We start from the raw sequence: 55132 nt of genomic DNA, 5'->3' as shown, positions 1-55132 counted from the left end.
GGTTGAAATGCGTGGTGCCTTGCGCGCCCGGGGTAAGGGCGCGCAAGGCGTCAACGGCGGCAGCGGTGAGGGGAGCGGGCATGAGGGTTCCTGTGATGCGCGTTCAGTTCAGGCCGAGGTCAGCGAGATGACCGCTTCGACTTCCACGGCAACGCCGGCGGGCAGCGAGGCCACGCCCACGGCGCTGCGCGCATGGCGGCCCGCATCGCCGAAGACCTGCACCATCAGGTCCGATGCGCCGTTGGCGATGGCGCTCTGGCGGTTGAAGTCCGGCGTGCAGGCCACGAACACGCCCAGCCGCACCACGCGGGCCACCCGGTCCAGCCGGTCACCCGTGGCGGCAGCGATCTGCGACAGGATGCCGAGCGCCGACAGCCGCGCCGCCCGCACGCCGTCTTCGTCCGGAATATTGTCGCCCAGGCGGCCCAGGTACGCGGCCTGGCCATTCTCGCGGGAGATCTGGCCGGAGATAAAGAGCAGGTTGCCGTCCTGCACGAACGGTACGTAGTTGGCGGCGGGCGCGGCCGCGGCTTCCAGGGTCAGGCCGAGTTCGGCTACGCGGGCGGAGAGGGAGAGGGTCATGTCGGTTGCGCGGGAAAGAGATTGAGAAGGCCCATCCTATCGGCTTGGCGGCCGGGAAACCAATCAATTCTTGCCCCGCACGCATGAGCAAAACTAATACGTTCCGTTACGTGGCGTCACATGGCGTCACGTGGCATCACGTTCCTTCCAGCAAATCCTCAGCGGCTACCGTCAACAGCCAGGCACGGAATGCCGATGCGGCCTCGCCCAGCGTCCCGCGCGGCGCGACCAGCCACCAGCCGATGCCGGGATCATCCAGTACCGCGTCGGGCAGGGCCTGCACCAGCGCGCCGCTGGCCAGTTGCTGGGCGATCAGGCGGTGGCGGCCCATGGCGATGCCCTGGCCGGCTAGCGCCGCTTCCACCACGATGTTGTAGTCATGCAGGTGCACAGTCTGCGCCTGGCCCAGGTCCAGGCCAAAGCGGCGTGACCACGCATCCCACTCGAACGGCTGCCGGGCATGCGACGACAAGAACGGAAAGCGCAGCAGGTCCTGCGGCTTGGCGGGCCGATCCGGCCCGGCGATCAGGCCCGGCACGCAGACCACCGACAGGCGCTCCGGCATGAGTTGCTGCGCTTGCACGCCTGGCCAGGCGCCGCGCCCGTAGCGGATCGCCACGTCCACCTCGCCGCCGGCCACGTCGGCCAGGGCGATATCGGGCCGCAACTGCAGGTCGATGCCGGGATGCGCCAGGGAGAACGCCTGCAAGCGCGGCGCCAGCCAGCGCGTGCCAAAGGACGCCAGCAGCCCCACGGTCAGCGTCGTACGCGCGCTGGCGGGCGAGCGTACCTGCTCGGTGCCCTCGCGCAGCAGCTCGAACGCCGCATGCACCTTGGCGTAATAGGCCTGGCCCGCCGGGGTCAGCGCAACCGCGCGGGCACGCCGCTCGAACAGGGCCACGCCCAGGTCGCTCTCCAGCCGCTGGATATGGTGGCTGACGGCGCTTTGTGACACAAAAAGCTCTTGCCCCGCCAGGCTGAAGCTCAGGCGCCTTGCGGCGGCTTCGAACGCGCGCAGGGTCACGAGGGGCGGCAGGGATCGCATGGAACGCAGGGAGCGCATGAGGCTGGGTGGGTCGAAGGCTTGGGCGAGCGACATGCTACGCCTTGTTGTGAGGGCTTGCTGGTCCGGCCATGCCTCGAAACGAGGCCGACATGCACCATATGTATCGCAATGTTGGTGCGTGATGCGTCTGTTACTTCATTTTTGCCGTGAAAAATACATATGTTTCATGGTTATCCATGATGGAACAATTGTTGCTCCATGAATAGTATTCCAATGCGATGGCCCATCGCATGTCTGCTAAACAAGGAGCGATAAATGAAAGCCGTGAAAGCCACCTGCCTCGGATTTGCCATGCTGGGAGCGGTGCTTGGCGTGGGGGCGGCCCAGGCCTCGGATGTGGCTGCCAGCCCAACGCTGGCCCGGATCAAGGAGTCGGGAACGATCACGATCGGGCATCGCACCACCTCGATCCCGTTCTCCTACTACGACAGCAACCAGAAGGTGATCGGCTACTCGCAGGACATCTGCGACAAGGTGGTGGCCGAGGTCAGGAAGCAGACCGGGCTGGCCAAGCTTGACGTCCGCATGGTGCCGGTCACGTCGCAGAACCGCATCTCCCTGGTCCAGAACGGCACGGTCGACCTGGAGTGCGGGGTCACCACCAACCTGAAAGCGCGCCAGCAGCAGGTGTCGTTCTCCACTACCTTCTTTGTTGCCGGCACCCGCCTGCTGGTCAAGACGGGCGGCCCGGTCCACGACTTCCCGGATCTCAGCGGCAAGGCCGTGGTCACCAATGCGGGCACCACGTCCGAGCGGATCCTGCGCAAGCTCAACGACGAGAAGAAGGCCAACATCACCATCCAGAGCGCCAAGGACTACGGCGAGTCGTTCCTGATCCTGCAATCGGGCCGCGTCGCCGCCTTCATGATGGACGACGTGCTGCTGTCGGGCGCGAAAACGCTGGCGCCGAACCCGGCGCAATGGGAAGTGGTTGGCACGCCCCAATCGTTCGAGGCCTACGGCTTCATGATGCGCAAGGACGATCCCGAGTTCAAGAAGCTGGTCGATGGGGTGATCACCGGCCTGATGAAGAGCGGCGAGATCAAGGGCCTGTACGACAAATGGTTCAGCAAGCCGGTGCCGCCAAAGAACATCAATTTCGAGTTTCCGATGAGCGCTGCGGTCAAGAAGGCTTACGACCAGCCGAACGACGAAGCGTTTGAGTAATCCCGTACCAGGAGGAGACCAGCATGACCGTTGTAAAGAACGCCGCCGCCCTGGATGTTGCGGCAGAGGCGCCCGTCGCGGGGAGCGGGCTGGACGCCGCCGCCTTCGCCAAGGTGACCAGGCGCATCGTGCCGTTCATCGTCCTTTGCTATTTCTTCAGCTACCTGGATCGGGTGAATGTTGGCTTTGCCAAGCTGCAGATGCAGCAGGCGCTGGGGCTGAGCGACGTGGTGTACGGCATCGGTGCCGGCATCTTCTTCTGGGGCTATATGCTCTGCCAGGTACCCAGCAGCCTGCTGATCTACCGGCTGGGCATGCGCAAGAGCATGGCCGCCATCATGATCGTGTGGGGTTTGGTTTCCGCCGCGACCATGCTGGTGACCACGCCAACGGAGTTCTACTTCGCACGTTTCATGCTGGGCGTGACGGAGGCCGGCTTCTTCCCTGCCGCGGTCATGTATCTGAACAAATGGTATCCGGCGGGCCGGCAGTCGAAGATCATGTCGATCCTCTTCCTGGCGATGCCGCTGGGGATGGTACTGGGCGGGCCGATTTCTGGCGCGTTGATGTCCGGCACGCACGATCTGCATGGCCTGCAGGGCTGGCAGTGGATGTTCGTGATCGAAGCGTTGCCGGCGATCGTGCTGGGCCTGCTCGTGCTCAAGATGCTGCCGGAGTCGCCGCAGACCGCGCCGTGGCTGACCAAGGCGGAAGCCGCGGCGATCACAGCCACGCTATCGACCGAGAACGCCCGCAAGAACACGAGCTTCGTGGCCGCGCTCAAGTCCCCGGTGCTGTGGATGCTGATGGGCATCTGCCTGCTGTTCAATATCGGCAACTACGGCCTGGTGTTCTGGCTCCCGACCATCATCCAGTCCACGGGCATGCAGTCGCCCCTCGAGATTGCCCTGCTGACGGCAATCCCGTACAGCGTCGCCTGCGTGGTGATGAACCGCAACGCGGCGCATGCAGAGCGCGTGGGAGAGCGGCGCCTGCATGCCGCCGTCCCGCTCTTTATCGCGGCGGCCGCCATGTGGGCCAGCACGCTGTTTGCGCACAATACCGTCATGGCCATGGTGTTCCTGACCATCGGCATCTCCGGCCTGATGGCGACGCTGGCAATGTTCTGGGGCCTGCCGGGCCGCGTGCTGGCAGGCACGGCCGCCGCCGGCGGCATCGCCATGATCAACAGCGCTGCCAGCCTCGCCGGCTTGATCGGCCCCGTGCTCATGGGCGGCATCAAGCAGTCCACCGGCAGCATCTCGCTGGGCGTGCTGGCACTGGCCGCCATGATGCTGATTGCCGCGGCGCTGATCCTCGCCATTCCGCGCAAGCTCATGTCCGACCGGCCGGTGTGAGATGGCGATGCAACGCATGACGCAGGCGGAACTGCTTGCCGCCGTCGAGGTGGCCATCGGCAAGGTCCGGCCGCCGGTTTGCGCGCAGGATACCGAGGCCGTGGTGGCGCTGGTGCAGGGCATGGAGGGCATGGCGCAGGGGCTTGCCATCGCCATGGCATGCGGGCAGGAGCGCGGTAGGGGGGAGAGCGGCAATGGCGGCTGATTTGCATTGCGCCGCTGGCATCGCGGCGCAGCTCCGGAGCGGCAGCCTTACCGCGCAAGACGTGGTTCGGGCTAGCCTTGCCAGGGCGGCACAGGTCGAGGCGCTGAACTGCGTCTCCCGGCTGCTGGTGGAGGAGGCCACTGCCGGCGCTGGCGCCTGTGGCGCGGCGCGCTTTGGCGGCGAGGCCCCGCGCCCTCTGGCCGGTGTGCCCTTCGTCATCAAGAACCTGCTGGACGTGCAAGGCCACGCGACGCTTGCCGGCGCCCATGCGCGGGCGAGCGAGCCGCCCGCCACCAGCAGCGCCGCCGTGGTGCAAGCGTTGATGGCAGCCGGCGCGATCCCGGTGGCGCTGACACAGATGGACGAGTATGCCTGCGGCGCTACCGGCGAGAGCGTGATCGGCGGGCCGGTGCGCAATCCGCTGGATCCAGCCAGGATCGCGGGCGGATCGTCGGCGGGCACCGCCGCGGCGATTGCAGCCGGTGTCGCACCGGTCGGCATCGGGTCCGATACCAACGGATCCATTCGCGCGCCGGCGTCGTTCTGCGGCATCTGGGGCCTGCGGCCGACCACGGGTCGCATTTCGACGCAAGGGTGCTTCCCTTATGCCGAGAGCCTGGACGCGGTTGGTCCGATGGCCTCGGATGCTACCGGGCTGGCACTGGCGTACCGCGCAATGCTGGGGGCCGTACCCGCCACCGGCGAGCCGATGCCGGCAGCCGGCGCTTCGATGGCCGCCCTGCGCGTGGGGATTCTGCAAGCCGGCTTTGGCGATTTTGCGCAAGACGAGGCCCAGGATGCCGTGCTGCGTGTTGCTTCTGCGTTTGGATCTGCGCGCATGATCGATCTGCCCGAAGCCGATCTGGCCCGCGACGCCGCATCGATCATTTCCGCGTTTGAAGTGGGGCGCAATCATTTTCAACGCGGATTTGCCGAGCGCCATCCTGGCTATAGCGCCTTTGTACGCCAGCGCATGCTGGCCGGCCTGGCCATTCCCGAGAGCTGGTACCGGACGGCCAAGGCCTACCAGGCCGTGTGGCGCGCAAAGCTGGAGGCACTGTTCGACGAGGTTGACCTGCTGCTGGCGTGCACCACGCCTTATGCAGCCCCCCTGATCGGGATGGAGCAGATCGCCGGCAGCAAGCGAACCTACGCCCCGCGCGCGGATGCCGGCCACCTGACCCGTCCGGTTTCGCTGGCCGGGCTGCCCGTGGTGGCCGCGCCTTGCGCCGTGGCCGGCATGCCCTTGGGCGTACAGCTGATCGCGCCTGCCTGGCAGGAAGAGAGGTGCCTCGACGCGGCGCTGTTCCTGGAAGCCCAAGGGTTATGCCGCAATGCGCAGGCCGGCAGCTACCCGCGCAGCTAGTGTCCCGTTCCGTTGTTAACGGATCTCAGCGGAACAGGACAGCCCGCTGACGCGGGCCACAAGCAATACACATCGCACACTTCCCCCAACCTACAATTCCTGCTCCAAGCTCAACAGACTTTGCGAACGAGTCAGCTGAACGGGATACTAGCCGGATCCGCATGTCCGCACGGCTAGCTCCGCTTGGCCGGAACATAGGCGCCCGTCTGGTGCAACTGGCCTTCGGCGAGTTCGAGCGCCTTGATCGCGCCCTTGCCCTTCTTGGCGAGCAACTGCTCGACCAGGGCTTCCGCCACCGCCACGCCGGCCGTGATGGACGGAAAGAACGAAGGGCTGTCGATAGAGAACAGCAGCGTGCAATCGGCATGCAAGGCAATTGGCGCGACGGTGCTGTCGGTCAGAGCGACCACGCGGCAGCCGGCCTCGCGCGCGGCATCGGCCACGCGGATGCTCTCCTGGGAGTAGGGCGCAAAGCTCACCACCACCACGGCGTCCTTGGCCGTCAGGGCGCGCAGCTCCATCTCGAGCGTGCCCGCATCGCCACGGATCAGGTGCACCGTTGGGCGAAACAGCCGATACACGTAGTGCAGCGTGAACGCAATGGGATAGCACGAGCGAAAGCCCGCTACATACACATTGGGCGCGGCGCTGAGCAGGTCGGCAGCCTGCGGCATCGACTCGGCATTGTTAGCGCCAGTCAGGTCGAGGTTGCGGTGCTGGGCGTCGAGCATTTCCGTAAGCATCCGGCTCGACCCGCTCTCGCGCACCAGCTTCTTGGCACGCTTGGCATAGGGCTGCGGGCCGCCGCGGATCGACTCGACAAACAGCTCGCGCAGGCCCTGCCAGCCCTCGAAGCCAAGGAACTGCGCCAGGCGCACCAGGGTGGCTGGCTGGACACCCGCATTCGCGGCAATCTTGCGCATGGAAAGGATGGGAATCTCCTGCGGATGATCGAGCAGGTAGCGCGCCCCGCCCTGGAACTGCGTACTGAGCGTGGCGAAGTTCTCCCGGAGATGAACCAGCAATGCATCCAGGCTCTGCGGCGGCATGGAGACTTCGATAGGCATGGGCGGTGTCCTGGTTGGCGGATGTAACGATTGTTGCACAACTGGTCACCCGACGCACGGGACGTGACCCCGGCGTGGTTCGGCGCTGGATGAATCGAGCGAATCTCTTTAGTTTACAAGGAAACATATGTTGCATAACCGGGAGCGCTTTCTTATACTTCACCGGTGCCGGCAGCTTGTGCGAGCACCCCACGCCAGAGGACAAGCTTTGAAAAACTCCACGGTTGCCTTCACGCTCAGGGCCACAGCGTTTCTATGCTGCGCCGCGGCCCCGCTCGCATCGGCCTGGTCCGCCGATGCCTATCCCTCCAAGCCGATCCGGCTGGTGGTGCCGTCCGCGGCGGGTGGCAGCCCCGATGTGCTGATGCGGGCGCTGACCGCCGAGGTAGGCAAGACGCTCGGCCAGGCGTTCGTGATCGACAACAAGCCGGGGGCGTCCGGCATCATCGGCATCTCCGAGATCGAGCGCGCCGCGCCGGATGGCTACACGCTGGGGTACGCCAACAACGTCACGCTGGCGATCAACAAGAGCACCTTCAAGACACTCAGCTACCGCCCGGACAATTTCGTGCCGGTGGTGCTGCTGTTCAAGGTGCCCAACGTCATCGCCGTCAACAACGACCTGCCGGTCAAGACCTTTGCCGAACTGCTCCGCTACGTCAATGCGCATCCCGGCAAGGTGACGTTCGCCTCGCCCGGGCAGGGCACGTCGGGCCACCTCACCGGCCAGTTGCTGGCCGACCGAGCCAGGCTCAACTGGATGCACGTTGGCTACAAGGGTAGCCCGCAGGCCGCCACCGATGTGATGGGCGGGCAGGTCAACGTGCTGATCGACAACATGCCCACGATCCTGCCGCTGATCAAGGCGGGCAAGCTCAGGGCGCTGGCGGTGACCAGCCTGAATCGCTCCCCCATGCTGCCGGAGCTGCCCACCATCGCCGAATCCGGTGTGCCGGGTTTCGAAGGCGTGGCGTGGGGCGGGCTGGTGGCGCCAGGCGGCACGTCCGCGCAAAGCGTTGCGCGGCTTAACGCCGCGTTCAATCAATCACTGGCCGATCCCGCCTTGAAGGCGAAATTCGCGGCCCTTGGCGCGGAACCTATCGGCGGCGCGCCGCAGGCGCTGTCCGGCTTTGCGGCCCGGGAAACCGTGAAGTGGGCGGAGGTGGTCAAGCAAGCGGGAATCGAGCCACAGTAAGCAGGGGGAGATAAGTCATGTCGGAATTGCCCATTGAGGCCGCCAGCACTGCAGATCTGCTGTTCCGGCGCGCGACCCTGGTCGACGGCACGGGCGCGCCGCGGCGCATCGCGGATGTCGCCGTCGCAGGCGACCGGGTCGTTGCCGTCGGCGACCTGGCCGGCATGCAGGCCAGGGTAGTGATCGACGCGGCGGGCCGGGTGCTGGCGCCGGGCTTCATCGATGCCCACACGCACGACGACGGCTACCTGCTGGTGCATCCGGAGATGGAGCCCAAGGTCTCGCAGGGCATCACCACGGTGGTGACAGGCAACTGCGGCATCAGCGTGGCGCCGCTGGTCACCAGCGATCCGCCGCAGCCCCTGGACCTGATGGGGCCGGCGGCACTGTTCCGGTTTGCCGAGTTTGCCGATTGGCTTGATGCCATGCGCGCCAAGCCGGCCAACGTGAATGTGGTGCCATTGCTCGGCCATTCCACGCTCCGCGTCAAGGCCATGCCGGACGTGAGCCGCGCGGCCAATGCCGAGGAAGTGGCCGTCATGCGCATGGAGGTGGAAAAAGCCATGAAGGCAGGCGCCTTCGGCGTTTCCACTGGCACCTTCTATCCGCCGGCCGCCGCGGCCACGGAAGAGGAGATCATCCAGGTCTGCGAGCCGCTGCGGGCATTCGGGGGCATCTACTCCACCCACCTGCGCGACGAGACCGACGATATCGTGCCATCGATGGAAGAGGCGCTCAGGATTGGTGGGGCGCTGGATTGCCGCATCGTCTTCTCGCATCACAAGGTGGCAGGCAAACGCAATCACGGCCGCTCCGTGGAAACCCTGGCCATCCTGGACAAAGCGTCCAAGCTGCAGCCACTGTGCCTGGACTGCCATCCCTATCTCGCCACCTCGACCATGCTCCGGCTGGATCGCGTACGCCAATCCTCGCGCACCATGATCACCTGGTCCAAAGGCTATCCGGATGCGGGCGGCCGGGATTTCCAGGAACTCATGCAGACGCTGGGGCTGGACGAGCATGGCCTGCTGGATAGGCTGAAGCCTGCCGCCGCCATCTACTTCATCATGGATGAAGCGGACGTCGAGCGCATTGCCAGCTTCCTCCTGACCATTTTTGGCTCGGATGGATTGCCGTTCGACCCGCGTCCCCATCCGCGCCAGTGGGGCACCTTCCCGCGTATCCTCGCGCGGATGGTGCGCGAGACCGGCCTGATGACACTCGAGCAGGCCGTGCGCAAGATGTCCGGGCTTGCCGCCGAGCAATACGGGCTCACGGACCGCGGGCTGGTCCGGGCCGGCCAGTTCGCCGACCTGGTCCTGTTCGACGCAGACCGCGTGCAGGACAACGCCACCTTCGAGGATCCGATTCGCCTCAGCGAAGGCATCGACGGCGTCTGGGTCAACGGCCAGCGCGTGTGGGAAGCAACACACGTCATTCCCGCATTCCCCGGCCAGGTTCTCATGCACCGCCCGCGCCCCTGATTCGACTTTACGCTTCAACACCAAACATCATGACCCACGTATTCCACCGCAATCCCCGCCAGACTCTCGCCGTGGCAGTCGCCGGCAAGGGCATCGAGCTGATCGACAGCAACGGCAAGCACTATATCGACGCTTCAGGCGGGGCCGCGGTGTCCTGCCTGGGCCACGGGCATCCCCGCGTGATCGAGGCCATCAAGCAGCAGGTGGACTCGCTCGCCTATGCGCATACGTCGTTCTTCACCACCGAAGTGTCGGAAGAACTGGCCCGGACCCTGGTGCAGGCCGCACCCGGCGACCTCAATCATGTCTACTTTGTCTCGGGCGGCTCCGAGGCGGTGGAGGCCGCGTTGAAGCTGGCGCGGCAATACTTCGTGGAGATCGGGCAGACGGAGCGCCGCCACTTCATCGCGCGCCGCCAGAGCTATCACGGCAACACGCTGGGCGCGCTGGCCATCGGTGGCAATGCATGGCGCCGCGAGCCATTCCTGCCCCTGCTGGTGCCGGCGCACCATGTGGCGCCGTGCTACGCGTATCGCGACCAGGGAGCGGGCGAGACCGACCAGCAGTACGCGCAGCGCCTTGCCGACGAGCTTGAAGCCAAGATCCTCGAACTCGGCCCGCAGAGCGTCGCCGCGTTTGTGGCGGAGACCGTCGTGGGCGCCACCGCCGGCGCGGTACCGCCGGTGGCGGACTATCTCAAGCGCATTCGCGCCGTCTGCGACAAGTACGGCGTGCTGCTGATCCTCGACGAGATCATGTCTGGCATGGGCCGCACCGGCTACCTGTTCGCGTGTGAGGAAGATGGGGTGGTGCCCGACATCGTGACCATCGCCAAGGGCCTGGCCGCGGGCTATCAGCCGATCGGCGCGATGATCTCGAGCAGCCGTATCTATGACGCGGTGGTCAACGGCAGCGGCTTCTTCCAGCATGGGCATACGTATATCGGCCATGCCACCGCTTGCGCGGCGGCCCTGGCCGTGCAGCGCACCATCGCCGAGGACCGTCTGCTGGACAACGTGCTGGCACGCGGCGAGCAGCTGCGCGCCCGGCTGCGCGAAACGCTGGGCGACCACCCCAGCGTTGGCGACATCCGCGGCCGCGGCCTCTTTGTCGGCGTGGAGTTCGTGGCCGACCGCGAGACCAAGGCGACGCTGGACCCGGCCCTGAAAATGCATGCCCGGCTCAAGTCCACCGCCATGCAGAATGGGCTGCTGATCTATCCGATGGGCGGCACCGTGGACGGCGTGCGGGGCGACCACGTGCTCTTTGCGCCGCCGTTCATCTGCTCGGCGCAGGATATCGACCGCATCGTCGAGCGCTTTGCCGAGTCGGTCCAAGGTGTGATGCCGGCGACCCACAGCGCGGTCGCCTGAGCCGGGACGCCAATCGCAAAACGGGGGAGGGCATCAGGACGGCAGGTCTGCGGCGTGGGCGCGATCGGGAAAACCCCGGTGGGATTCGCATTCAGCAGCATGTCATGTTCTGCTCCTGATTTCGCTTATTTTTTCTCGCCGACCGAATAGGGCGGCATCTGGTAGCTCCACGTCTCGCTCAGTGTCTTGTCGCCCGACACCAGCGCCGCGCGCATTTCCACCACTTGCTTCGGATCCTTGACCTTGATCCGCATGTTCAGCCGCCAGCCCTTGATGACGGGGTTGGGCTCGACCATTCTTTCGATGATCTCGGCATTGTTGCTCACGCTGACCTGCGCGCCGACCTGCGTGCCGGCGGGGAGGTTCGCCAGCACGGGGCCTTCGAAATCGACCACGATGCCGGTGCTGCCATCGAGACGGCGGATCAGGTTGGCTTGCGTGATTTCTCCCGCCGAGCGCAGCGTCTGCTTGACCCACGCCAGATCCTTGTCCATCAGGGCGCGCTCGTTCCGAGTCCAGTGCATGGTGTAATCCGCCTTCAGGGGCTGGCCCTTGGGCGGCAACTGGTCCGGCGTCCAGAAGGCGACGATGTTGTCGTTGGTTTCGTCCGGCGTGGGGATCTCCACCAACTCGACCTTGCCCTTGCCCCAGTCGCCCTGGGGCTCGATCCAGGCGCTCGGGCGCAGGTCATAGCGGTCCTTCAGGTCTTCATAGGCTGAGAAGTTACGCTCGCGCTGGAGCAGCCCGAAACCCTTGGGATTGGTGACCTGGAAGGTGCTGATGGCCAGGTTGCGCGGGTTGTTCAGCGGCCGCCACAGCCATTCGCCACTTCCCGTATGGATGGCGAGCCCGTCGGAGTCATGTAGGGCAGGGCGGAAGTTGTATTGGTCGCGCTGCTGGTTGGGCCCGAACAGGAACATGCTGGTCAGCGGCGCCACGCCGAGCTTGGTGACGGGCCCGCGCAGGTAGATGCGCGCCTGCACCTTGAGGACCGCGTCCTCGCCGGGGTAGAGGTCGAAGCGGTAGGCGCCCGTGGCGCGCTGGGAGTCGAGCAGGGCGTAGAACACCAGATGCTTGTCCTGCGGATCGGGCCGCACGATCCAGAACTCGCGGAAGGCCGGGAACTCCTCGGCGACGGGCAGCCCGGTATCGATGGCCAGGCCGCGGCTGGACAGGCCATAGACCTGGTTCTTGCCGATGACCCGGAAATAGCTGGCACCCAGCACGCTCATGATCTCGTCGAGCTTGTCGGCGCGGTTGATGGGGTAGAGCACCCGGAAGCCGGCATAGCCGAGCTTGGCGGTGGCGGACTTGTCGAGCTTCAGGTCGCCGAAGTCGAACCGCGCGGGGTCGTACTTGATCTCATGGGCCGCGCCGCCGACGATCTCGTTGATGCGCACCGGGCTGCCGAACTGCATGCCCTGGTGGTAGAAGCCCAGGCGAAACGGCGTGCCCTGGTCCTTCCATTCCAGGTTGTCGCGCTGGGGCTGGATCTTGATGTAGTCGGCGAACTGCATCTGGCTGAACAGGGGAGGCAGGTTGCTGACCGGTGCGGCATAGGGCTTGTCTGCCAGGGCCTTGGCGCGGGGTGCCACGTCGTCAAGGGAGAACGCGCTGGCCTGGGAGCCAGCCAGCAGTGCTCCCGCGGCCATCAGCGTTGGCAAGGCGATTTGCATCTTGTTACGAAACGATGCGGCGATGACGGCAAGAACCACGAATCTCTCCAGAAAAACAGGTTACGCAAGGCTGCCACGGCACACGCGGCGGCAGCCGATAGTGTAGTGGCGGTAAACTGCGGGCGCAGTGCAGAAAGATAAACGATAGCGTATTTCGCTTTGCGTGCCTGTCAGGCAGGAAACGCGCACCATCGCGGGGCAGCTACCTTGTCGCGCCACCTGGATAACCATCAGATGAGAATGCTTTCTTTGCTGGCCCTGTCGGCCAGCCTGGTTTGTTCGCCGGTTCTTGCCGGCACCGCGCCGGCTGCCGCCGGCGACAAGAATGCCTTCGTCGCCGATCTCATAGGACGGATGACGCTGGAGGAAAAGATCGGGCAGCTGCGCCTCATCAGCATCGGCGAGGACATGCCCCAGCCCCAGTTGCTCAAGGAGATCGCGGCAGGCCGGGTGGGCGGCACATTCAACTCGGTGACGCGCAAGGACAACCGGCCGATGCAGCAAGCGGCGGTGGAGCGCAGCCGCCTGAAGATCCCCATCTTCTTTGCCTACGACGTGGTGCACGGCCACCGCACCATCTTCCCGATCAGCCTGGGTCTGGCATCCAGCTGGGACATGGAAACCGTGGCGCAGAGCGCGCGCATCTCGGCCATCGAAGCCAGCGCGGACGGCCTGGACATGACCTTCGCGCCGATGGTCGACATCTCGCGCGATCCGCGCTGGGGGCGCACGTCGGAAGGATTCGGCGAGGATCCCTACCTGGTCTCGCTGTGCGCCCGGGCCAGCGTCAAGGGCTTTCAGGGTACGTCCCTGGCCAATGCCGACAGCGTCATGGCCGTGGTCAAGCACTTCGCGCTATACGGCGCGGTGGAAGGCGGGCGCGACTACAACACGGTCGACATGAGCCCGATCCGCATGTACCAGGACTACCTGCCCCCGTACCGGGCCGGCATCGATGCCGGCGCCGGCGGCGTCATGATCGCGCTGAACTCGATCAACGGCGTGCCGGCCACATCCAACACATGGCTGCTGCGGGACCTGCTGCGCAAGACCTGGGGCTTCAAGGGCATCACGGTGAGCGACCACGGGGCCATCGACGAGCTGACCAAGCATGGCGTGGCCAAGGATGCGCGCGAGTCCGCCAAGCTCGCCATCCTGGCCGGCGTCGACATGAGCATGCACGACGCCGCCTACCGGGATCACCTGCCCGAACTGGTGAAGTCCGGCGAAGTGCCCATGGGCGTCATCGACGACGCGGTGCGCGAGATTCTGGGCGCCAAGTATGACCTGGGACTGTTCCAGGACCCCTACAAGCGCATCGGCGCGGCTGGGCAGGACCCGGCGGACGTCGACGCGCAGAGCCGCCTGCACCGGGAGCCCGCACGTGCCGCCGCGCGCCAGTCGCTGGTGCTGCTCGAGAACCGCGAGCGCACGCTGCCGCTGAAGAAGGCCGGCACCGTCGCAGTCGTCGGGCCGCTGGCCGATGCGCCCATCGACACCATGGGGAGCTGGTCCGCGGCCGGTAAATCCGCTCAGACGGTGACGTTGCTCCAAGGCATGCGCGACGCGCTCGGCGACAAGGGCCGCGTGGTCTATGCCCGCGGCGGGAACGTGACCGACGACGCCGGCGTGGTCGGCTACCTGAACTTCATGAACTGGGACAAGCCCGAGATTGTCCAGGACAAGCGCGCCCCCGGCGACATGATTGCCGAAGCCGTAGCGGCGGCGCGCAGCGCCGACGTGATCGTGGTGGCCGTGGGCGAGTCGCGCGGCATGTCGCACGAAGCCTCGAGCCGTACCACACTGTCGCTGCCGGGCAACCAGGAGACGCTGCTCAAGGCGCTCAAGACCACCGGCAAGCCGATGGTGGTGGTGCTGATGAACGGCCGCCCGCTCACCATCAACTGGGTGAAGGACAACGCCGACGCCGTGCTCGAGACCTGGTACGCCGGCACCGAAGGCGGCCATGCCATTGCCGACGTGCTGTTCGGCGACTACAACCCCTCGGGCAAGCTGCCCATTTCCTTCCCGCGCTCGCTCGGGCAGATCCCCACCTACTACAACCAGCTGCGCATCGGGCGCCCGTTCGTGCCGGGCCAGCCGCCAAACTACACCTCGCAATACTTCGAGGAAACGTCCGGCCCGCTGTACCCGTTCGGCTATGGACTGAGCTATACGGACTTCAGCGTGTCCGGCATCACGTTGTCGAGCCCTACCATGCCGCGCAATGGCCGCATCGAGGCCAGCGTGACGGTCAGGAACACGGGCCAGCGCGACGGCGAAACCGTGGTCCAGCTCTATCTCCAGGACGTCGCCGCCTCCGTGGTGCGGCCGGTGAAGGAGCTCAAGGACTTCCACAAGCTCATGCTCAAGGCCGGCGAGGAGCGCGTGGTGCGTTTTGCCCTCGATGAGGACAAGCTGAAGTTCTTCAACGCCAAGCTCGAATACGCCGCCGAGCCGGGGGAATTCAAGGTCCAGATCGGGCTGGATTCGCAAGCGGTGCGGGAGCAGGGCTTCGTGCTGCAGTAGGGGGAGGGCTTGGGAAGGTGCGTTGCCTGCGCGCGAGGCTTCGGCCAGCCGGCCCTGAATAGGGGTTTATGCCAGCTTTTCGCCGGCGCTGCGTTGCGGTCTACTGGAAGCGAGTTGAGACGTGGCTGGCGTGTGGACAGATGCTGCCGTGCTTTCCACTAACGTCCAGCCGTGGATTCCTACTTCAGGAGACAACACCATGGTGACCAAGCAGGACGACGCATTCGTTTTGAAAAACCTTCTCGCGCTGGCGGCAGTGGAAGCGCTAGGCGGCGCGATTGCGCTAGGGTTCGCCTTCAACCTCCTGACCTGACTGGAATATAGCCAGGGACCATCCATCATTGGATAAGCCTTAAATCAGCACTAAACAGCATTAAAGCTTCCCGGCACTGGCCTGGCTCTGGCCAGTGCCGGGGAACTTTGCCAGACTCTGCCTTGATTGCCGGCGCCGTCGACTCAGTTCAGGCTTCCGGGATTCTGCGCCGCGGCGCGCTGCTTGGCCTTGGCCGCCCAATAGGCGCCAATCTGCTTCTGCGTGATCTCGCCCTTCTTCCTGGTGTCGATCGCGTCGAAGTTCTTGTAGACCTCGGGCATGCCCGCCTGCGCCTCCTCTTTCGTCAGCTTGCCGTCGTGGTTGGTATCGGCGGCGGCGAACTTCTCCGCGAATTTTGCCTTGGCTTCCTTTGCATTCATCGGCTGCTGTTGCGCGCCGACGCTGCCGGCAGCGAAAAATGCGAGCAGCGCCAAGCTGGCTGTTGATACTAGCCGCTGAATCATTAGAGTCTCCTTAAGCATTTCGATGGTGAGGCCAGATGGTTTGGCGGTAGTCCGCGATCGGTTGGCTTTTGCAGGAACCGGGGCAGTTTTCCCATTAACCCATTAAGGGTGGCGAGCCGGGCAATCCCTGCCGCCCTTTAAAACACGCCGGGAATGATGCGATATCGCACATTGGCCTGATAGGTGCGGTAGGCCGGGTCTTGGCCCAGCAATTGTTCTTCCCTGAATATCCGGCCTGTTTGCAACGCATAAAGGCCGCCGTAGACCAGTGCATTGCGCCAGCCGAAGTTGGCCAGCAGGAAGCCAAGGTCGGTCACCAGGTAGCTGAGATAGATGGGGTGGCGCACGAGCCGGTACGCGCCGCGCGACACCACGCCGCGATTGGCGGGCAGGATGCCGAAGGAGCCGCGCAGCGAGAGCTTGGCGAACAACTGGAACAAGATGCCGGCGACTTCCAGCGTGGCCCCGACTGTCTCGGGGACAAGGCGAACGCCGGGATCGAGCTCGATCCCGAGATAGTAGAAGCTGCCGCCAATCGACATCACGAAGCTCAAGGGGCGCATGTCGCGCTTCTCGGGGATGCGCGAGAACAGTGACAGGCCTACGGTCAGCAGCGTGGCAACCACGAGCAGCAGCAAGGTGATGCGCTCGGGCGCCAGGCGCCACTGCGCGTACGCGCTATAGGCGAACACGCTCAGCAACAGGACGACGCAGAGGCGCATGGATACCTCCGTCACCATCTCACGCACTTGCGGCCGGATCAATCCGGTAGTGAATCCACCAGCGTTGCGCGCATTGACCCCGGTGGCGCTACGCGACCCTGCGTCGCTATCGTCATGCATTCCCCGATACCTCTCTCATTTTTATAAGGCAACGCTGCATTTCCCGGGCGGGACAAGTTCATGCCGCGCCGGATGGGCTCAGCGTGCCAATCATGCGCAGAGATTACGCCGGGATGCGGGTGCAACCCATATCCCCCTGACGAGGGGGCAACCTTGCGTTTCGCGTGTCAGGCAACCGCTGGGCGCGGCACCAGCGTGACCCAGTAGCAATGCTGATGTCGAATTCATGCGGACGATAATCATTTCTATTTGCGTTGCATTCGTCCCAGCACCTGGGGCGCAAGGCAGCATGGGGATGCGCGCGTGCCTATGCCTCGTCGCCCGACGCCGCCTCGCTGATGTACTCCGCAAGGCGGCTTGCCACCGGCTGCCGGCTATGGCGCGGGCGCTCCACCAGCCCGATTTCCCGGTGGAAGGTGTCGTCGCCGAGCGGCAGGGCAATCACGCCGTCTGGCCATGTGCCCTGCGCCGCCGTCTGCGGAATCAGAGCCACGCCAAGGCCACGCGCCACCAACTGCACGATGCCCTGCAACTCATCCAGCTCGATGGCGTCCTGCACCGCCAGGCGCGACTGGCGCAGGAACTGGTCGACCAGCCGGCCACCGAATGAGCCGCGGTCGTAGCGGATAAAGGGCGCGGATTCCAGCGCGTCGCTCCACGCCTGACCTGCCATGGCGGCTGGCACGAGCAGCACGAACGGCTCCATCACCAGCGTGCGCCACTCCAGTTCGGATGGCAGTGCAAAGGGCGGCCGGATCATCACCGCGATATCGATCTCTCCCGCATCCACCTGTCCCAGCAGGTTCAGCGACACGCCTGGCACCACGCGGATGCGGCAGCCGGGCAGCGCTGCGCGGAAGGCGGCCATGGCCTCGACCAGGAACGACACCTGGGCCGAGGCGATCGATCCCACCCGCACCATGCCGCTGCGCTCGGCGCTGCCGCCATGCTCGCCGATGCGTGCGTACAGCGTCATCAGCTCCTCCGCCAGCGCCAGGGTTTCCCGGCCCGAGGCGTTCAGGCGCGCGGAACGGCCGGTACGGTCGAACAGGGCGAAGCCGAACTCCTGCTCCAGCCGGTGGATCTGCGCGCTGACCGCCGACTGGGTCAGCCCGATGCGGGCGCCCGCGCTGGCAAAGGTGCCGTGCCGGGCCACGGCGATAAAGGTCTTGAGCTCGCGCAGCATGTTCGATTCATCAATTTCCATGTAGCTAAGGTCAAAAATATATCGCTTTTTTTAATTTATCGCCATGCCTAGACTTTCACTCATTGGTTCACCGGCCGGCGCGTTGCCGGCGGCAGGCCAAGACCCGACCCACACACGACCCATCGATCCCCCAGCGCCATGAGCGAAATCACGCCCGTCCTCGCCCCGTTCCACCTTGCCTTCCCCGTCCACAGCATCGCCGCCGCGCGCGCGTTCTACGGCGACCTGCTGAGCTGCCCCGAAGGGCGCAGCGCGCCGGACTGGGTGGATTTCAACTTCTACGGCCACCAGATCGTGGCCCACCTGGCGCCGGAAGAAGCAGGCCACCGCAACACCAGCGCCGTGGATGGCGATGCCGTGCCGGTGCGCCACTTTGGCGTGGTGCTGCCGATGGATCAGTGGCATGTCGCCGCCGACAAGCTCAAGGCCGCCAACCTGTCGTTCATCATCGAGCCGCATATCCGCTTCAAGGGCGAGGTCGGCGAGCAGGCCACGATGTTCTTCCTCGACCCGTCGGGCAATGCGCTGGAGCTCAAGGCCTTCGCCAATATCGCTTCGCTGTTCGCCAAGTAACCCCAGCGTCAGATCAAGGCCAGACCCGAGTGAGACCGGCCACAAGGCCGGCCGCCGCACGCGGGGCAGGGCTCGCCCGCCCCGCGTGCATCGCCCCCAAGCAGTAGCTGCAAGACTTAGCCGATATGCGAAGAATCCTGGTTGCCAACCGTGGCGAGATCGCCTGCCGCATCATCCGCGCCGCGCAAGCGCTCGGCATCGAAACCGTGGCCGTGCATTCGGCCGCCGATGCCGGCGCGCTGCACTGTGAAATGGCCGACATCGCCGTGGCGGTCGGCTCCGCGCCGGCGGCGCAGAGCTACCTGAACGTGGCAGCGGTGCTCGCCGCAGGCACGGCGCACGGCGCCGATGGCGTGCATCCCGGTTATGGCTTCCTCTCCGAGAACACCGCGTTTGCCCGCGCGGCGCAAGCCCAAGGCATGCAATGGATCGGCCCATCCGTGGAGTCGATCGAGAACATGGGCGACAAGAACCGCGCCCGCGACATTGCCGCCGCGTGCGGCGTGCCGGTGCTGCCTGGCAGCATCCGCTTCTTGCCCGGCGACCTGTCGCACCTGCATGCCGAGGCGCAGCGCGTTGGCTATCCCGTGCTGGTGAAGGCCGCCGGCGGCGGTGGCGGCATCGGCATGAAGCGCGTCGACGGGCCAGACACGCTGGCAGCCACGGTGGCATCCACCCAGGCGCTGGCCCTGAAGGCTTTTGGCGACGCCAGCATCTACCTGGAGCGCTACGTGCCGCGCGCCCGGCATATTGAGGTGCAGGTGTTTGGCTACGGCGACGGCACGGCGGTGCACCTGTTCGAGCGCGAATGCTCGGTGCAGCGCCGCTTCCAGAAGATCATTGAAGAAAGCCCGGCGCCCAACGTGCCTGCCGCCGTGCTGGCCAGCATGAGCGCGGCGGCGGTGGCGCTGGCCGAGCACCAGCGCTATCGCGGCGCGGGCACGGTGGAGTTCATCCTGGACGCGGACAGCGGCGAGTTCTTCTTCCTCGAGATGAACACGCGCATCCAGGTGGAGCACGGCGTGACCGAGGCCATCACCGGCTGGGACCTGGTACAGGCGCAGATCCGGCTCGCTGCCGGCACGCTCGCGCCCTGCGCGCAGCATGAGATCCGGCGCTGCGGCGCGGCCATCGAGTGCCGGCTGTATGCCGAGAATCCGGCGCGGCATTTCATGCCATCGCCTGGCAAACTGGCGCGCTTTCGCCTGCCGGCGGGCATGGCCGGGCTGCGCGTCGACACCGGCGTGCGCGAGGGTGATGCCATCACGCCGTTCTACGATCCGATGATCGCCAAGCTGATTGCCTATGGCACCGACCGCGAAGCGGCCATCACTACCATGCAGGCGGCGCTCGGCGCGACCGAGATCGAAGGCATCCGGCACAACGCCGTGTTCCTTGGCCGCGTGCTGGATCATGCGGACTTCCGCGCCGGCCGGGTCGATACCGGTTTTGTGGAGCGCGAGCTGGCGGTGCTGCTGGGGGAGTCCGCCGTGCCGGCGGCCGAGCCCGCGCCGTCCGCCGGGGAGGTGCCGGCATGACCGCGCAGGACATGAAACACGCCGCGGCGTGCGCGCAATCGACCTGGCGGATCGCGCCGTCCGGCGACCGCTGCCTGATTGTCGAGTTTGGCACCGTCGCCGATATCGCCACCAACCGCCTGGCCTGCGCGGCAGCGGTGCGGATCGCCGCAGCGGCCTTGCCCGGCGTGACCGACATCGTGCCCGCGCTGACCACCGTGGGCGTGCACTACAAGCCGATCGCCGTGGCCCGCGCGACGGGCAGCAGCGCTGCGTTCGAGATGCTCTGCGCGATGATCGGCGAACTCCTGCGCGAAGGGCTTTCGACAAGCGCTAGCTCGCCGCTGGTGATCGATATCCCTGTCTGCTACGGCGGCGAGCATGGTCCCGATCTGGACGATGTGGCGGCCACCTGCGGCCTGTCGCCCGAGCAGGTCATCGCGCTGCATGCCGCCGAGCCGGTCGATGTGCTGATGCTGGGCTTCGCGCCGGGGCATCCGTATGTGGGGCGCTTCGACGCGCGCCTTTGTCCGCCCCGCCGCAGCACGCCGCGTACCGCGGTGCCGGCCGGCTCCATTGGCCTGGCCAACCGCCAGACGGTGATCTACCCCATGACCTTGCCGGGCGGCTGGAACCTGATCGGGCGTACGCCCGTGGCGCTGTTCGACCCGCATCGCGCGTCGCCGTGCCTGCTGGCCGCCGGCGACCGTGTGCGCTTCCTGCCGATCTCGGCCGAAGCATTCGAATCCATGCAGGCGGGCGCAGGTGTGCAGCCATGAGCATAGAAGTCATCAAGCCCGGTGCCCTGAGCACCTTCCAGGATCTTGGCCGCAACGGCTACCAGCAGCTTGGCGTGCCTGCCAACGGCGCCATGGATGAGCGTGCCCACCGGCTGGCAAATGCACTGGTCGGCAATATCGCCGCCAATGCAACGCTGGAGATCACGCTGATGGGCCCCACGCTGCAGTTCCACGTACCGGCCGTGATCGCCTTGTGCGGGGCGGACCTTGACGCTACGCTCGACGGCGCGCCCGTGCCGATGGCGCGCGCGGTGCCTGTTGCCGCAGGTGCCGTGCTGGCCTTCAGCAAGCGCCGCAGCGGCCTGCGTGCCTACCTGGCGGTGCGCGGCGGGTTTGCGCTGTTGCCAGTCATGGGCAGCTGCAGCACCTTTGTGCGCGGCGGCTATGGCGGCGCGGCCGGCAAGCCGTTGCGCAAGGGCGATCGCATTGCCTTGCGCGACGGCGTCGCCGCCCCGACCGCGCATGCCGATCGCCCCGTGTTCCCGGCCGATGTTCTGGTCGCGCCGGACCAGCCGGTGCGCATCGTCGCCGGGCGCGAATGGGCGCGCTTCTCCGATGCCGCCAGGCATGCTCTGGTCAGCGAGCCGTTTCGCATTGGCGCGCAATCGGACCGCATGGGCTACCGCCTGGAAGGCACGCCCCTCGCGCTGGCCGCACCTGCCGAGATGCTGTCCGAGTCCGTGGCCTTCGGCACAATCCAGGTGCCGCCCGACGGCCAGCCCATCGTGCTGATGGCGGACCGCCAGACCACCGGCGGCTATCCCAAGATTGCCCATGTGTGCGCGGTGGACCTGCCGCGCCTGGCGCAGAAAATGCCGGGCGAGGCGGTGCGCTTTGTGCTGGTGGACCTGCAGGAAGCACAGCGACTTGCCATGCTGCAGGACGAAGCATTTGACGCCATGGAGATGGCCACCGCAGGGGAGCGCGCTCGTGCCTGAGATCGATTTCAACAGCGATATGGGCGAGAGCTTTGGGCTCTACCGCCTTGGCGACGATGCGGCCGTGCTGCGGCACGTCACCTCAGCCAACATCGCCTGCGGTTTTCACGCGGGTGACGCGCAGACCATGGCCGCTACAGTGCGCGCCGCCACCGCGCTGGGCGTCTCGCTTGGCGCGCATCCGGGCTATCCGGATCTGCAGGGCTTTGGCCGCCGGGCCATGCAACTCGGCCACGATGAGATCTACAACATCACGGTCTGCCAGGTGGGCGCCATGCAGGCGTTTGCCGCCGCGGCCGGCAGCCGGCTTGCGCATGTGAAGCCGCACGGCGCGCTGTACAACCAGGCCGCGCGCGATGCCACGATGGCGCGCGCGCTGTGCGAGGCGGTGCGCGATGTGGATCCGGCGCTGGTGTTCTATGGCCTGGCCGGCTCCGCGCTGGTCACCGCCGCGCGCGAGGCCGGGCTCGCGGTTGCGCAGGAAGTCTTTGCCGACCGCACTTATCAGGACGATGGCTCGCTCACCCCGCGCAGCCATCCCGCCGCCATGATCACCGACCCGGAGGCATCCATCGCACAGGTATTGCGCATGGTGCGCGACGGCGTGGTGCGCTCGCTGGGCGGCGTGGACGTGCCGGTGCGGGCGGACACGCTGTGCATCCACGGCGACCAGCCGGGCGCCGCCGCGTTTGCCCACCGCATCCGCGCCGCGCTGGAGGCCGAGGGCATCACGGTGCGCGCACCGCAATCACAATAGTACGGACAAAAAACCTATGCCCGACACAAAATCGCCAATATCCATCTTGGCCGAAACCGCCGGCACGCTCTGGAAGCTGGTAGCTCAGCCCGGCGAGATGCAGGTAAAGGACGCCACCCTGCTGATTATCGAATCGATGAAAATGGAAATACCGCTTGAGGCCCAATCGGCTGGTTATATAGAGTCATATTGCGTGGCCGAAGGCGAAATCGTGGAAGAGGGCCAGGTATTGGGTAGCTTCATCCCGGTTGCTTGAGATTGTGTTGATTTTCAAGCTGTAAATCTGCCGTCCACCTGTTTTGGTGGCGTTGGCCACTCGGAATGGGCTGGCTGGTTTTTGAGTAATCCCGCGGGCTGGGACATTAATCACCAGCCGGCGGCGAGCCATGCCGGTTTCGGTGCGCTCCATGTCCCAGGCGGGCTTGCAGTTGCTGGTTGTGGTGCGGCGGGGCGCATGAGATCCCCGAAATAGATGACGGGTTCTTGTCAGGAATCGTTACGCCCGGAATTTGGTGTTTTTTCGAAATTTTCAACATGAAAATCGCTGGCATGCTTGTTGCGAAGTATCCGGTGTAATCGATCAGGCATGAATTCCGGCGACCTCGACAGGTTCGCGATTCCCGGCGGGTGGTCAGCTCTCCGGAAATAAAAAATAAGACGCGGGCCCGGCCTATGCTCCAGGCAGTTTGAAGCATAGGACGGCCATCGCGGCAGGTATTCGTGCTTCAGCGCTGGTTCATCCAGGGGTTTCACCACACCTGGACTGGATTTTCTACCCCGATGCATCCTGGAAACTGACAATATGTCCAACGCCCCCATCTCATCCCTGCCGATGCCCGACGCGGCGCCGGCATCAGCCCCTGCCACGGCGCCGGCAGCCGGCAACGCAGTCGCCCGCAAGGCCGCCATGGCCGCCGCGGCCGGTACCGCCATCGAGTACTACGAGTTCGGCGTGTACGGCTATATGGCCTCCACCATTGGCCCGCTGTTCTTCCCCAGCGATAGCGCCACGGCTTCGCTGCTGGCCATCCTGGCCGTGTTCGGCAGCGCGTTCCTGATGCGCCCGATCGGTGGCATCGTGCTTGGGCGCCTGGGCGATCGCGTTGGCCGCCGCGCCGTATTGCTGGTCACCGTGATCGGCATGGGCATTGCCACCGGCATGATCGGCCTGCTGCCGGTCGCCGCCAGCGCGGGCATTGTCGCGCCGCTGTTGCTGTTGGCGATTCGCCTGGCGCAGGGCTTCTTCGCCGGCGGCGAAGTCACCGGCGCGGCCGCCTATGTGGCCGAGTCCGCGCCGAAGGGCAAGCGCGGCTTCTACGGCGCCTTCACACCGGTCGGCGTGGCCGTGGGCGGCGCGCTGGCCGCGACCGTGTGCGGCATTACCACCGGCTTGCTGGATCCAGTGCAGATGCAGTCATGGGGCTGGCGCCTTCCGTTCCTGATGGCGATCCCGATGGTGGTGATCTCGTCGATGGTGCGCAGGCGCGTGGAAGAGTCCGTGGCCTTCAAGCAATTCCAGCAGCACAGCGAGCCGCCCAAGGCGCCGCTCAAGGAAGTCTTCACCGCGCATATGCCTGCCGTGGTCAAGGTGGTGCTGCTGTCGTTTGGCCAGAACGTGGGCTACTGGGTAGGCCTGGTGTTCATGAATATCTACATGACCACCTACCTCAAGTACGACAAGGCAACGGTCTACTGGATCATGGCGTTCGTCAGCCTGACCATGGCCATGCTGATGCCGCTGTGGGGCGGTTTGTCCGACCGCCTCGGCCGGCGCAAGGTGCTGGCCATCGGCTTCTGTGCCTACATGGTGCTGGTGTTGCCGATGATGATGCTGATGGACAACCACAGCATCGGCCTGGCATTCCTCGCCATGATGGTGGTGGCGCTGCCGATGCCGATCGTGCAGTCCGTTGGCTACCCGACTTATGCCGAGCAGTTCCCGACCCGCGTGCGCTACACGGGCATGGCGTTCAGCTTCAACATCGGCGCCATCCTCGGCGGCGGGGTCACGCCGTATGTGGCGACCGCGCTGATCGGCAGTACCGGCAACCTGCTCAGCCCGGCCTACCTGCTCATGGGTGGTGCCGCCGTCAGCCTGCTGGCGCTGCTGGGCGTGAAGGAAACCGCCCGCCAGGCGCTCGACTGATGACGGATCGTAACCGGAGCGTGGAGATGGAAGCAGGCATCCACGATAGGGCCGGGCTTGCGCCCGGCTGGGCTGCGACACCGGCCGGCGCACGCGCCGCCGTCCGCAGCGGCCGCTACAACGGCAATACCAGCGGCATGGCCCCCGGCCATGGGCAGGGCAACCTGATGATCCTGCCCAAGGACTGGGCAGAGGATTTCCTGGGGTATTGCCGGGCCAACCCGGTGCCATGCCCGCTGATCGGCATGACCGAAACAGGCAGCCCGGCTGTGCCGATGCTGGGCGACGATATCGACCTGCGCACCGACGTGCCGCGCTACCGCGTGTGGCGCCATGGCGAGCTGGTGGAGGAGCGCGACGATATCAGTGTGCTCTGGCAGGACGATTTCGTGGGCTTTGTGCTGGGCTGCTCGCTATCGTTCGAGGACGCGCTGGAGCGCACCGGCTTACGCGTGCGGCACGTGGACGAGGGCAAGATCGTGCCAATGTACCGCACCAGCATCCAGACCACGCGCGTCGGCCCCTTTCATGGGCCGATGGTGGTGTCGATGCGGCCTTACACGCCGGCCGAGGCGGCCATCGCCTCGGCCGTGTGCGCCCAGTTGCCTGCGGCGCACGGGGCGCCGGTTCATATGGGCGACCCCGCCGCGATCGGCATCGCGGATATCGACTGCCCTGACGAAGGCGAGCCGACCGCGATCCTGGCCGGGGAGATTCCGGTGTTCTGGGGATGCGGGGTCACGCCGCAGGCGGCGGCCATGATGGCGCGCCCGCCGCTATGCATCACCCATGCGCCGGGACACATGCTGGTGTGCGACGTGCCTGCCAATAGGTTGAGGCTACTGTGCGCGCAGGGGGGTGAGGTGTAACGAAGGGTGTAACGAAGGATGGCACCGGAGTTGCCAGGAGCCGCCGGAAATGCGCGCGCTAAGCACGGGCCGTATCGTTGCGGCGGATCACCGCCCCGGCACGGGCGCCGGTGCTCTCGCCGCCGTTCCACGCGATGGTGCCATTGACGATGACCGTCTCGATGCCCTTCGCGCGCACGACGGGCTGCGCGAAGGTCGCCATATCGGCAACGCTGGCGGCATCGAAGATGGTGATGTCCGCGAAGTTGCCGGGTGACAATATCCCGCGCCCCGGCAGCCTGAAGTAGCGGGCCGTCAGGCCCGTCATCTTGTGCACGGCCTGCTCGAGCGGGAACAGTCCGAGGTCCCGGCAGTAGTGGCCCAGCACGCGCGCAAACGTGCCCCAGAGACGCGGATGCGGCGCGGGGTCGTGCGGCAGTCCGTCGGATCCGATCATGGTTTCGGGATAAGCGAGGATGCGCTGCACGTCCTGCTCGTCCATGAGGAAGTAGATCGCGCCTGCCGGCTGCAACGCATCGACCGCGTCCTCGGGCGAGAGGCCCATCGTCGCCGCAATGACTTCGAGGTCCTGTCCGGCGAACTCGGGATGCGGCACCGAGCGCGTCACGATGACGCGGCTCGACACCGCGAGCCGGTCCTTTCGCAAGATGGTGGAACCGGCGTTGTACGGATAGCAGTCGAGTCCGATCGGCTGACGCTGCGCCGCCCTAGCGATGTGCCCCAGCGTGCCGGCCGAGCGCCCGTGGTTCTTTGGACCAATCAGCTTGTGATGCGAGACCACGACTGGCGCGCCGCCCGCGGCGCCGATCTCGAACGCTTCGTCGAGCGCCTCGTGGATCCGATCGCCCTCATCGCGAATATGGCTGGCGTAGACACCGCCGTAGCCGCGCATGACCGCCGCCACAGCGGCCATTTCGCCGGTCGTGGCGGGCATCGCGGCAGGATAGGCGGCTCCGGTCGAGAGCCCGATGGCCCCGCTCTCCATGGCGTCGCGCAACAATGCCTGCATCGCCGTGATCTCTGCGTCGGTCGCCGCCCGGTCGAGCCGGTCCATCACGGCGGCCCGCAGCGTCGTATGGCCGACCAGGCAGGCCGCGTTGACGGCAGCGGGATGTTGCGCCAGCTCGGCGAGATAGTCGCCGAACGCGGGGTAACGAAAGACGGCAGGATCGTCGCCGAGCAGGTCAAGCGGCGGCGGAACGGTCTGTCCCGGGGGCGCACGCCAGGGCGCCAGGCTGATGCCGCAATTGCCGGTCACGACCGTGGTAACGCCCTGGCTGAGCTTGGCCGGCATCAGCGGATCGAGCGTCAGATAGCGATCGTCGTGCGTATGCGAGTCGATGAAGCCGGGGGCGACGATGCGGTCCCGCGCATCGATCACCACCGCCGCGGAGTCGGACGCCAGCGCGCCCAGCGCCGTGATGCGCAATCCGTCGACCCCGATGTCGGCGAGCCTGCGCGGCGCGCCGGTGCCGTCGATCACGGTGCCGCCGCGAATCAGTATGTCGAATTGCGCCATGATCCGTGCTCCTCAGTCGATCGCCGCGCCGGAACTCTTGATCACTGCGGCCCAGACCGGCCGCTCCTTGCGGGCGAGCTCGAAGAATGCGCCGCGCGGCCCCGTGGTGACCTCGTACGCCATGTCGGCCAGCCGCGCTTTCATGGCGTCCGAGTTGGCCGCCTTGTTGAAGGCCTTGTTGAGAAAGTCGAGGATCTGCGGGTCGGTCGCGGCGGGCGCGACATAGCCGGTCCATGCCACCGCCTGGTAATCCTTCAACCCCGTCTCCGCCATGGTCGGCAGCTTCGGCAGGCGGCTGTCGCGGCGCGCGCCGGTGACGGCGAGCGGCACGACGCTGCCGTTCTTCAGATATGGCGAGATCGATGTGATGTTCTCGAAGACCAGATCCACTTCGCCGCGCATCAGCGCCAGGTCCGCTTCGGGACCGCCCTTGTATGGAATATGTGTAATGGAAACACCGGCCATCGCCTTGAACATCTCGGCGCTCAGATGGCCCGTGGTGCCGTTGCCGCCCGAGCCGACGGAGAGCTTGCCCGGCGCGCTCCTGGCCAGCGTGATCAGTTCGGAGACCGACTTCACGCCGAGGTCCTTGCGCACCGCCAGCACGTTCTGCACGAAGCCGGTCAGGGCCACGGGCGCCAGTTGCTTGTCGGCGTCGTAGGGCAGCTTCTTGTACAGGGACTGGTTGATGGCCAGTGTGCCGGCATTCGCGAAGCCGATGGTGTAACCGTCGGCCGGCGCGTTGATCACGGCCTGCGTGCCGATGATGCCGGACGCGCCCACGCGGTTGAGGACCACGACCTGCTGCCCGATATCATGGCCGACCGCATCGGCCAGCAAGCGCGACACGATGTCGGGTGTCGTACCTGCATTGAACGGGACGATCAGCGTGATGGGGCGCTCGGGATAGGCTGCGAAGGCGCTCGCCGTGAACAGCATGGCGGCGGCCGTCAGTGACATCCGTCTGACTAGCCGGTCGAAATTCCGGAGGAGAGACATGGTGGCGTTCCTTTCGTGGTAGGCAAGTTGGCATCAAGGCCGGCTCGCGCCAATATGCGCAGGGCCGGGGACACGGCTGTCTCAGGTACCGTGCGCGGCGGCTGCAGTGGGCTGCAGCATCGTTTGAAGCAAGGGCAGATCGATATTGCCGCCGGACAGGACGATGACACCGTCGCGGCCTTCGAGATCGATCACGCCGGCGAGCAATGCCGCCAGCGCGACGGCTCCGCCCGGCTCGACCAGCAGCCGAAGCTCCTCGAGCGCGAAGCGAATGGCGGCGCGGACCTGCGCATCCGTGACCGCCACCGCGCCGTCGAGAAAGCGCTTGTTGATCTCGAAGGGCAGTTCGGCTGGCGTGTTGGCCTGCAACGCGTCGCAGAGCGTTGTGGCGCCCGCCGCATTGATTTCCCTGAGGCCGCTGCGCAGCGAGCGCACCGTGTCGTCGAAGCCAGCGGGCTCGGCCGCGATCAGTCGCGTGCCTGGATTCAACGCGTCGACGACCAGGCCGCAACCGGCCATCAGCCCGCCGCCGCCGCAGGGCGCCGCGAACAGGCCGAGGTTGTCGAGCGCAGCCTCGGGCAGGTCCTGCAGCGCCTCGAGCGCCACCGTGCCCTGGGCGGCAAGGACCGCAGGATGATCGCCCGGTGGAATCAGCGTGCCGCCGGTTTCGCCGAGCAGCCGTATCCCGATTGCCTCGCGGCTTTCATGGCGGCGGTCGTAGTGCACCACGCGCGCACCCTGGGCCAGCGCGCGCTCGACCTTGTTGCGTGGCGCATCGGCAGGCATCACGATGGTCGCCGCCACACCGAGCTGGCGCGCGGCCCAGGCGATCGCCTGCCCGTGATTGCCGGTGGAATAGGCGATCACGCCTTTCGCGCGCTGGTCGCTGTGCAGCGACAGCAGGGCATTGAAGGCGCCGCGTGCCTTGAACGAGCCCGTGACCTGCAGGTTCTCGGCCTTGAGCCAGACCGGCGCGCCGGCAATGGCGTCGAGCGCCGGCGAACGCAGCAGCGGCGTGCGCACGACATGGGGAGCGATGTCCAAGGCGGCCTGCTCGACGTCGGCGAAATCGGGGACGCGCATGTCACCCAGCATCTCGTGCCGGATCGCTGGCGCGGGTCGTGGTCGTGCCGGATGGATATCCAGCGTTTCGGTTGGCTGCATGGAGAAGACGGGTGGGTGGTCGAGGAAAAAGGGAGGCGGGATCAGCGCGCCGGCCAGGTCGGCGGGGCCACGCTGCCGACCTGATCGGTGATGCGTGAATACGCCTCGACACGACGGTGCAAACCGAAGTTGAAGACGGTGGAGCGGCCCAGTTTGCACATGTCCAGGTTGCAGTCGGCCACGATGAGTTCGTCGTCCCAGCTGGTGGCCTGCGCCATGATTTCGCCTTGGGGATTGACGATGATCGAATGGCCGAACATTTCGTGGCCGTCCTCGGTCCCGGCCTTCGCGACGGCGACCGCGAAACACGCGTTCTGATAGCAGCCCGCCTGAATGGACAGCTGCGAGTGGAACACGCGCAGGTGGTGGGCCTCGAAGCCGCGGTTCTCCATGTTCATGCTAGGCGTGTTGTAGCCCAGCATGACGAGCTCGACCTGCTGCAGCCCGAGCACGCGCCAGGCCTCGGGCCAGCGGCGGTCGTTGCAGATCATCATGCCCATGTTCACGCCCTCGGCCTCGCCGACCGGCGCCCGGACCACCGGGAAGCCGAGATTGCCGACTTCGAAATAGCGTTTCTCGAGGTGCTGCACCTTGCGCGCCGGTGCGTACTCTGCGTGGCCGGGCAGATGGACTTTCCGGTACTTGAGGATCACCTCGCCCGACGGTGCGATGATCGCCGAGGTGTTGAACCGGCGCTTGCGCATGACACCGGCTTCATCGGGCTCATAAGCGATCTCGGCGTAGCCCAGGTACACCGTCAGGCCAAAGCGGCGGATCGCCTCGAACAGCGGCGCCGTCTGCGTCGAGGGCAGCGCTGTTTCGAACCAGCGGTCCGCCTCGTCGAGGTCCTCGTGGTACCAGCGCGGAAAGAACGTGGTCAGCGCGAGTTCGGGAAACACGACGACCTGTGCGCCGCGCCGGTAGGCACGCTCTAGCAGTTGGACCATCCGTGCGACCGCGATCTCGCGTCCTTCGGACTTCTGGATGGGACCTAGCTGGGCGGCGGCGACGGTGATGATGCTGGACATGTGTTGGAGCCTCTGGTGCGATGGGGTGGGGTCGAGTATAGGGACGCGATGCCGCCCTTGAAATGCGTCGCCCCGCGCGCCGATAGGGCGCCAATCGGCGCCGTCTCGTCCTCGCAACGCATTGATTTAAAACAAAAAAATGCCTCTGGGGCCGCCCTGGTGCGCAGCCGCCTCATAGCCCCTTGTTATGGGTCCTTTGCAATATGTGATGGGGCGCGGCGGTGGCCTGTGGCAATCGCGCCACCGCGCCGCCAACGCCCTCTCAGGCGAACATCGGCGGGCGCTGCGCATCCCCGCTTGGTGCGGCGTCCAGCAGGTGCATGAGCGTGGCAAGAAAGCCTTTGGCCAGGGTCGACATCGGGCTCTGCCGCGATTGGATCAGGTAGATCTTGTGGCTGAGCGACGGGCTGATCGGCTTGAGTACGACGTCGTCCGACCCGGATGGCGTGTATCCGAACGACTCCACCAATGCCACCCCGACACCTTGGCGCACCAGCGCCATGGCTTCGGGTGTCGAGCGAATCTCGATGTCCGGGGTGAGTGGCGCCTGCTCCGACGACAGGAAATGCGAGGAGAGCTGGCCGAAAGGGGTGTCTGCGCCATAACCGATGAAGGTCTGGCCGCGCAAATCGCCGGTCGTCACAACGTCCAGCGCCGCTAGCGCGTGTCCCTTGGGCAGCGCGCACAGGATCCGCCCCTCGCCGATTTCCCGGGTCCGGAGATTCGCACCGTCGGGCGGTGCCATCGATGCAATGCAGAGGTCGGCGTGCCCCTGCACCACGAACGGCAGCAAGGCGTCGAACGGCATGGGGCGGTAGTGGACACGGACGTCGGGATGCCGCACCCGGAAGCGCTGGATGGCGCGCGGCATCAGCCATTCGCTGTAACTCGGACTGGAGACAATCGAGAGCTTGCCCTCGTTCTGTTCGCCCAGGCTGCTCGCCACGGCATTGAACCGGGCGACACCCCTGAGGATAACCTCGACTTCCTCGAACAGCCGGCGCGCCTCCGGCGTGGGCTGCAACCGTCCCTTGACCCGTTCGAACAGCAGGAACCGCAGGCGGCTTTCCGCGGTTGCCAGCACCCGGCTGATTGCCGGCTGTGACACGCACAGCATGCGCCCGGCCTCGCTCAGCGAGCCGGTGACCATGATCGCGTGGAAGACCTCGATCTGGCGAAGGTTCAGGGGAATGGCGGGAGGCCGGCTAACGGCTGACATACAAGGTGGCGCCAAGGCAGGCGTGCGGTAATGGCAAGTGGACTCCGTGACGACGCAAGAAGCGCGCCACCGGACGACGGATCCGCGCCACCCGTCGGGCGCGAGCGAGGTATCAAGCCAGTGTGTCGGCACGCACGGGCGCCACGTCTTGCATTTGCGCGGCGAACGCGTCGGGCAACAGTTCGCCGCCGTGCGGAATCGAAACCACCAGGGGAATGGTACCCTGGGTCAGCCTGCAAACGGGGGATTCATGACTGGACTTCCTTGAATGGCGTGATGACGGGAACGCGCCTGCGCACCCACACGCGCGCATCGAGAAGGTGTTTCGGTTGCACTCCCGCGAACACGTCGATGATCTGTTCGGCGCATTGGAGCGCCGTGGCATGCAGCGCCTCCTCGGTGGAGCCGGCCAGATGCGGGCTCAGCACGACGTTGTCGAGCCCGGCCAGCGGGGACGCCGCAGATAGCGGCTCCTGCGCGAAGACGTCCAGCCCGGCGCCGAACAGCCGGCCGTCCTTTAGCGCTGCGGCCAGCGCGGCTTCGTCGATCAGCCCGCCGCGCGATGTATTGATGACGATGGCGCGCGGCTTCATGCTGCGCAACGCGTTCGCGTCGAGGGTGTGGCGCGTGTCGGCACGCAGCGGGCGGTGCAGCGAGACGACGTCGGACGCCGTAAGCAGTTCGGGCAGCGTCGATACCCGCGTAGCGCCGTGCGCTTCGACCTCGCACGCCTGCACGCTGGGCGACCACACCAGCACGCGCATGCCGAGCCCCGCGCGCGCCATGTCGCAGACCAGGCGCCCCGTGCGGCCGAAGCCGATCACGCCGAGGGTCTTGCCATGGAGCGAGAGCATCGGTGCCGCGTAGCGGTAGCCCCAGTCGGACTGCCGCGTGGCTGCGTCGGCCAGCGGCGCCCGGCGCGCGACCGCGAGCATCAGCATCAGCGCGTGTTCGGCCACGGCGCCGATATTGGCGTCGGGCGTGGACACCACCGGGATGCCCAGTTCATGCGCGTGTGCGACCGCGATCTTGTCGGTGCCGGTACCATGATTGCTGATGACCGCGAGCCGCGGTGCGGCATCGATCATCGCGGCGGTCAGGCCTTCGCGCACGATCACAGCGTCGGCGCCGGCGACTTCACGGATGCGGGCGGCTTCGTCACCGGCCTGGCCCGGGCGTACCTCGAAGCCCGCGGCGTGCAGGCGCTCCGCGCCGATGGGGTGGATGGGCTGGGTAATCAAGCAGACTGGCATGGGCGTTGCGTGGGAATCAGGCATGGGTTGAGTTGTGAACTGCGATGCGGGTCGTGCTGCAGGCATCCTAGCCTGCGCGCGCTGCCAACGTGCCGGCCAGCAGCCGCGTGGCGACAGCGAAGTCGGCGAGGTCCATCGACTCGTTGGGGTTGTGGCTGCCATGGGCATTGCGCACGAAGATCATCGCAGCCGGTATGCCCTGGCCGGCAAACAGCGCCGCGTCATGTCCCGCGCCGCTGGGCATGGCGCGCGCGCGTACGCCGCCCAGGCTCGCCGAACAGAGCAGGGCGTGCTGGAGCGACGGGTCCATCTGCGCCGCGGCACTGGCCGACGCGGCGCCGAGATCGACCTGCACCCGGTACTGCGTGCCGATGCCTGCCGCGGCGGCATGTACCCGCGCATCCATCAGGTCGAGCGTGGCGCGGCAGCGGGAACGCATGTCGATACTGAACTCGACCAGGCCGGCGACCTTGCTGAAATCGGCCTGCTTCGGGTCGGTCATGCAGCGGCCGAACGTCAGCGTGAGTTCATGCCCCTGCGCCTCCAGCGCGATCCAGTCCTGTTGCAGCGCGTGGATCAGCGCCGCGGTTGCTACCACGGCATCTTGCCGGTGGCTGCGCGGCGTCGCGCCGGAATGCGCATAGGCCCCCTGCACGCGGGCATGCCGGTAGCGCTGGCTGCCGCAGATGCCGGTGACGATGCCGACGACGTCGCCCGTCTCCAGCAGCACCGGTCCCTGCTCGATATGGAGTTCGACAAAACAATCGATGCGCTCGGCGCGCAGATGTGCCTGGCCCGCGCGGACCTCGTCCGGCCGCCCGCCCGCTTCACGCAGATGGTCGGCCAGGCTGCGGCCGGTGTCGGCACGCACGCTGTCGAGCGCCTGCGGCTCCAGCAGTCCAAAGGCGGCCTTGCTCCCGGCATAAGAGACCGGAAACCAAGCGCTCTCCTCGGCGCGGATTGCGGCCACGGTGACGTCGCGACGCGGCGCAAAGCCCGCCTTGCGCCAGCCAGCCAGCACGGCGAGACCGGCGACGACCCCGGCGGCGCCGTCGAAATTGCCGCCGCGCGGCACCGAGTCAAGATGCGAACCCGTCATGACCGCTGCGGCGCCGCGATCCGTGCCCGGCAATGTCAGATAGAGATTGAGCGCCGCATCGGTCGCCACCTCCAGTTCGAGCGCGCAGGCGGCGTCGGCGACAAGCTGGTGCGCCCGCTGCTCGCCCGCGCCGTAGCTGTCTCGCGTGACGCCAACGCCGTCGAAACCCTGTTCGCGCAAGCGGTCGAACAGCGCGGTGGCGAGGGCGAGATCCGGTTCGGCGATGGTCATCGGATGGTCTCCATCGCGTCTGCCTGCGCCTCGGCCCGCGCGGCCGCCTGCCTGGCAAGCGACGGATCCCAGTCACGCCCCGGCATCGCGTCGATGAGCTGGCGCGTGTAGGCATGCCGGGGCGTCTCGAATATCTGGGCAGGGCTGCCCTGTTCGACCACGGTGCCCCGGTGCATGACCAGCACCGCATCGCAAATCTGCGCCGCCACGCGCAGATCGTGGGTAATGAAGACCAGCGCGATGCCAAGGCGCCGTTGCACGTCGCGAAGCAGCCGCAGCACCTGCGCCTGCACGGAGACATCGAGCGCAGACACCGATTCGTCGGCGACGATCAGCCGCGGCTCCATCGCCAGCGCCCGCGCGATGCCGATGCGCTGGCGCTGGCCGCCGGAGAACTGGCTCGGATAGCGGTCAAATGCCGAGGCATCGAGCTCGACGAGCTGCAACAGCTCGCGCGCCCTCGCCAGCGCCTGTTCCCGGGACACGCCGCACGCGAGCGGACCATCGCAGAGGATGCGCCCGACCGTATGGCGCGGATTGAGCGAGGCGAACGGGTCCTGGAAGATCATCTGGATGTGGCGGCGTAACGGCCGGAACTCCCGCTCGCTCAACGGGGCGATGTCGCGCCCATCGAAATACATCCCGCCGCCGTCGGTTCCGGTCAGCTTGAGCAGGCATTTGCCGATCGTGGACTTGCCGGAACCCGACTCGCCGACGATACCCAGCGTCTTGCCGGCGCGGACCGAGAAGCTCACGTCCTTGACGGCTTCCACCACGCGCTTGCGTTTGAACAGCCCGCCCGGACTGACGTAGGTCTTGCGCAGCGCTTCGACGCGCAGCAGTGGATATCCGCTCGCTGCGTCGGCCGGGTCATTGCCTTCGCGATCGCCCGGCCGGTGCGACGGCACGCTGGCGATCAGCCGTTGCGTGTAGGGATGGCGGGGCCGGTTCAGCACCTGGTCGGCCGTACCCTCCTCGACCAGCAGGCCCTTCTCCATCACGACGACACGATCGGCGATATCGGCCACGACGCCAAAATCGTGCGTCACGAACATGACGCCCATGCCCTTCTCACGCTGGATGCGGGCGATCAGCGCGAGGATCTGCGCCTGCGTGGTGACGTCCAGCGCCGTGGTGGGCTCGTCGGCGATCAGCAGCGCCGGCTCCAGCGCGAGCGCCATCGCGATCATCACGCGCTGGCGCTGGCCACCCGAAAGACTGAACGGCCAGGCATGGAACAGACCCGCCGGATCCGGCAAGCCGACGAAGTCGAGCAGTTCCAGCACACGGGCCTCGCGTGCCGGACCGGGATAGGCGCCATGGACGCGCATGACCTCGTCGATCTGCTCTCCCACCGGCTGCAGCGGGTTGAGCGCAGACAGCGGCTCCTGGAAGATCATCGCCATGTCCTTGCCGCGCATGCCGCGCAGCGTCGTCTCATCCATGCCCAGCAGATCCTTGCCGTGCAGCAGGATCTGCCCCTGCTGCGCACGCAGATAGCCGGGCAGCAAGCCCATGATGGCGTTGGCGCTCATCGATTTGCCCGATCCCGATTCGCCGACGATGCAAACAATCTCGCCGGCGCGGATGTCGAACGACACATCGCGCACAGCGTATTCACGGTCGCCGCCTGCCGGAAGCGGGATACTTAGTCCGCGGATGGAGAGCAGGGCGGCGCCCCGGTCTGGATTGCCAATGGCCACGGTTATGCTCCCCGGTTGCGCAGTTGAGGGTTGAGGGCGTCGTTGAGCCCCTCGCCGATCAGGTTGATGGCCAGCACCGTCACCATGATGGCGAGGCCGGGCCAGAGGCTCATCCACGGCGCTTCGCGCAGCATCGTGCGCGAAGCGCCGATCATGAAGCCCCAGCTCATCAGGTTGCGGTCGCCCAGCCCAAGGAAAGACAACGCCGATTCGGTCAGTATGGCCGTCGCGGTCATCAGCGAGGCCGTCACGATGACCGGCGATGCGGCATTGGGCAGGATCTGGGTGAAAATGATCCGGGCCGGCTTCTGGCCGATCACGATGGCGGCCTGCACGAATTCCCGCTGCTTTAGCGTCATGAACTCGGATCGCACCAGGCGCGCCACCGGTGGCCACGACACCATGGAGATGGCCCCGACGATCGAGTACAGCGACGGCTTGAAGATCGCCACCAGGACGAGTGCCATGGCCAGCTGCGGAATGGTCTGGAAGAACTCCGTTCCCCGCATCAGGGCGTCGTCCACGCGGCCGCCGTGGTAGCCCGCCAGGGCACCCACCACGATGCCGATCAGGACGGCCACCAGCGTGGAGATCACGCCGATCATCAATGACACCCGCGCACCATAGGCGAGGCCTGCCGCGATATCGCGGCCCAGCATATCGGTGCCCAGCGGGTAGGCGCCGTCGACGAACGGGCCCAGCAACGGCTCTGCCACCATCATCCACGGCGGATCTGCATAGAGCGTCGAGGCAAGGATGCCCGTCAGGATGACCAGCAACAGCAGCGCGAGGCCGACGGCCGCGCCGCGGTTGGCGACGAATCGTTTCAGGAAGGACATGTGAGGCTCCTCAGGCTTGCTGGATGCGTGGATCGATCAGCCGGTAGGCGAGATCGGTGAGCAGGTTGAAGACCACCACCATCGTCGACGTCACCAGGAACACGCCGAGCAGCAATTGATAGTCGCGCTGGAGCAGCGCATCGAACATCAGCCGTCCGATGCCGGGCCATCCGAATACGGTCTCGGTAAGCACTGCGCCGCCAGCCATCTGCCCCAGCTGGATCCCCGCGAACGTCACCACCGGCAGCAACGCATTGCGCAGCGCGTGGTGGCGGATGGTCCCGCCCACGGAAACGCCCTTGGCGCGTGCCGTCTTGATGAAGTCCATGCCAAGCACTTCGAGCATGGAGGCGCGCGTCAGCCGCGCGTAGACCGCCATGAAAAAGCAGCCGAGCGACGCGGTAGGCAGCACAAGGTGATGCGCAACGTCGCGCACACGCGCCCAGCCGGCCAAAGTGCCGCCGACTGTCTCCATGCCGTAGGGCGGCAGCCAGCCGAGGTGCAGCGAAAAGAAGAGGATGGCCAGCAGCGCCAGCCAGAACTGCGGCGTGGCGTAGATCAGCAACGACCCCGTCATCAGCACGCTGTCGAGCCATGGGTGCTTGCCCTGATAGCGGCTGCGCGAGGCCACCACGCCGAACAGCACGCCGAACACAAGCGCGAAGACAAACGCGCACGACATCAGCAGCAGCGTGGCGGGCAGGCGATCGAGGATGATGTCGAGCACCGGCAGGCGTTCCCGGTACGAGTAGCCCAGGTCGAGGTGCGCCACGCCGTTCAGGTAGCTCGCCAGTTGGACATAGACCGGTTTGTCGAGGCCGAACTCTTGCCGTAGCTGTGCCACGTAGGTGGGGTCCGATGCCCCCGATTCTCCCGCCAGCACGGCGGCCGGATCGCCGGGTGCCAGGCGGATCAGCAGGAAGTTGATGACGACGACGCCCAGCACGACCAGGGCTGCCTTGCCGAGCCGCGCGAACACTGACAGTGCCTTATCCACGGAAAAGATTCCAAGAAAGTTAACGAGGGGGAACGATGCGCCGTACAACTTGCCCGGCGCATCGCCGCGCACGGGTGCTTACTTGTCGATGTAGGCATCGGCGAACGTGTCATTAAGACCGATCGCCGTCTGGATCAGGTTGTGCACCTTTGCGTTGTAGAGCGTCGGGATTTCCATCTCGAATAGGTACCCGTTCGCCACCTCCTCCACGAGTGTCTTCTGGATGCTGGAGTACAGCTTCTGGCGCTCGTCGTTGGACGTTGCGGCGGCAGCCTTGTCCCACATCGCGTCAACCGCGTCGTTCCGGTATCCCTGGTTGTTGACGAATGCGGAGCCCTTGATCATGTTGCGGGCCAGGTAAAGACGCGAGACGCCCAGCGCCGGATCGCCATATTGCGACGTGAAGCTGAAGGTCAGGTCGAAATCGAAATCCGAGACGCGCTTGGCCCACGTGCCCGCATCGGCCGACTCAATCTCGACCTTGAAGCCGAGCTGCTCAAGGCTCTGGCGCGTGTACTCGCCAAGCCGGTCCCAGGTCGCGCCGTAGGGATACGACAGGATCTTGATCGGCGTCTTCGCGGGGTCGACACCCGACTCCTTGATCAGCGCACGCGCTTTCTTCAGTTCGAAGTTGTAGGCCGGAACGTTGGCATCGTAGAACGGCGTAGTGGAAGAAATCGGACCGGTGGCGACCTTGCCCAGACCGAAGAAGATGTTGTTCACGACGAACTTGCGGTTGATGGCCTCCATGACAGCCTGGCGCACCTTGACGTTGTCGAAGGGCGGCTTGCGCTGGTTCATCTGGATATAGGCCAGCTTGGAGAACATCTCCCAGCCCTTCGTCGTGTATTGCACGCCCGGCAGCGCCTTGAGACGTTTCACCTCCACGTTGTCCACGTCACCGGCACTCACCACCTGAACGTCGCCGCGCTCGAAAGCCACCGCGCGCGAGGCCGCATCGGGAATCACGTTGAAGACGATCTCGTCCAGGTAAGGCTTGCCGGCCTGCCAGTAATCCGGGTTGCGCGTGAGGATGATGTACGCGCCTTTCTTCCACTCCTTGAACTTGAACGGGCCGGTGCCGATTGGCGTCTGGTTGGCCGGGTTCTTGGCATAGTCGGTGCCGTCATAGATGTGCTTGGGCACGATCGGCATGTTGTCGCTGACGAAGGCCTTCAGAAACGGAGCAAACGGCGCCTTGAGCGTGATCTGCACCTTGTTTGGGCCGAGCGCCTTCACGGTGTCCACGAACTGCTCGATGATGACCCGTGCGCGCGGGTGCACCGTGCGCAGGAACTTGTCGACCGAGAACACGACGTCGTCTGCCGAGAACGGCTTGCCATCGTGCCACTTGACGTTCGGCTGCAACTCGAACGTGTAGACCTTGCCGTCGGGCGAAATGGTCCACGACCTGGCCAGGCCCGGTTTCGGCTTCATGTCCGGTGTCCACGTCAGCAGGCTCTCGTAGATCTTGCCCGCCACGTATTGGGTGGGCGTTTGCTGATTGAGGCCAAGCATGAGCGTCGGTGGCTCGGGCTGCGCGATCGCGCGCAACGTGCCGCCGCGCGTCTGCGCATGCGCGTCGGTGCCGGCGAGCGTGCCGAGCGCCAGCGCAACGGCGCACGCTGCGAGGTTGAGCATGCGCTTGGAGGGCGGAGTCAGCTTGGAAGACATGAGGATCACCTTGGTTTGGGGAGGGTCGGTCGGAATGGGGCGCGTTTCGTGAGCATTTCGTGAGCTTTGCGTGAGCGTTTCGTGCGTCGGTGGCGGAATACGTCAGACGGGCCGCACGCCGATGCCATCGGCATCGAGCGCGGCGCGGATTCGCGCCGCGAACACCGCCGCGCCGGGCTGGTCGCCATGGATGCAGAGCGTGTCGGCTGCGATGGGAACGGTCTTGCCTGCGAGCGAGATCACGCTGCCATCGGTCACCATGCGCTTGACCTGCGCGATCGATTCCGCCACGTCTTCGATCATCGCGCGCGGCTCGGAGCGCGGCGTCAGCGTGCCGTCGTCCTGGTAGCTGCGGTCCGCATAGACCTCGAAGGCCACGCGCAGGCCCATCGCGCGGGCGGCGCTCGCCATGTTGGCGTTGGCGACGTAGACCATCAGCTTGGGATCGATGTCGTGCACGGCCTGCGCTACCGCCTGGGCAAGCGCCGGGTCGCGCGCGGTCATGTTGTAGAGCGCGCCGTGTGTCTTCACGTGGTGCAGGGGGACCCCTACCGCGCGGGTGACGCCCAGCATGGCCCCCAGCTGATAGACGATGAGGGCATAGACCTCGCCTGGCGTCATGGCCATGGCGCGGCGGCCGAAGCCCTGCAGATCGGGGAGTCCCGGATGCGCGCCAACCGCCACGCCGGCGGCCGCGGCAGCGCGGACCGTCTCGAGCATCGTGTCCGGATCCCCGGCATGGAATCCGCAGGCAATGTTGGCGGAGGTGACATGCTGCAGGATCGCGCGGTCGTTGCCCATGACCCAGGGCCCGAAGCTCTCGCCCATATCGCAGTTGATATCGATGAACGGCATGTTGGATTCCTTCTTGCGTTATTGGACGAGGAGGCCGAGCGCCTTTGCGGCCAGCACCCTGACGCGGGCAAAGCGATCTTCGACTTCCAGGCAGAGTGCCTCTGCCTCGGCTTGGGTGATGGCCTGGAAGCGCAGCGCATCGCCTGGCAGGGCCTGCGCCAGCGAGGGCAGGTCGGCACTGGCGACATAGGCCAGCTTCGGATAGCCGCCGGCGCTCTGGCGGTCGGCCATCAGCACGATGGGACTACCGCCCGGTGGCACTTGGACGGTGCCGAAGGTCACGACTTCGGAGATCATTTCCAGTGGCTGCTCCAACCTCAGCTCGGGGCCTTCCAGCCGGTAGCCCATGCGGTCGGATTGCGCTGAAACCCGGAAGCACTCGGATTCGAAGTCGCGCCGCGCCTGGCTGGTGAAGGACTGCCACTGCGGGCCAGGTACGAAGCGCAGCGCCTGCGTGGCGGATGACGGTGGTGTGGTGTCCGGCGCCGCTGCGGCGACGAAGGGCATGCCACTCTGGATCATCATGCGTTCGAGTTCGAGAACTTCTCTCCTTGGCGATGCCACCGGCACCCGGTCGCCGCGGCGCAACGCGCGGCCTTCGAAGCCGCCGAAGCTGCCGCGCACGTAGGTGCTGCGGCTGCCCAGCACGAGCGGGGCATCGAATCCACCCCGCACCGCGAGATACGAGCGGGCACCCGACCTGCGCTCGCCGAACTCCAGGCGTACGCCGTGGCGCAGCATGACGGCACAGTGCATCGGTATCTGCGCGCCGCCCGCGGTGACCCGCATATCCGCGCCGCTCAGGGCGATCAGGGTGTTGCGGGAGAAGCTGACGCTGGGCCCCTTCAGCGTGCACTCGAGGGTGGCGGCCTCCTCGCCATTGCCTACCAGGGCATTGGCGACGCGGTGCGCCCACTCGTCCATCGGCCCATTGACCGGTACGCCATAGCGCTGGTAGCCGTTGCGCCCCGTGTCCTGGAGGAGGGAAAACACCCCGGGCTTCTCAACCAGCATATGGTTCATTGGTGCGGCTCCAGCAGCGCTTCGAACTCGCGCGGCGTGATCGGCATGAATTGCAAGCGGTCGCCGATCTGCAGGCGCGTCGGCGGGCTCTTGCGGATGTCGAACAAGGTCCAGGGCGTACGGCCGATGAGGTTCCAGCCGCCGGGGGATTCAGTCGGGTAGATGGAGGAGATCCCGTTGGCGATCGCCACGGACCCGGCCGGCACACGGGTGCGCGGTACTGCGCGCCGTGGCACCTGTAGCCTGGGATCCAGCGGTCCGGCGAACGGGGTGCCTGGCGCGAAGAAGAACGTATAGAGAACGAGCGGCGCAGCGGTATGCAGGCGGATGACCTCACTGGTGGAGATGCCGCATTTGTGCGCGACGCCGTCCAGGTCGGGGCCGTACTCGCCGCCGTAGCACACGGGAATTTCCACCAGGCGCCCGGAGCCGGCGATCCTGGGCACGCCTTGTGACAGGAGCCGGTCTATAGCCGCGCTCAGGGACTGGGAGGCGGAGCCCTTGCCGCGTGGCAACTGCGCGGGCAGGTAGTGGACGGCCACCGTGGTGAACGCGGGCACCACGTCGATGACCCCGGGCAGGGCGCGGCTGGACAGCCATGCCGTCACCGCGTGCACGGTCTGGCTGACTTCGGCATCGACCCGGTTGCCGAGGCGGATCAACAGGCAGCGGTCGCCGGCGGGCTCGATGAGCCATCCGTCGCGCAGGTGCTGGTGCGCAGGCCCGGGCTGCGCTGCGCTCCCGGTATGCGCCGGTGCATCCATGTCCGCTGCTTTCATGGCCTGGACAGCCTGCAGCAGGCCCGGACGATCTGCTCGCATGCCATGCGCAGCCGGTCATCGGAAACCGCATAGGCAAACCGCAGGTACGGCGCCAGGCCGAATGCCGTGCCAGGCACGACCGCGACACCCGCTTCCTCCAGCAGGTAGCGCGCCAGGTCGAGGTCGCTTTCGATGAGGTTGCCGCCCGGCGTGCGCATGCCAATCGTCCTGCTGCAATCCGCATAGAGGTAGAAGGCCGCGGGTGGCGTGCGCATGGTCAACAGCGGTGCCGCCCCCGAGAGCAGATCGATGGCAAGGTCCCGGCGCCAGCGCAGGCGCACCATCCATTCCTCCAGGAAATCCTGCGGCCCGTCGAGCGCGGCGATGGCGGCGGCCTGGCTAACCGAGCTGGGGTTGCTGGTGCTTTGGGATTGCAACATCTCCAGCGCTTTGACCAGCCACAGCGGGCCGCCGGCATAGCCCAGCCGCCACCCCGTCATGGCGTACGCCTTGGAGACGCCATTGATGGTGAGCGTGCGCGCCTTCATGTCCGGTGCCGCCTGCGCGAAGGAGAAGAACTCGCCTTCGAACACGATCTTTTCGTAGATGTCGTCGGACATCACCAGCACGCGGGGATGCGCGCGCAGCACGTCCGCCAGCCCACGCAGTTCGTCGGCGGAGTAGAGCGATCCGGAAGGGTTGCAGGGCGAGTTCAGCATCAGCCAGCGTGTCCTGGGCGTGATGGCGGCGGCGAGTGCGTCCGGCGTCAGCTTGAAGCCGTCTTCGGCCGCCGGCGTCACCACCACCGGCGTGCCCCCGGCAATGCGCACCATCTCGGAGTAGGACACCCAGTAGGGCGCCACGACAATGGCCTCGTCCCCGTCGTTGACGGTGGCCAGCAAGGCATTGAAGAGAATCTGCTTTGCGCCCGTCGCGGCAATGACCTCGCTCTCGTCGTAGTGCAGGGCATTGTCACGCACGAACTTGCGCACGATCGCGGCCCTGAGTTGGGGCGTGCCTGCCACGTTTGTGTAGCGCGTATGCCCGTCCATGATGCCGGCGACGGCAGCCTGCCGGATGTGCGCGGGCGTATCGAAGTCGAGTTCCCCCTCGGCCAGGCTGATGACTGCGCGGCCTTGCGCCACCATGAGGCGGGCGGCTTCGGCAACCGCACCCGTGGCCGACGGCCGCGCGGCGCTCAGGCGGGCCGCCAGGCGGGTATCTAAGCTAAGAACAGACATGGCTTGCGCTGCTTTCCTGTACGCGCCCATGGGCATCGGTCGATCGCCCATGGCATTGCGTTGGTGGTTGATATGAGGCTTGTGTGCCATTGGTATGCCAATGGAGTGCAAGCAATACACGTGCCAAACGGATTGCTACGCTTGCACGGCCTGTGATGGTGTCCTGGGTGTCCTGGTCAATACACGTCCTGCGCGATCGTCGCGCACTTCTCCTTTTGCGAAAGCCAGCCGTCCGTTGACCCAGACGCTCTCGATACCCGCCGATAGCGTGGCCGGCTTGGCGAAGGTCGCGCGATCCCCGACCGTGTCGGGGTCGAACAGCACAAGATCGGCCGCCTGGCCGACGGCGATATGGCCGCGCTCGGCGATGCCGAGCTCGCCGGCGGTGAGGCCGCTCATCTTGTGGATTGCCGTTACCAGCGGGAAAAGCCGTTCCTCGCGCGAGTAGTGGCCCAGCACACGGGGAAACGTCCCCCACAGGCGCGGGTGGGGATGCTCGTCGTGCGGCATGCCGTCCGAGCCGATCATGGCCTTGGGGAAGGCGAGGATGCGGCGCACGTCGGCCTCGTCCATCATGAAGTAGACGGCGCCGGCCGGTGCCAGGCGTGCGGCGGCTTGTTCATCGTCGCAGCCCATCTCGCGCGCGATATCGGCGAGCAGCCTGCCGGCATGCTCCGGATGCGGCGTGGACCAGCTGACCATCACGGCGGCGGCGCGCGCCACGAACTCCGGCCGCAGTACGGTGGAAGACGCGTTGTAGGGGTAGCAATCAAGCGATACCGGCTGCGTTTGCATCGCGGCTGCGATGTGCTTCAGCGTCTCGGCGGAGCGCCCGTGATTGGCGATGCCCGCCAGCTTGTGGTGCGAGATCAGTACGCGTACGCCAAGCCGCCTGCCTATCTCGAAGGTTTCATCCAGCGCATCGATGATTTTCTCGGCTTCGTTGCGCATATGGGTGGCATAGAGCGCGCCATGGGCCCGCAGGGGCTCGCCTACCGCGACGATCTCGTCGGTGGTGGCAAGCCGCGCGGGCGGATAGAAGGTGCCGGTGGACATGCCCCAGGCACCTGCATCGAGCGCGTCGGCCAGCAGGCGCTGCATGGCATCGCATTCGGCCGGGGTGGCCGGGCGTTCCAGGTTGTCCATGACGCTGGCCCGCAACGTCAGGTGGCCCACAAGGCAGACGGCGTTGACCGCGGTCCCGCTCGCATCCAGGGCGCGGAGGTAGTCGCCGAAGGCCGGAAAGCGGAGCCATTCCGGCGTGGCGATCAGGTCCAGCGGAGGCGGTATGGCGGTTCCCGGCCGCGCAGGCGCCAGGCTGAGTCCGCAGTTGCCGGTGACGACGGTTGTCACGCCCTGGGACAGCTTTGCCGTCATCGCGCCCGGCATCAGCAGGGCGCGGTCGTCGTGCGTATGGACGTCGATGAAGCCCGGCGCGACAACCCGGCCACGGCCATCGATGCGTTCCACCGCGCTGGCGTGGGCAAGCTCGCCCACGGCGGCGATCTTCCCGTCCTTTACGCCAACGTCGCCAACGAAGGCGGGTCTGCCGCTGCCGTCCACGATCGATGCGCCGCTGATGCAGAAGTCGAAAGTCATGCTGTTTCCCCGGGCGTCAGTGACCAGCCTGGCCGGTGCTCGCCAAACTCGCTTCCAGGCGGCCAATCAGCCGCTCCAGCTCCGCAAGGTCGGTTGCATCCAGCACCGGCCCGGGCTTGCGCACCGCGGCACTGGCAATCGCGCCGCGCCGGCGCAGGGTTTCCTTGCGCAGTGCCAGGCCGATGCCGTACTGGAACTCATGGCGCAGCAGCGGCAGGTACAGGTTGAACAGGTCTTCGGCTTCAGCGGCCTTACCCTGGGCGAAAAGGTCGCAGACCTGGACCAGCATCTCAGGGTAGGCGAAGCCGGTCATCGCGCCGTCCGCGCCCCGCAGCATCTCCTGGGGCAGGAACAGACCGCCATTGCCGGCCAGGATGCTGATGCGTCGCAGGCCTTGCGCCTCGCTCCCGGCACGGATCTGCGAGAGCTTGCGCAGGCCGGGCAGCTCCTCGTGCTTGAACATCACCACCTGCGGGAATTCCCGCACCATCCGCAGAACGGTGTCGACCGAGGTGTAGACGCCGGTGGCCTGGGGGAAATCCTGCAGGCAGATCGGTACGTCCGGGCCAAGCAGGCGCGCAATGGCGGCGTAATAGCCATAGACCTGGTGGTCGGTCCTGAGGTTTGCCACTGGCGCCAGCATGACCCCGGCCGCGCCGAGTGCCATCGAGGTCTTCGCCAGGCGCTCCACATGCTGATTCGACGCGTGGCTCACCCCGACGATCACCGGCACCCGGCCATCGACCCGCTCGAGGACGCGGCGCACGAAGATCATGGACTCCTCCTCCGACAGCTTGGGCGCTTCGCCCATCATGCCGAGGATGGTCATGCCAGAGACCTTCTTGCCGAGGTAGAAATCGACCAGGCTGTCGGTGCTCTCCAGGTCGAGCGCCCCCTGTTCCGTGAAGGGGGTCGCGGAGATGATGAAGACGCCCTTTGCGCTTTCGTCAATGCGCGATGTACTTGTCATGGATGAATCTGCTGGTTGATGGACGTGTTGATGGACGTATTGATCGACGCGTTGATGGACACACGAAGTCACAAGTTTGTATGGCGCGCTACCAGGCCAGCGCGTGCGTTGGCGAGGTGCAGGCTCATGGCGGCGCGCGCCGCATCGGGGTTGCGCTCGGCGATGGCCTGCAGGATGGCGATATGCTCGCGTGCGCAGGGCTCGAAACGCTCGGGTGCGCCGTTCTGGTCGAAGCATCTGGCCTTGATGCGCAGGTCATGGATCGTCTGCGCCAGCATCTGGTTGCCGCTGGCCGTGGCGACGGTGTCGTGCAGCAGGTTATCGATCCTGTGGTTCTCGTCCTTGGTGGTGTTGCGCGCCAGCAGATGCGCTTCCACCTGGGCGATGACGTATTGCGCATGCTTGGGGTCCATCCGGGTCGCGGCCTGGGCGGCTGCTTCGCTTTCCAGCAGGCCCCGCATTTGCAGGATCTCCAGGTACTGGCGCAGGGTGGGCTCCTTGATCATGAGCTGCCCGCGCGGCGTGCGCACGGCAAAGCCGCCGCCGATGAGCCGGCTCATGGCTTCGCGCAGCGGCGTGCGCGAGATGCCCAGCGTTGCCGCCAGCGCGCGCTCCTGCAGCGGCATCTCGGTGCGCAGGCGGCCCAGCTGGATCATCTCAAGCAGCGTGTTGTAGGCATCGCCCGCCAGGTCCGGGATGTCCCCGGCGGGCGTGGTTGGGATCAGCGCGATGTCTTCCGGCTCGCTTGCGGTAGCGCCGTGGTCGGTCTCGATCTTTGTCAGTGTTTTCATGTTGGTGCGGTAGTGAATATCGTGTCGCGCTGCTGGTGCCCACCGGCCTTCATTGGGTGGCGAACGCCATGGCGTCGCCGGGGTTGAACCCCCAGGCCACGAGCCGCCCGGGCTCGTGATCGCTACCGGCGACGCCGGCAGCCGCATAGGCAACGATGGTTGTGTCCCGCCAGGCGATGAATACCTTCCAGTGCAGCCCGCAGAAGGTCGACGCCACCACGCGGCCCTCGTGCCGTACGTCCGACGCGCCAAGCTGCGCGCCAACGCGCACGTTCTCCGGCCTGATGCCGAGCACGCGGGCGGGTTCTTCGAGAAAGTTGCATTCGCCGAGGAAGCCCGCGACGAACGGCGTGTCGGGCGAGCGGTACAGTGCCGCGGGCGCGCCCGCTTGCACGATGCGGCCCTGGTCCAGGATGACGATGCGGTCCGACAGGTTCATGGCTTCCTCCTGGTCGTGGGTGACGAAGACCACCGTCAGGCCGAGGTCGTGGTGCAGCTTCTTGAGCTGCAGCTGGATCGCCTGCCGCAGGTTCTTGTCAAGCGCGCCAAGCGGTTCGTCCATCAGCAGCACGTCCGGCATGAAGACCAGCGCGCGGGCCAGCGCGACGCGCTGCTGCTGCCCGCCCGAGAGCTCGCGCGGCAGGCGCGCTGCCAGGGCCTGCAGGCTCACCAGTTCGAGCGCTTCGCCGACGCGCCGCTTGATGTCGTCGTGGTTGAGGCGTCGCATGCGCAGCGCAAAGGCCACGTTCTCGAACACCGACATATGGGGGAACAGCGCGTAGTTCTGGAACACCATGCCGATATTGCGTTCGGCGATCGGCGTGTGGGTGACGTCGCGGCCGGCGATATGCACGCTGCCGGTGTCGGGCGCTTCGAAGCCGGCGATGATCTTCAGCAGCGTGGTCTTGCCCGAGCCCGAGGCGCCAAGCAGGGTACAGAATTCGCCGCGTGCCACCGATAGCGAGACATCCGGCAGCGCGAGCGCGCTGCCATAGGACTTGCGCACGGCGCGCACCGAGATGTCCTTGCCCTGGGCCTCGGGGCGCTCGGAGAGCTGCAGCACCGGCGGCGCCGCAAAAGGCGGGGGCGCGGTTGGCGAGAGGGTGGCTTGCATCGTCATGCTCCTTTCTTCTTTCCCAGCAACTGGTTGGCCATCAGGATGAGCGCGGTGGCGGCAATCAGCACGCAGGACGCGGAGATCACCGTTGGATCGAAATCGTGCGCCAGGCCCTCATACATCAGCTTGGGCAGGGTGCGGTTACGGATGGTGGTGAGGAACAGCGCCATCACGACATCGTCAAACGAGGTCACGAAGGCGAACACCGCGCCGCCGACGAGGCTGGGCAGCAGCGCCGGCAGCATCACCAGCCGGAACATGGCCGGCCACGAGGCGCCCAGGCTCAGCGCCGCCAGTTCCAGGCTGGGATCGAAACTGCGCAGCGCGGCGCGCACCGTGATGTAGACGTAGGGCGTGGCCAGCACGGTGTGGCCGATGACGATGGCCAGCGAGTTGGCCACCCAGCCCAGCGGTGCCAGCAGGTAGTAGAGCGACACCGCGGTGATGATCGCCGGCACCGACATCGGCACGACGAACAAGGCATCGAGCCAGCCCTTGCGTGCCGACGCCATCTTGTGCACGCCCAGCGCCGCGGCGGTGCCAAGCAGGGTGGCTAGCACCGTGACGGTCGCGCCCACGCGCAGGCTCGACAAGAGGGCATCGAGCCATTTGGCGTCGTCGAAGAAGCTGGCGTACCAGCGCAGCCCATACTGCGGCGGCGGGAACACCGGGAAATCGGTGGTGCCGAAGCTCATCGGGATCACGATGACGATCGGCAACACCAGGAACACGGCGCAGGCGATGCCGGCGGCCACGGCGAGCCGCCCGCCCGGGGTGCGCCCCGTGCCCGCCGTGCTGCTGCCCTTGCCGGCCGAACCGGCGATCAGCTTGTCCAGGCCGAACAGGCGATTGAAGAGCCACAGCGACGCCAGCACGGTGAGCAGCAGCACGGCGGCCAACGCCGCGGCCAGGCCCCAGTTCAGCTCCTCGGTGATGTTGTAGGAAATCAGCTCGGCCACCATGCGCTGGGCCGGGCCACCCATGAGCGAGGGCGTGATGTAGTAGCCCACCGCATTCATGAAGACGATGATGCCCCCCGCCACCACCCCGGGGCTGGTCAGCGGCAGCACCACGCGGCTGAAGATGCTCACCGATCCCGCGCCGAGACTCTGCGCTGCCTGCACCAGGGTGTGGTCCAGCGAGCGGAACGAGGCATAGAGCGGCAGCACCACGAAGGGCATCAGCACATGGGTCATGCCGATCATCACGCCGGTGAAGTTGTAGAGGAAGGCCATCGGCTGGTCGAGAATGCCGCTGCCGGTCAGGAGGGCGTTGAGCGGCCCGTTCTTGCCCAGCAGCGCGATCCAGGCAGAGGTGCGCACCAGCGCGCTCGACCAGAACGGCAGCAGCACCGCGAAGAACAGCAGCCTGGCCACATTGGGCCGCACGCTGGCCATCAGGTAGGCGAGCGGGTAGCTCATCAGCACGCAGGACAGCGTCACCGCCGCGGCGATGGTGAACGTGTTGCCCAGCACGATCCGGTAGATGGGCGTGTCGATCAGGTGGCGGTAGTTGGCCAGCGTGGCCACGCCGTCCTGATAGAAGCCTTCCTTGAGCAGGCCCGCGATGGGCCCGACAAAGAAGCACAGCAGGAAGAGCAGCAACGGCAAGGCAGCGAGCACCGCCGCGCGGCTCGGGCGGCGGCGTGCCTGCCTCGCGGCGGGTGCGGTCGCGGCAGGAGGAAGGGGAAGGGCGGTGCCTGTCATGATGCAGTTACCTCGCGGCGGTACGAATCAACGTGCGCGGATCTGGTTGTAGCGCTCGACGATGGCCGGCCCCTGCTTTTCCCAGAACTCGGAATCGAGGAACAACGCGCTCTTCAGCCGTTCGGGCGTGGAAGGCAGGCGCTGCTTTCGGGCCTCGTCGATCAGGGCAAGGGCGGCTTCGGTGGTTGGGCCGTAGGCGATGTGCTTGCTGAATTCGGCCTGGTTCTTCGGCTGGATGATGTAGTTCAGCAGCTTCAGGGCTTCGTCGCGATGAGGCGCACCCTTGACCAGGGCGAAGTAGCCAACCTGCGCCACCGCGTTGCCCCAACCCATCTGGATCGGCAGCCCGGAATCGATGCCGGCCTGGAAGCGGCCGTTCCAGCCCAGCGCCATGACGACCTCGCCGCTGCCTAGCGCGTTGACCGGTTCGGCGCCGTTCTTCCACCACATGGCGACGCTTGGCTTGATCTTCTCGATCTGCTTCATGGCGCGGTCCACGCCAGCGGGCGTGGCGAGCACCTTGTAGACGTCGGCGGGCGCAACGCCGTCGGCGATCAGCGCGGCCTCGATGACGGTGGCCGGATCGTCCTGCAGCGTGCGCTTGCCCGGGAATTTCGCCACGTCCCAGAAATCCGCGAAGGTGGATGGCTGGGGCTTGCCGGTGGGGAACGTCTTGGACGAAAAGCCCACCACGGTCGAGAAAATCTCGGACGGCACGCCATAGTCATTGCGCGCGCCGCGGATCACGTGCTTCTGGTCCACCATCTCGGGCGTGATCTTCTCGAACACACCCAGCTTGATGCCGCGCGTAAGGCGCGCGCTGTTCTCCGTCACCACATCCCAGTTCACCGTCTTGGTGTCGATCATGGCGCGGATCTTCGCGACTTGCGGATCGGTGTCTTCCGTTACCTTGACCCCGGAGTCCTTGGCGAACGGTTTCAACCAGGCCTCGCGGATCGCGCCCTGGTAGGCGCCGCCCCAGCTCGCGAAGTTCAGCTCCGCTGCGTGGGCTGCACCTGCCAGCAAGGCCGCGGCAGCCGCCACGGTACTAACCATTTTCTGCAACTTGCTTGTCATGCTTTCTCCAGTTGAAACGCCCGATTTTGGGGATGCGGCCATCAGGATTCTGCTGCCCGGCAAATGGCATGCATTTTGCGTGCCAGTGGTATACCAAGCGGCGCCGAGTGGCGTTTCGGAGAATGAAAGTGCAGGAAGTCGATCTGAATTCAGACCTGGGCGAGAGCTTCGGCCCTTATGAAATAGGGGACGACGGCGCCATGCTGGCCATCGTCACGTCGGCCAACGTGGCCTGCGGCTTTCATGGCGGCGATCCCGTCGTCATGCACCAGACCGCGGCCCAGGCACTGTCGCGAGGCGTCGATGTTGGTGCGCACCCTGGCTTTAACGATCTGTACGGTTTTGGCCGGCGCAAGATCGTCGGGGACAGTCCCGCCGGCATCGAGAAGATGCTGATCTACCAGATTGCCGCGCTGCAGGGGATGGCGCAGGCCGTGGGCCATCGCGTGACGCACGTCAAGCTCCATGGCGCCCTCGCCACGATGGCCTTCGAAAGCCCTGAGCTATCCGACGCACTCATCGGCGCCATGCGCGCCCTTGACCGGGATCTCGTGCTGGTCTGCACGCCGCACAATGAAACCGAGCGTGCGGCGCGGCGCGGCGGCATCCGCATGGCCTGCGAGGTCTTTGCTGACCGGCTCTATGGCGACAACGGCCTGACGCTGCCGCGGAACCAGCCGGGCGCGGTCATTCACGACCCGGCCGTTGCGGCCGCGCGTGCCTTGCAGATGGTTCGGGAGCAGGCGATTCATACGGTTGGCGGCCGCAAGGTCGACATGCGGGTCCACACCATCTGCGTGCATGGCGACAATCCGCAGGGGGTTGCCATTGCCAGGGCGGTGCGCGCTGCGCTGGAAGGCGATGGCGTGCGCATTCGCCCGATTAGCCAGCTCGATTTCTGATCCTGTTCGTATTCCAGCCGATTCCCAGCTCGGCCCGCTTACCTTTTCCCCACCGCAAACGTAACAAGGTTGACCCGAGGCATTATGAAATCTCAAGATGAATCGCTGGCCCGCGCCCGCGGCCTGTTCAATATCGCAGTGACGCCCTTCGCGGCGGATGGCAGCCTGGACTTCCCTGCGCTGACGGAGAACATCGAGCGCATGCTGGGCCTGGGCTACGACGGCCTCCTGATTGGCGGCACCTACGGCGAATTCCCGGCCATGGATACCGCCGAGCGCGCAGCGCTCTTCCGCCACGCCATGGACGTGGTGAACGATCGCGTGCCCGTGCTGCTATGCACCGCGCATGCCGACGTTCGCGTGGTGAAGGCGCTGACCTCGCTGGCTGGCGAACTGGGCGGATTGCCCATGCTGATGCCGCCGTTCGTGTCGGAAGTCACCGATAACCAGATCGTGGGGTTTTTTGAAGAGGTGGCACCGCTGTCCAGGACCGGCGTGATGATCTATAACGCGCCGGGCGTCGGTATCACGCTATCAGTGCCGCTGATTGAGCGCCTGTGTGATGTGCCGCAAGTGGTCGCACTCAAGCAGGGGGATCTCAATCCGACCACGGTCGATCAGCTTGTCGGGCGCGTCAGCGGCCGCATTCGCGTACTGGCCGCTTCCGACCTCGTCATGCTTGGGCCCCTGGTGCTCGGTTTCGACGGCGTCAGCTCGACCAACAGTTGCGCGCTGCCTGAGTTGGTCAAGGCTACCTACGATGCGGTGCGCATTGGCAACGCCACGGACGCCGGCGGCCTGCACCGCCGCTGGTACCCGATGCGGGAGGTCGCCCGCAGACTGGGCCAGCCTCAGTCCACCAAGGCTGCCATGAATCTGCGCGGCTGGCGCGGTGGCCATGTGCGGCATCCGCTGCGCGACCTCGATGCCGACGGGATTGAAGCCGTGCGCGAAGCGCTGGACGCCAGTGGTGTGCGAGAGGCGTGACTATCGGAACCTTGTGCGGGGCGTTGCGGACCTACTGCAGGGGCAGGCCAGGCGTCGGCGGCAGTGCCATGGCCCAGCGGTAGACCAGAAGGCGGCCCTTGTAGGCATCGATGCCGGGCGCGGCCACGCGGTCGAGTTTTTCCTCGCGCATCGCGAAACCCTGCTCGGCCATCTGCCGGTTGAAGGCGGGCCGGTTGCCGCGGTCGGGATCGATGATCCAGATCTCGACCGTGGGGCTGGCGTGGCGCCCGATAAAGTGGGCGAGGTTGGCGTTGGCGTCGCGCTCATAGAGCAGGTCGCTGCCGATGATCAGGTCGAAGTGTCCGTGGACGTCGGCGGGGGCCAGGCTGGCGCCTTCGGGGGCGTCGTGCTCATGTTCCGCGGCGCTCCAGTGCCCGTGCCGGTACTTCATCGGCGCCAGGCCATTCAAGCGTACGTTCTCCGCAAGGAAGGCGGCGGCCATCGGATGGCAGTCGCTGGCGGTCACATCGGCGCCCCGGCGGTGCCCCACCAGGCTGGCCAGCCCCAGCCCGCAGCCGATTTCCAGCACCCGCTCGGTGGCGTCCACCGGCCGCAGCGCCATGCGCGCTGCCAGGTGCGCGCCGGACGGCCACAGCAGCCCGAACAGCGGCCACATGGCGGAAGAAATGCCCATGCGTTCGGCCTCGCCGAGGGGATCGGAGTACTGCTGCTTGTCCAGCAACGAGCGAATGACCAGGTCGGCGACGCCCGTCACGGCGATGCTCTCTTGCTTGGTTTGGTAGCCGGGCATCGAGGGGGGAAGCCACAACGGCGGCTTCGCAATAGGAGGGAGTCGTCCAGTATGCCCGAAATGCCCTCGGCACGACCGGAATCTGACGTCAAATGCGTTGAAATGCAGCGAAACAGCCCCGAACGCGCCTTGGGCCCGGCGCGGCAGGCTGCGGGAAGTGCTGCAGGCGCCTGGCGCGGCAAATCGTTCTGGCTGCCGCCCGCCCTGTGCGAGAATCCGCGATAAGCAAAAAAGCGGATATTGCCATCCGCCTATTCTCGGAGATTATCGCGGTGACCATCCCATCCAGCGCATCCATCCGCAAGCGCCTGCGCATGCGGCACCTGCAACTGATGCTGGCGCTATCGGAGTCGCCCTCGCTGCGCCAGGCGGCCGAAGGGCTGGCCCTGACCCAGCCGGCCGCCACCAAGTCCTTGCAGGAACTGGAAGACGTGCTCGGCGTATCGCTTTTTACGCGCCACGCGCGTGGGCTGGACCCGACGGTGTCGGGCAAGGCGGTGATGCGTTACGCCCGGGTGGTCTTTGCCGACATGGATGAACTGCGCGAGGAACTCGTCGCGATCCAGGCCGGCGACGTGGGCAAGGTGCGCGTGGGCGCGGTGATGGCGCCGGCGCCGGACCTGCTCACCCACGTGATCGTCAAGCTCAAGCAAGCGCATCCGCGCTTGCACATCATCGTGCAGATCGATACCAGCGACGTGCTGGTGCACGCGCTGCAGCAGGACCAGATCGATATCGTGCTGGGCCGCATTCCCGACGGCTGGCCGGCGCAGGAGTTGTCGTTCGAGACGCTGGGGGAAGAGGCGCTGTCGATCGTCACCCGCGTGGGGCATCCGGCGGCGGAGCGCGGCAAGCTGAAGCTGGCCGCGCTGACGGAGTACGCGTGGATCATCCAGCCGCATCCCAGCCCGATGCGCCAGATCATCGACCAGACCTTCCGCGAGAACCGCGTGCCGCCGCCGGTGAGCACCGTGGAGACCTCGTCGATCCTCACCACGCTGTCGGTGCTGCGCGAGTCCGACATGCTGGCGGTGTTGCCCACTTCGGTGGCCCGTTACTACGAGGACTTGAACATGCTCGCCACGCTGCCGGTCGCCTTGCACGGCCGGCTCGCGCCTTACGGGCTGGTGCTGCGCAAGAGCCGCCCGCCCACGCCCGCCATGCAGCTCGTCATCGACATGCTGCGCGCGGGCGGGGCGACTGCAACGGGTGGCATGAGTGAGAAGGGCGGGCCGGCCACCGTCAAGCCCTAGTGTCCCGTTCCGCTGACTCGTTCGCGAAGGCTGTTGAGCTTGGAGCAGGAATTGTAGGTTGGGGGAAGTGTGCGATGTGTATTGCTTGTAGCCCCGCTGACGCGGGGGTGTCTCTTGTGGGCGGGGTTTTGATGCTTCTAGCTGCTGTCGCGGCTGGGCGGTGTTGCCGTTTTAGAACGTGTGAGATGTCACTTTTCTTTACTCGTAAAGAAAAGTAACCAAAAGAAAGCGATCCTTGCAGGAGGCTGGCGTGGCGTCATTGGGAATCCCAATGGTTTCGTCGTCAGGCCCCGGGTTTTAATTAACTCGTGCCGTTACCGGTTTAAATGGCCACGATCCTTTTAACGACGCTGGTTTCGTGGTGAGGCCCCCGGTAGCAGCATCCCTGCCCATTCGCCCCTCTGCCGGTACCGGATCGGAGCATCACGATATATCACGCCGTGATGGTTTCGTGGTGGGGTGGGCGCGGTGGTGAATCCCTCAAAACTATTCCTCGGTGCCACCGCGCCCACGACGAAAACGGGACGCCTGCAACTTCGTGGCCGCCCGCACCGCGAGCGACAGACGGCTTGAAGCAAGTGGTGACCGCTACCGGGGGGACCACCACGAATCTCTGGGCATTGGCAGGGTCGTGGTGATCTAAACCGGTAACGGCACGAGTGAATTAAAACCCGGGGCCTGACGACGAAACCACCGGGCTACGTAACCCCAACAAGCCAGCCTCCTGCAAGGATCGCTTTCTTTTGGTTACTTTTCTTTACGAGCGGCGTGTGTCAAGGTAGTTGTCGTCTCAGCCGTTACGCTGCTTGCTTGTAATTCTCTGCGTTTTGCTGCGCTCGCTCCGGGTTCAGGTACACCG

General features: G+C 66.1%; 48 protein-coding genes. 19 read left to right on the top strand and 29 right to left on the bottom strand.

What is annotated here, in order from left to right; all coding sequences use genetic code 11:
- Window positions 1-108: 108 nt before the first annotated feature.
- Window positions 109-582 (bottom strand): RidA family protein, encoded by a 474-nt coding sequence (locus ACYP5B_RS19765; protein WP_400092279.1) that lies wholly within the window; start codon window positions 580-582, stop codon window positions 109-111.
- Window positions 583-718: 136 nt separating this feature from the next.
- A complete protein-coding gene (locus ACYP5B_RS19760; protein WP_459570883.1) occupies window positions 719-1636 on the bottom strand; it encodes a LysR substrate-binding domain-containing protein in 918 nt (305 codons plus the stop codon).
- 267 nt (window positions 1637-1903) lie between these two features.
- On the opposite strand from ACYP5B_RS19760, the gene ACYP5B_RS19755 reads away from it, so the two are divergent.
- The 4 genes from ACYP5B_RS19755 to ACYP5B_RS19740 are packed head-to-tail and all read left to right on the top strand — an operon-like array spanning window position 1904 to window position 5744.
- Window positions 1904-2815, top strand: coding sequence for a glutamate/aspartate ABC transporter substrate-binding protein (locus tag ACYP5B_RS19755; protein ID WP_318237561.1), 912 nt, complete (start codon window positions 1904-1906; stop codon window positions 2813-2815).
- A gap of 23 nt (window positions 2816-2838) precedes the next feature.
- A complete protein-coding gene (locus ACYP5B_RS19750; RefSeq protein WP_459570852.1) occupies window positions 2839-4173 on the top strand; it encodes an MFS transporter in 1335 nt (444 codons plus the stop codon).
- A gap of 7 nt (window positions 4174-4180) precedes the next feature.
- The gene (locus tag ACYP5B_RS19745) at window positions 4181-4378 is read left to right on the top strand and encodes a hypothetical protein (RefSeq protein WP_400092271.1); all 198 of its coding nucleotides are present in this window, start codon (window positions 4181-4183) and stop codon (window positions 4376-4378) included.
- A complete protein-coding gene (locus ACYP5B_RS19740; protein WP_459570851.1) occupies window positions 4368-5744 on the top strand; it encodes an amidase family protein in 1377 nt (458 codons plus the stop codon). Before ACYP5B_RS19745 ends, ACYP5B_RS19740 begins: the two co-directional genes overlap by 11 nt.
- 173 nt (window positions 5745-5917) lie before the next feature.
- Here the strand turns inward: ACYP5B_RS19740 and ACYP5B_RS19735 are convergent, their stop codons facing one another.
- On the bottom strand, window positions 5918-6811 hold the full coding sequence (locus ACYP5B_RS19735) for a MurR/RpiR family transcriptional regulator (RefSeq protein ID WP_400092267.1): 894 nt from the start codon (window positions 6809-6811) through the stop codon (window positions 5918-5920).
- 208 nt (window positions 6812-7019) lie between these two features.
- Between ACYP5B_RS19735 and ACYP5B_RS19730 the strand changes: the two genes are divergently transcribed.
- From ACYP5B_RS19730 to ACYP5B_RS19720, 3 genes are read left to right on the top strand one after another with little or no spacing between them, the layout of a single operon-like run.
- Window positions 7020-8006: a Bug family tripartite tricarboxylate transporter substrate binding protein gene (locus tag ACYP5B_RS19730; protein WP_459570850.1), complete on the top strand. Its 987-nt coding sequence runs from the start codon at window positions 7020-7022 to the stop codon at window positions 8004-8006.
- Window positions 8007-8023: 17 nt separating this feature from the next.
- Window positions 8024-9490 (top strand): N-acyl-D-amino-acid deacylase family protein, encoded by a 1467-nt coding sequence (locus tag ACYP5B_RS19725; RefSeq protein ID WP_459570849.1) that lies wholly within the window; start codon window positions 8024-8026, stop codon window positions 9488-9490.
- Between the two features lie 29 nt (window positions 9491-9519).
- Window positions 9520-10863, top strand: a complete 1344-nt coding sequence (locus ACYP5B_RS19720; RefSeq protein ID WP_459570848.1) for an aspartate aminotransferase family protein — start codon at window positions 9520-9522, stop codon at window positions 10861-10863.
- 125 nt (window positions 10864-10988) lie between these two features.
- Here the strand turns inward: ACYP5B_RS19720 and ACYP5B_RS19715 are convergent, their stop codons facing one another.
- On the bottom strand, window positions 10989-12539 hold the full coding sequence (locus ACYP5B_RS19715; protein WP_318235640.1) for a glucan biosynthesis protein G: 1551 nt from the start codon (window positions 12537-12539) through the stop codon (window positions 10989-10991).
- Window positions 12540-12779: 240 nt separating this feature from the next.
- Here ACYP5B_RS19715 and bglX point away from each other — a divergent pair, with 240 nt between their 5' ends.
- Window positions 12780-15068 (top strand): beta-glucosidase BglX, encoded by a 2289-nt coding sequence (gene bglX, locus ACYP5B_RS19710; protein ID WP_459570882.1) that lies wholly within the window; start codon window positions 12780-12782, stop codon window positions 15066-15068.
- A gap of 456 nt (window positions 15069-15524) precedes the next feature.
- On the opposite strand, the gene ACYP5B_RS19705 is transcribed toward bglX, so the two are convergent.
- From ACYP5B_RS19705 to ACYP5B_RS19695, 3 genes are all read right to left on the bottom strand, one after another.
- Window positions 15525-15845, bottom strand: a complete 321-nt coding sequence (locus ACYP5B_RS19705) for a calcium-binding protein (protein ID WP_400092401.1) — start codon at window positions 15843-15845, stop codon at window positions 15525-15527.
- A gap of 137 nt (window positions 15846-15982) precedes the next feature.
- The gene (locus tag ACYP5B_RS19700) at window positions 15983-16687 is read right to left on the bottom strand and encodes a methyltransferase family protein (protein WP_459570847.1); all 705 of its coding nucleotides are present in this window, start codon (window positions 16685-16687) and stop codon (window positions 15983-15985) included.
- Window positions 16688-16994: 307 nt separating this feature from the next.
- Window positions 16995-17873 carry a LysR family transcriptional regulator gene (locus tag ACYP5B_RS19695; protein ID WP_459570881.1) on the bottom strand — a complete coding sequence of 293 codons (879 nt, stop codon included), beginning with the start codon at window positions 17871-17873 and terminating at the stop codon, window positions 16995-16997.
- A gap of 159 nt (window positions 17874-18032) precedes the next feature.
- Here ACYP5B_RS19695 and ACYP5B_RS19690 point away from each other — a divergent pair, with 159 nt between their 5' ends.
- From ACYP5B_RS19690 to ACYP5B_RS19655, 8 genes are all read left to right on the top strand, one after another.
- Entirely contained in the window at window positions 18033-18467 is a 435-nt protein-coding gene (locus ACYP5B_RS19690) for a VOC family protein (RefSeq protein WP_400092258.1), read from the top strand.
- 125 nt (window positions 18468-18592) lie between these two features.
- On the top strand, window positions 18593-20005 hold the full coding sequence (locus ACYP5B_RS19685; protein WP_459570846.1) for an acetyl-CoA carboxylase biotin carboxylase subunit: 1413 nt from the start codon (window positions 18593-18595) through the stop codon (window positions 20003-20005).
- Entirely contained in the window at window positions 20002-20763 is a 762-nt protein-coding gene (pxpB, locus tag ACYP5B_RS19680) for a 5-oxoprolinase subunit PxpB (RefSeq protein ID WP_459570845.1), read from the top strand. The genes ACYP5B_RS19685 and pxpB (ACYP5B_RS19680) overlap by 4 nt, the downstream gene beginning before the upstream one ends.
- Window positions 20760-21722, top strand: a complete 963-nt coding sequence (locus tag ACYP5B_RS19675; protein ID WP_459570844.1) for a 5-oxoprolinase subunit C family protein — start codon at window positions 20760-20762, stop codon at window positions 21720-21722. The genes pxpB (ACYP5B_RS19680) and ACYP5B_RS19675 overlap by 4 nt, the downstream gene beginning before the upstream one ends.
- On the top strand, window positions 21715-22479 hold the full coding sequence (locus ACYP5B_RS19670) for a LamB/YcsF family protein (RefSeq protein ID WP_459570843.1): 765 nt from the start codon (window positions 21715-21717) through the stop codon (window positions 22477-22479). Before ACYP5B_RS19675 ends, ACYP5B_RS19670 begins: the two co-directional genes overlap by 8 nt.
- Window positions 22480-22495: 16 nt before the next feature.
- Complete coding sequence (locus tag ACYP5B_RS19665) at window positions 22496-22735, top strand: acyl-CoA carboxylase biotin carboxyl carrier protein subunit (protein ID WP_400092248.1); 240 nt, start codon at window positions 22496-22498, stop codon at window positions 22733-22735.
- Between the two features lie 546 nt (window positions 22736-23281).
- A complete protein-coding gene (locus ACYP5B_RS19660; RefSeq protein WP_400092246.1) occupies window positions 23282-24625 on the top strand; it encodes an MFS transporter in 1344 nt (447 codons plus the stop codon).
- Window positions 24625-25494, top strand: coding sequence for a putative hydro-lyase (locus tag ACYP5B_RS19655; protein ID WP_459570842.1), 870 nt, complete (start codon window positions 24625-24627; stop codon window positions 25492-25494). The genes ACYP5B_RS19660 and ACYP5B_RS19655 overlap by 1 nt, the downstream gene beginning before the upstream one ends.
- Window positions 25495-25552: 58 nt before the next feature.
- On the opposite strand, the gene ACYP5B_RS19650 is transcribed toward ACYP5B_RS19655, so the two are convergent.
- The 21 genes from ACYP5B_RS19650 to ACYP5B_RS19550 all read right to left on the bottom strand — a co-directional run bounded on the left by ACYP5B_RS19650 (window position 25553) and on the right by ACYP5B_RS19550 (window position 50359).
- The gene (locus ACYP5B_RS19650; RefSeq protein WP_459570841.1) at window positions 25553-27013 is read right to left on the bottom strand and encodes an N-acyl-D-amino-acid deacylase family protein; all 1461 of its coding nucleotides are present in this window, start codon (window positions 27011-27013) and stop codon (window positions 25553-25555) included.
- Window positions 27014-27025: 12 nt separating this feature from the next.
- The gene (locus tag ACYP5B_RS19645; RefSeq protein WP_400092241.1) at window positions 27026-28012 is read right to left on the bottom strand and encodes a Bug family tripartite tricarboxylate transporter substrate binding protein; all 987 of its coding nucleotides are present in this window, start codon (window positions 28010-28012) and stop codon (window positions 27026-27028) included.
- Window positions 28013-28093: 81 nt separating this feature from the next.
- On the bottom strand, window positions 28094-29107 hold the full coding sequence (locus tag ACYP5B_RS19640) for a threonine/serine dehydratase (protein ID WP_400092397.1): 1014 nt from the start codon (window positions 29105-29107) through the stop codon (window positions 28094-28096).
- A 110-nt stretch (window positions 29108-29217) separates the two neighbouring features.
- Window positions 29218-30204: an N-carbamoyl-D-amino-acid hydrolase gene (locus ACYP5B_RS19635; protein ID WP_318235617.1), complete on the bottom strand. Its 987-nt coding sequence runs from the start codon at window positions 30202-30204 to the stop codon at window positions 29218-29220.
- 262 nt (window positions 30205-30466) lie between these two features.
- Window positions 30467-31423, bottom strand: coding sequence for a LysR substrate-binding domain-containing protein (locus ACYP5B_RS19630; protein ID WP_459570840.1), 957 nt, complete (start codon window positions 31421-31423; stop codon window positions 30467-30469).
- 248 nt (window positions 31424-31671) lie between these two features.
- On the bottom strand, window positions 31672-32676 hold the full coding sequence (locus ACYP5B_RS19625; RefSeq protein ID WP_459570839.1) for a hydroxyacid dehydrogenase: 1005 nt from the start codon (window positions 32674-32676) through the stop codon (window positions 31672-31674).
- 67 nt (window positions 32677-32743) lie between these two features.
- On the bottom strand, window positions 32744-34006 hold the full coding sequence (locus ACYP5B_RS19620) for a Zn-dependent hydrolase (RefSeq protein WP_459570838.1): 1263 nt from the start codon (window positions 34004-34006) through the stop codon (window positions 32744-32746).
- Complete coding sequence (locus ACYP5B_RS19615; protein ID WP_459570837.1) at window positions 34003-35709, bottom strand: ABC transporter ATP-binding protein; 1707 nt, start codon at window positions 35707-35709, stop codon at window positions 34003-34005. The genes ACYP5B_RS19620 and ACYP5B_RS19615 overlap by 4 nt, the downstream gene beginning before the upstream one ends.
- 2 nt (window positions 35710-35711) lie before the next feature.
- Window positions 35712-36548 carry an ABC transporter permease gene (locus tag ACYP5B_RS19610; RefSeq protein ID WP_459570836.1) on the bottom strand — a complete coding sequence of 279 codons (837 nt, stop codon included), beginning with the start codon at window positions 36546-36548 and terminating at the stop codon, window positions 35712-35714.
- Between the two features lie 10 nt (window positions 36549-36558).
- The gene (locus tag ACYP5B_RS19605) at window positions 36559-37545 is read right to left on the bottom strand and encodes an ABC transporter permease (protein ID WP_318235624.1); all 987 of its coding nucleotides are present in this window, start codon (window positions 37543-37545) and stop codon (window positions 36559-36561) included.
- A 78-nt stretch (window positions 37546-37623) separates the two neighbouring features.
- Window positions 37624-39219, bottom strand: coding sequence for an ABC transporter substrate-binding protein (locus ACYP5B_RS19600; protein ID WP_459570835.1), 1596 nt, complete (start codon window positions 39217-39219; stop codon window positions 37624-37626).
- A 102-nt stretch (window positions 39220-39321) separates the two neighbouring features.
- Window positions 39322-40074: a LamB/YcsF family protein gene (locus tag ACYP5B_RS19595; protein WP_459570834.1), complete on the bottom strand. Its 753-nt coding sequence runs from the start codon at window positions 40072-40074 to the stop codon at window positions 39322-39324.
- A gap of 18 nt (window positions 40075-40092) precedes the next feature.
- The gene (locus ACYP5B_RS19590) at window positions 40093-41097 is read right to left on the bottom strand and encodes a 5-oxoprolinase subunit C family protein (protein ID WP_459570833.1); all 1005 of its coding nucleotides are present in this window, start codon (window positions 41095-41097) and stop codon (window positions 40093-40095) included.
- A complete protein-coding gene (pxpB, locus tag ACYP5B_RS19585) occupies window positions 41094-41876 on the bottom strand; it encodes a 5-oxoprolinase subunit PxpB (RefSeq protein ID WP_459570831.1) in 783 nt (260 codons plus the stop codon). The genes ACYP5B_RS19590 and pxpB (ACYP5B_RS19585) overlap by 4 nt, the downstream gene beginning before the upstream one ends.
- Window positions 41873-43099, bottom strand: coding sequence for a pyridoxal phosphate-dependent aminotransferase (locus ACYP5B_RS19580; protein ID WP_459570830.1), 1227 nt, complete (start codon window positions 43097-43099; stop codon window positions 41873-41875). The genes pxpB (ACYP5B_RS19585) and ACYP5B_RS19580 overlap by 4 nt, the downstream gene beginning before the upstream one ends.
- A 135-nt stretch (window positions 43100-43234) precedes the next feature.
- The gene (locus ACYP5B_RS19575) at window positions 43235-44698 is read right to left on the bottom strand and encodes an N-acyl-D-amino-acid deacylase family protein (protein WP_459570829.1); all 1464 of its coding nucleotides are present in this window, start codon (window positions 44696-44698) and stop codon (window positions 43235-43237) included.
- 16 nt (window positions 44699-44714) lie between these two features.
- The gene (locus tag ACYP5B_RS19570) at window positions 44715-45668 is read right to left on the bottom strand and encodes a dihydrodipicolinate synthase family protein (protein WP_400092219.1); all 954 of its coding nucleotides are present in this window, start codon (window positions 45666-45668) and stop codon (window positions 44715-44717) included.
- Between the two features lie 68 nt (window positions 45669-45736).
- Entirely contained in the window at window positions 45737-46459 is a 723-nt protein-coding gene (locus ACYP5B_RS19565) for a GntR family transcriptional regulator (RefSeq protein ID WP_318235630.1), read from the bottom strand.
- A gap of 49 nt (window positions 46460-46508) precedes the next feature.
- Complete coding sequence (locus ACYP5B_RS19560; RefSeq protein WP_400092217.1) at window positions 46509-47573, bottom strand: ABC transporter ATP-binding protein; 1065 nt, start codon at window positions 47571-47573, stop codon at window positions 46509-46511.
- 2 nt (window positions 47574-47575) lie between these two features.
- On the bottom strand, window positions 47576-49282 hold the full coding sequence (locus ACYP5B_RS19555; RefSeq protein ID WP_459570828.1) for an ABC transporter permease subunit: 1707 nt from the start codon (window positions 49280-49282) through the stop codon (window positions 47576-47578).
- 27 nt (window positions 49283-49309) lie between these two features.
- Window positions 49310-50359, bottom strand: a complete 1050-nt coding sequence (locus ACYP5B_RS19550) for an ABC transporter substrate-binding protein (protein ID WP_400092215.1) — start codon at window positions 50357-50359, stop codon at window positions 49310-49312.
- Between the two features lie 122 nt (window positions 50360-50481).
- On the opposite strand from ACYP5B_RS19550, the gene ACYP5B_RS19545 reads away from it, so the two are divergent.
- Together ACYP5B_RS19545 and ACYP5B_RS19540 are read left to right on the top strand one after the other, a co-directional pair.
- The gene (locus tag ACYP5B_RS19545; RefSeq protein ID WP_400092214.1) at window positions 50482-51261 is read left to right on the top strand and encodes a LamB/YcsF family protein; all 780 of its coding nucleotides are present in this window, start codon (window positions 50482-50484) and stop codon (window positions 51259-51261) included.
- An 84-nt stretch (window positions 51262-51345) separates the two neighbouring features.
- A complete protein-coding gene (locus tag ACYP5B_RS19540; RefSeq protein ID WP_400092212.1) occupies window positions 51346-52248 on the top strand; it encodes a dihydrodipicolinate synthase family protein in 903 nt (300 codons plus the stop codon).
- A 31-nt stretch (window positions 52249-52279) separates the two neighbouring features.
- Here the strand turns inward: ACYP5B_RS19540 and ACYP5B_RS19535 are convergent, their stop codons facing one another.
- Entirely contained in the window at window positions 52280-53020 is a 741-nt protein-coding gene (locus ACYP5B_RS19535; protein ID WP_318235636.1) for a class I SAM-dependent methyltransferase, read from the bottom strand.
- A 314-nt stretch (window positions 53021-53334) separates the two neighbouring features.
- Between ACYP5B_RS19535 and ACYP5B_RS19530 the strand changes: the two genes are divergently transcribed.
- Window positions 53335-54273: a LysR family transcriptional regulator gene (locus ACYP5B_RS19530; RefSeq protein ID WP_400092394.1), complete on the top strand. Its 939-nt coding sequence runs from the start codon at window positions 53335-53337 to the stop codon at window positions 54271-54273.
- Window positions 54274-55132 lie beyond the last annotated feature (859 nt).

It is taken from the genome of Cupriavidus sp. 8B (assembly GCF_054589115.1).
Note: the sequence above shows the minus strand (reverse complement) of the source record. Positions and strands in the feature narration are given on the sequence as shown.

Bases quoted from the DNA above. Each gene is read 5' to 3' on its own strand.
- ACYP5B_RS19765 (WP_400092279.1), bottom strand. From the start codon at position 582: ATGACCCTCTCCCTCTCCGCCCGCGTAGCCGAACTCGGCCTGACCCTG.
- ACYP5B_RS19755 (WP_318237561.1), top strand. From the start codon at position 1,904: ATGAAAGCCGTGAAAGCCACCTGCCTCGGATTTGCCATGCTGGGAGCG.
- ACYP5B_RS19750 (WP_459570852.1), top strand. From the start codon at position 2,839: ATGACCGTTGTAAAGAACGCCGCCGCCCTGGATGTTGCGGCAGAGGCG.
- ACYP5B_RS19745 (WP_400092271.1), top strand. From the start codon at position 4,181: ATGCAACGCATGACGCAGGCGGAACTGCTTGCCGCCGTCGAGGTGGCC.
- ACYP5B_RS19740 (WP_459570851.1), top strand. From the start codon at position 4,368: ATGGCGGCTGATTTGCATTGCGCCGCTGGCATCGCGGCGCAGCTCCGG.
- ACYP5B_RS19735 (WP_400092267.1), bottom strand. From the start codon at position 6,811: ATGCCTATCGAAGTCTCCATGCCGCCGCAGAGCCTGGATGCATTGCTG.
- ACYP5B_RS19725 (WP_459570849.1), top strand. From the start codon at position 8,024: ATGTCGGAATTGCCCATTGAGGCCGCCAGCACTGCAGATCTGCTGTTC.
- ACYP5B_RS19720 (WP_459570848.1), top strand. From the start codon at position 9,520: ATGACCCACGTATTCCACCGCAATCCCCGCCAGACTCTCGCCGTGGCA.
- ACYP5B_RS19715 (WP_318235640.1), bottom strand. From the start codon at position 12,539: ATGCAAATCGCCTTGCCAACGCTGATGGCCGCGGGAGCACTGCTGGCT.
- bglX (WP_459570882.1), top strand. From the start codon at position 12,780: ATGCTTTCTTTGCTGGCCCTGTCGGCCAGCCTGGTTTGTTCGCCGGTT.
- ACYP5B_RS19705 (WP_400092401.1), bottom strand. From the start codon at position 15,845: ATGATTCAGCGGCTAGTATCAACAGCCAGCTTGGCGCTGCTCGCATTT.
- ACYP5B_RS19700 (WP_459570847.1), bottom strand. From the start codon at position 16,687: ATGCATGACGATAGCGACGCAGGGTCGCGTAGCGCCACCGGGGTCAAT.
- ACYP5B_RS19695 (WP_459570881.1), bottom strand. From the start codon at position 17,873: ATGCTGCGCGAGCTCAAGACCTTTATCGCCGTGGCCCGGCACGGCACC.
- ACYP5B_RS19690 (WP_400092258.1), top strand. From the start codon at position 18,033: ATGAGCGAAATCACGCCCGTCCTCGCCCCGTTCCACCTTGCCTTCCCC.
- ACYP5B_RS19685 (WP_459570846.1), top strand. From the start codon at position 18,593: ATGCGAAGAATCCTGGTTGCCAACCGTGGCGAGATCGCCTGCCGCATC.
- pxpB (WP_459570845.1), top strand. From the start codon at position 20,002: ATGACCGCGCAGGACATGAAACACGCCGCGGCGTGCGCGCAATCGACC.
- ACYP5B_RS19675 (WP_459570844.1), top strand. From the start codon at position 20,760: ATGAGCATAGAAGTCATCAAGCCCGGTGCCCTGAGCACCTTCCAGGAT.
- ACYP5B_RS19665 (WP_400092248.1), top strand. From the start codon at position 22,496: ATGCCCGACACAAAATCGCCAATATCCATCTTGGCCGAAACCGCCGGC.
- ACYP5B_RS19660 (WP_400092246.1), top strand. From the start codon at position 23,282: ATGTCCAACGCCCCCATCTCATCCCTGCCGATGCCCGACGCGGCGCCG.
- ACYP5B_RS19655 (WP_459570842.1), top strand. From the start codon at position 24,625: ATGACGGATCGTAACCGGAGCGTGGAGATGGAAGCAGGCATCCACGAT.
- ACYP5B_RS19650 (WP_459570841.1), bottom strand. From the start codon at position 27,013: ATGGCGCAATTCGACATACTGATTCGCGGCGGCACCGTGATCGACGGC.
- ACYP5B_RS19645 (WP_400092241.1), bottom strand. From the start codon at position 28,012: ATGTCTCTCCTCCGGAATTTCGACCGGCTAGTCAGACGGATGTCACTG.
- ACYP5B_RS19640 (WP_400092397.1), bottom strand. From the start codon at position 29,107: ATGCTGGGTGACATGCGCGTCCCCGATTTCGCCGACGTCGAGCAGGCC.
- ACYP5B_RS19635 (WP_318235617.1), bottom strand. From the start codon at position 30,204: ATGTCCAGCATCATCACCGTCGCCGCCGCCCAGCTAGGTCCCATCCAG.
- ACYP5B_RS19630 (WP_459570840.1), bottom strand. From the start codon at position 31,423: ATGTCAGCCGTTAGCCGGCCTCCCGCCATTCCCCTGAACCTTCGCCAG.
- ACYP5B_RS19625 (WP_459570839.1), bottom strand. From the start codon at position 32,676: ATGCCAGTCTGCTTGATTACCCAGCCCATCCACCCCATCGGCGCGGAG.
- ACYP5B_RS19620 (WP_459570838.1), bottom strand. From the start codon at position 34,006: ATGACCATCGCCGAACCGGATCTCGCCCTCGCCACCGCGCTGTTCGAC.
- ACYP5B_RS19610 (WP_459570836.1), bottom strand. From the start codon at position 36,548: ATGTCCTTCCTGAAACGATTCGTCGCCAACCGCGGCGCGGCCGTCGGC.
- ACYP5B_RS19600 (WP_459570835.1), bottom strand. From the start codon at position 39,219: ATGTCTTCCAAGCTGACTCCGCCCTCCAAGCGCATGCTCAACCTCGCA.
- ACYP5B_RS19595 (WP_459570834.1), bottom strand. From the start codon at position 40,074: ATGCCGTTCATCGATATCAACTGCGATATGGGCGAGAGCTTCGGGCCC.
- ACYP5B_RS19590 (WP_459570833.1), bottom strand. From the start codon at position 41,097: ATGAACCATATGCTGGTTGAGAAGCCCGGGGTGTTTTCCCTCCTCCAG.
- pxpB (WP_459570831.1), bottom strand. From the start codon at position 41,876: ATGAAAGCAGCGGACATGGATGCACCGGCGCATACCGGGAGCGCAGCG.
- ACYP5B_RS19580 (WP_459570830.1), bottom strand. From the start codon at position 43,099: ATGTCTGTTCTTAGCTTAGATACCCGCCTGGCGGCCCGCCTGAGCGCC.
- ACYP5B_RS19575 (WP_459570829.1), bottom strand. From the start codon at position 44,698: ATGACTTTCGACTTCTGCATCAGCGGCGCATCGATCGTGGACGGCAGC.
- ACYP5B_RS19570 (WP_400092219.1), bottom strand. From the start codon at position 45,668: ATGACAAGTACATCGCGCATTGACGAAAGCGCAAAGGGCGTCTTCATC.
- ACYP5B_RS19565 (WP_318235630.1), bottom strand. From the start codon at position 46,459: ATGAAAACACTGACAAAGATCGAGACCGACCACGGCGCTACCGCAAGC.
- ACYP5B_RS19560 (WP_400092217.1), bottom strand. From the start codon at position 47,573: ATGCAAGCCACCCTCTCGCCAACCGCGCCCCCGCCTTTTGCGGCGCCG.
- ACYP5B_RS19555 (WP_459570828.1), bottom strand. From the start codon at position 49,282: ATGACAGGCACCGCCCTTCCCCTTCCTCCTGCCGCGACCGCACCCGCC.
- ACYP5B_RS19550 (WP_400092215.1), bottom strand. From the start codon at position 50,359: ATGACAAGCAAGTTGCAGAAAATGGTTAGTACCGTGGCGGCTGCCGCG.
- ACYP5B_RS19545 (WP_400092214.1), top strand. From the start codon at position 50,482: ATGAAAGTGCAGGAAGTCGATCTGAATTCAGACCTGGGCGAGAGCTTC.
- ACYP5B_RS19540 (WP_400092212.1), top strand. From the start codon at position 51,346: ATGAAATCTCAAGATGAATCGCTGGCCCGCGCCCGCGGCCTGTTCAAT.
- ACYP5B_RS19535 (WP_318235636.1), bottom strand. From the start codon at position 53,020: ATGCCCGGCTACCAAACCAAGCAAGAGAGCATCGCCGTGACGGGCGTC.
- ACYP5B_RS19530 (WP_400092394.1), top strand. From the start codon at position 53,335: ATGCGGCACCTGCAACTGATGCTGGCGCTATCGGAGTCGCCCTCGCTG.